At 71.0% G+C, this 57,043-nt stretch carries 51 protein-coding genes and 1 tRNA gene (1 of these 52 cut by a window edge); 23 read left to right on the top strand and 29 right to left on the bottom strand.

Annotated elements, in window-relative coordinates:
* Positions 1–276: 276 nt before the first annotated feature.
* A complete protein-coding gene (locus ACWEV3_RS02885; RefSeq protein WP_452612247.1) occupies positions 277–1,800 on the top strand; it encodes a DUF222 domain-containing protein in 1,524 nt (507 codons plus the stop codon).
* A 43-nt stretch (positions 1,801–1,843) separates the two neighbouring features.
* Here the strand turns inward: ACWEV3_RS02885 and ACWEV3_RS02890 are convergent, their stop codons facing one another.
* Positions 1,844–2,758 carry a LysR family transcriptional regulator gene (locus tag ACWEV3_RS02890; protein ID WP_452612248.1) on the bottom strand — a complete coding sequence of 305 codons (915 nt, stop codon included), beginning with the start codon at positions 2,756–2,758 and terminating at the stop codon, positions 1,844–1,846.
* A gap of 108 nt (positions 2,759–2,866) precedes the next feature.
* Here ACWEV3_RS02890 and ACWEV3_RS02895 point away from each other — a divergent pair, with 108 nt between their 5' ends.
* On the top strand, positions 2,867–3,520 hold the full coding sequence (locus tag ACWEV3_RS02895) for a flavodoxin family protein (RefSeq protein ID WP_452612249.1): 654 nt from the start codon (positions 2,867–2,869) through the stop codon (positions 3,518–3,520).
* Positions 3,521–3,595: 75 nt separating this feature from the next.
* Positions 3,596–4,006, top strand: a complete 411-nt coding sequence (locus ACWEV3_RS02900; RefSeq protein WP_452612250.1) for a DUF7144 family membrane protein — start codon at positions 3,596–3,598, stop codon at positions 4,004–4,006.
* A 7-nt stretch (positions 4,007–4,013) separates the two neighbouring features.
* Here the strand turns inward: ACWEV3_RS02900 and ACWEV3_RS02905 are convergent, their stop codons facing one another.
* Entirely contained in the window at positions 4,014–4,355 is a 342-nt protein-coding gene (locus ACWEV3_RS02905) for a hypothetical protein (protein ID WP_452612251.1), read from the bottom strand.
* 70 nt (positions 4,356–4,425) lie between these two features.
* Between ACWEV3_RS02905 and ACWEV3_RS02910 the strand changes: the two genes are divergently transcribed.
* Positions 4,426–5,169 carry an SDR family oxidoreductase gene (locus tag ACWEV3_RS02910; protein ID WP_452612252.1) on the top strand — a complete coding sequence of 248 codons (744 nt, stop codon included), beginning with the start codon at positions 4,426–4,428 and terminating at the stop codon, positions 5,167–5,169.
* Here ACWEV3_RS02910 and ACWEV3_RS02915 read toward each other — a convergent pair.
* The 5 genes from ACWEV3_RS02915 to ACWEV3_RS02935 all read right to left on the bottom strand — a co-directional run bounded on the left by ACWEV3_RS02915 (position 5,166) and on the right by ACWEV3_RS02935 (position 10,287).
* Positions 5,166–6,335, bottom strand: a complete 1,170-nt coding sequence (locus ACWEV3_RS02915; RefSeq protein ID WP_452612253.1) for an MsnO8 family LLM class oxidoreductase — start codon at positions 6,333–6,335, stop codon at positions 5,166–5,168. The genes ACWEV3_RS02910 and ACWEV3_RS02915 overlap by 4 nt on opposite strands.
* Complete coding sequence (locus tag ACWEV3_RS02920) at positions 6,332–7,699, bottom strand: NtaA/DmoA family FMN-dependent monooxygenase (RefSeq protein WP_452612254.1); 1,368 nt, start codon at positions 7,697–7,699, stop codon at positions 6,332–6,334. The genes ACWEV3_RS02915 and ACWEV3_RS02920 overlap by 4 nt, the downstream gene beginning before the upstream one ends.
* Entirely contained in the window at positions 7,696–8,856 is a 1,161-nt protein-coding gene (locus ACWEV3_RS02925; protein ID WP_452612255.1) for an LLM class flavin-dependent oxidoreductase, read from the bottom strand. The genes ACWEV3_RS02920 and ACWEV3_RS02925 overlap by 4 nt, the downstream gene beginning before the upstream one ends.
* Positions 8,857–9,156: 300 nt before the next feature.
* Positions 9,157–10,158: a selenide, water dikinase SelD gene (selD, locus tag ACWEV3_RS02930; protein WP_452612256.1), complete on the bottom strand. Its 1,002-nt coding sequence runs from the start codon at positions 10,156–10,158 to the stop codon at positions 9,157–9,159.
* A gap of 33 nt (positions 10,159–10,191) precedes the next feature.
* A tRNA-Sec gene (locus ACWEV3_RS02935) sits at positions 10,192–10,287 on the bottom strand.
* 23 nt (positions 10,288–10,310) lie between these two features.
* Between ACWEV3_RS02935 and ACWEV3_RS02940 the strand changes: the two genes are divergently transcribed.
* Positions 10,311–11,099, top strand: coding sequence for an alpha/beta fold hydrolase (locus tag ACWEV3_RS02940; protein ID WP_452612257.1), 789 nt, complete (start codon positions 10,311–10,313; stop codon positions 11,097–11,099).
* A gap of 15 nt (positions 11,100–11,114) precedes the next feature.
* Here the strand turns inward: ACWEV3_RS02940 and ACWEV3_RS02945 are convergent, their stop codons facing one another.
* Together ACWEV3_RS02945 and ACWEV3_RS02950 are read right to left on the bottom strand one after the other, a co-directional pair.
* Entirely contained in the window at positions 11,115–12,098 is a 984-nt protein-coding gene (locus ACWEV3_RS02945) for a sigma-70 family RNA polymerase sigma factor (RefSeq protein ID WP_452612258.1), read from the bottom strand.
* Positions 12,099–12,178: 80 nt separating this feature from the next.
* Entirely contained in the window at positions 12,179–13,117 is a 939-nt protein-coding gene (locus tag ACWEV3_RS02950) for a siderophore-interacting protein (RefSeq protein ID WP_452612259.1), read from the bottom strand.
* Positions 13,118–13,178: 61 nt separating this feature from the next.
* Here ACWEV3_RS02950 and ACWEV3_RS02955 point away from each other — a divergent pair, with 61 nt between their 5' ends.
* On the top strand, positions 13,179–14,180 hold the full coding sequence (locus ACWEV3_RS02955) for an ABC transporter substrate-binding protein (RefSeq protein WP_452612260.1): 1,002 nt from the start codon (positions 13,179–13,181) through the stop codon (positions 14,178–14,180).
* Positions 14,181–14,240: 60 nt separating this feature from the next.
* Here ACWEV3_RS02955 and ACWEV3_RS02960 read toward each other — a convergent pair whose 3' ends face one another.
* The gene (locus tag ACWEV3_RS02960; RefSeq protein ID WP_452612261.1) at positions 14,241–14,849 is read right to left on the bottom strand and encodes a TetR/AcrR family transcriptional regulator; all 609 of its coding nucleotides are present in this window, start codon (positions 14,847–14,849) and stop codon (positions 14,241–14,243) included.
* Positions 14,850–14,978: 129 nt separating this feature from the next.
* On the opposite strand from ACWEV3_RS02960, the gene ACWEV3_RS02965 reads away from it, so the two are divergent.
* The 3 genes from ACWEV3_RS02965 to ACWEV3_RS02975 are packed head-to-tail and all read left to right on the top strand — an operon-like array spanning position 14,979 to position 19,043.
* A complete protein-coding gene (locus tag ACWEV3_RS02965) occupies positions 14,979–16,526 on the top strand; it encodes an acyl-CoA synthetase (RefSeq protein WP_452612262.1) in 1,548 nt (515 codons plus the stop codon).
* A gap of 14 nt (positions 16,527–16,540) precedes the next feature.
* Positions 16,541–17,716, top strand: coding sequence for an acyl-CoA dehydrogenase family protein (locus ACWEV3_RS02970; RefSeq protein ID WP_452612263.1), 1,176 nt, complete (start codon positions 16,541–16,543; stop codon positions 17,714–17,716).
* Between the two features lie 16 nt (positions 17,717–17,732).
* On the top strand, positions 17,733–19,043 hold the full coding sequence (locus ACWEV3_RS02975; RefSeq protein WP_452612264.1) for an MFS transporter: 1,311 nt from the start codon (positions 17,733–17,735) through the stop codon (positions 19,041–19,043).
* On the opposite strand, the gene ACWEV3_RS02980 is transcribed toward ACWEV3_RS02975, so the two are convergent.
* From ACWEV3_RS02980 to ACWEV3_RS02990, 3 genes are read right to left on the bottom strand one after another with little or no spacing between them, the layout of a single operon-like run.
* On the bottom strand, positions 19,040–19,675 hold the full coding sequence (locus ACWEV3_RS02980) for an IclR family transcriptional regulator (RefSeq protein WP_452612265.1): 636 nt from the start codon (positions 19,673–19,675) through the stop codon (positions 19,040–19,042). The two genes, ACWEV3_RS02975 and ACWEV3_RS02980, sit on opposite strands and share 4 nt — an antisense overlap.
* A 2-nt stretch (positions 19,676–19,677) precedes the next feature.
* On the bottom strand, positions 19,678–20,574 hold the full coding sequence (locus ACWEV3_RS02985) for a hydroxymethylglutaryl-CoA lyase (protein ID WP_452612266.1): 897 nt from the start codon (positions 20,572–20,574) through the stop codon (positions 19,678–19,680).
* A gap of 1 nt (position 20,575) precedes the next feature.
* Entirely contained in the window at positions 20,576–21,787 is a 1,212-nt protein-coding gene (locus tag ACWEV3_RS02990; RefSeq protein ID WP_452612267.1) for a CaiB/BaiF CoA transferase family protein, read from the bottom strand.
* A 306-nt stretch (positions 21,788–22,093) separates the two neighbouring features.
* Here ACWEV3_RS02990 and ACWEV3_RS02995 point away from each other — a divergent pair, with 306 nt between their 5' ends.
* Entirely contained in the window at positions 22,094–23,434 is a 1,341-nt protein-coding gene (locus ACWEV3_RS02995; RefSeq protein ID WP_452612268.1) for a GntP family permease, read from the top strand.
* 48 nt (positions 23,435–23,482) lie between these two features.
* Here the strand turns inward: ACWEV3_RS02995 and ACWEV3_RS03000 are convergent, their stop codons facing one another.
* From ACWEV3_RS03000 to ACWEV3_RS03035, 8 genes are all read right to left on the bottom strand, one after another.
* Entirely contained in the window at positions 23,483–24,277 is a 795-nt protein-coding gene (locus tag ACWEV3_RS03000; protein WP_452612269.1) for an alpha/beta fold hydrolase, read from the bottom strand.
* Positions 24,277–25,323: an ABC transporter ATP-binding protein gene (locus ACWEV3_RS03005; protein WP_452612270.1), complete on the bottom strand. Its 1,047-nt coding sequence runs from the start codon at positions 25,321–25,323 to the stop codon at positions 24,277–24,279. Before ACWEV3_RS03005 ends, ACWEV3_RS03000 begins: the two co-directional genes overlap by 1 nt.
* Positions 25,320–26,303 carry an ABC transporter ATP-binding protein gene (locus ACWEV3_RS03010; RefSeq protein WP_452612271.1) on the bottom strand — a complete coding sequence of 328 codons (984 nt, stop codon included), beginning with the start codon at positions 26,301–26,303 and terminating at the stop codon, positions 25,320–25,322. The genes ACWEV3_RS03005 and ACWEV3_RS03010 overlap by 4 nt, the downstream gene beginning before the upstream one ends.
* The gene (locus ACWEV3_RS03015) at positions 26,300–27,220 is read right to left on the bottom strand and encodes an ABC transporter permease (RefSeq protein ID WP_452612272.1); all 921 of its coding nucleotides are present in this window, start codon (positions 27,218–27,220) and stop codon (positions 26,300–26,302) included. The genes ACWEV3_RS03010 and ACWEV3_RS03015 overlap by 4 nt, the downstream gene beginning before the upstream one ends.
* Positions 27,221–27,243: 23 nt before the next feature.
* The gene (locus ACWEV3_RS03020; RefSeq protein WP_093263634.1) at positions 27,244–28,188 is read right to left on the bottom strand and encodes an ABC transporter permease; all 945 of its coding nucleotides are present in this window, start codon (positions 28,186–28,188) and stop codon (positions 27,244–27,246) included.
* A 4-nt stretch (positions 28,189–28,192) separates the two neighbouring features.
* Positions 28,193–29,734: an ABC transporter substrate-binding protein gene (locus tag ACWEV3_RS03025; protein ID WP_452612273.1), complete on the bottom strand. Its 1,542-nt coding sequence runs from the start codon at positions 29,732–29,734 to the stop codon at positions 28,193–28,195.
* A 242-nt stretch (positions 29,735–29,976) separates the two neighbouring features.
* Positions 29,977–31,398, bottom strand: coding sequence for an amidase family protein (locus ACWEV3_RS03030; RefSeq protein WP_452612274.1), 1,422 nt, complete (start codon positions 31,396–31,398; stop codon positions 29,977–29,979).
* 23 nt (positions 31,399–31,421) lie between these two features.
* Positions 31,422–32,711, bottom strand: a complete 1,290-nt coding sequence (locus tag ACWEV3_RS03035) for an MFS transporter (RefSeq protein WP_452612275.1) — start codon at positions 32,709–32,711, stop codon at positions 31,422–31,424.
* A gap of 102 nt (positions 32,712–32,813) precedes the next feature.
* On the opposite strand from ACWEV3_RS03035, the gene ACWEV3_RS03040 reads away from it, so the two are divergent.
* A complete protein-coding gene (locus ACWEV3_RS03040) occupies positions 32,814–33,830 on the top strand; it encodes an Lrp/AsnC family transcriptional regulator (RefSeq protein ID WP_452612276.1) in 1,017 nt (338 codons plus the stop codon).
* Here the strand turns inward: ACWEV3_RS03040 and ACWEV3_RS03045 are convergent, their stop codons facing one another.
* From ACWEV3_RS03045 to benA, 5 genes are read right to left on the bottom strand one after another with little or no spacing between them, the layout of a single operon-like run.
* A complete protein-coding gene (locus tag ACWEV3_RS03045; protein WP_452612277.1) occupies positions 33,831–36,470 on the bottom strand; it encodes a LuxR C-terminal-related transcriptional regulator in 2,640 nt (879 codons plus the stop codon).
* A gap of 28 nt (positions 36,471–36,498) precedes the next feature.
* Positions 36,499–37,275 (bottom strand): 1,6-dihydroxycyclohexa-2,4-diene-1-carboxylate dehydrogenase, encoded by a 777-nt coding sequence (locus ACWEV3_RS03050; protein ID WP_452612278.1) that lies wholly within the window; start codon positions 37,273–37,275, stop codon positions 36,499–36,501.
* Positions 37,272–38,291 carry a benzoate 1,2-dioxygenase electron transfer component BenC gene (gene benC / locus ACWEV3_RS03055; RefSeq protein WP_452612279.1) on the bottom strand — a complete coding sequence of 340 codons (1,020 nt, stop codon included), beginning with the start codon at positions 38,289–38,291 and terminating at the stop codon, positions 37,272–37,274. Before benC ends, ACWEV3_RS03050 begins: the two co-directional genes overlap by 4 nt.
* Before the next feature lie 10 nt (positions 38,292–38,301).
* Entirely contained in the window at positions 38,302–38,799 is a 498-nt protein-coding gene (benB, locus tag ACWEV3_RS03060) for a benzoate 1,2-dioxygenase small subunit (RefSeq protein WP_452612280.1), read from the bottom strand.
* Positions 38,800–38,807: 8 nt separating this feature from the next.
* On the bottom strand, positions 38,808–40,169 hold the full coding sequence (gene benA, locus ACWEV3_RS03065; RefSeq protein ID WP_452612281.1) for a benzoate 1,2-dioxygenase large subunit: 1,362 nt from the start codon (positions 40,167–40,169) through the stop codon (positions 38,808–38,810).
* A 251-nt stretch (positions 40,170–40,420) separates the two neighbouring features.
* Here benA and ACWEV3_RS03070 point away from each other — a divergent pair, with 251 nt between their 5' ends.
* From ACWEV3_RS03070 to catC, 4 genes are all read left to right on the top strand, one after another.
* Positions 40,421–41,359, top strand: a complete 939-nt coding sequence (locus ACWEV3_RS03070) for a LysR substrate-binding domain-containing protein (protein WP_452612282.1) — start codon at positions 40,421–40,423, stop codon at positions 41,357–41,359.
* Positions 41,340–42,443 carry a mandelate racemase/muconate lactonizing enzyme family protein gene (locus ACWEV3_RS03075; RefSeq protein ID WP_452612283.1) on the top strand — a complete coding sequence of 368 codons (1,104 nt, stop codon included), beginning with the start codon at positions 41,340–41,342 and terminating at the stop codon, positions 42,441–42,443. Before ACWEV3_RS03070 ends, ACWEV3_RS03075 begins: the two co-directional genes overlap by 20 nt.
* 46 nt (positions 42,444–42,489) lie before the next feature.
* A complete protein-coding gene (catA, locus tag ACWEV3_RS03080) occupies positions 42,490–43,341 on the top strand; it encodes a catechol 1,2-dioxygenase (RefSeq protein ID WP_452612284.1) in 852 nt (283 codons plus the stop codon).
* 356 nt (positions 43,342–43,697) lie between these two features.
* Positions 43,698–43,988 carry a muconolactone Delta-isomerase gene (gene catC, locus ACWEV3_RS03085; protein WP_452612285.1) on the top strand — a complete coding sequence of 97 codons (291 nt, stop codon included), beginning with the start codon at positions 43,698–43,700 and terminating at the stop codon, positions 43,986–43,988.
* Positions 43,989–43,998: 10 nt separating this feature from the next.
* On the opposite strand, the gene ACWEV3_RS03090 is transcribed toward catC, so the two are convergent.
* The 3 genes from ACWEV3_RS03090 to ACWEV3_RS03100 form a co-directional block, all read right to left on the bottom strand.
* The gene (locus ACWEV3_RS03090) at positions 43,999–44,211 is read right to left on the bottom strand and encodes a DUF2277 domain-containing protein (RefSeq protein WP_132483828.1); all 213 of its coding nucleotides are present in this window, start codon (positions 44,209–44,211) and stop codon (positions 43,999–44,001) included.
* A gap of 136 nt (positions 44,212–44,347) precedes the next feature.
* Positions 44,348–45,802 (bottom strand): GntT/GntP/DsdX family permease, encoded by a 1,455-nt coding sequence (locus ACWEV3_RS03095; protein ID WP_452612649.1) that lies wholly within the window; start codon positions 45,800–45,802, stop codon positions 44,348–44,350.
* A gap of 180 nt (positions 45,803–45,982) precedes the next feature.
* Positions 45,983–46,585: a TetR/AcrR family transcriptional regulator gene (locus ACWEV3_RS03100; protein ID WP_452612286.1), complete on the bottom strand. Its 603-nt coding sequence runs from the start codon at positions 46,583–46,585 to the stop codon at positions 45,983–45,985.
* A gap of 240 nt (positions 46,586–46,825) precedes the next feature.
* Here ACWEV3_RS03100 and ACWEV3_RS03105 point away from each other — a divergent pair, with 240 nt between their 5' ends.
* The 8 genes from ACWEV3_RS03105 to ACWEV3_RS03140 form a co-directional block, all read left to right on the top strand.
* Positions 46,826–47,278, top strand: coding sequence for a (2Fe-2S)-binding protein (locus ACWEV3_RS03105; RefSeq protein WP_452612287.1), 453 nt, complete (start codon positions 46,826–46,828; stop codon positions 47,276–47,278).
* Entirely contained in the window at positions 47,265–48,227 is a 963-nt protein-coding gene (locus ACWEV3_RS03110) for an FAD binding domain-containing protein (protein WP_452612288.1), read from the top strand. The genes ACWEV3_RS03105 and ACWEV3_RS03110 overlap by 14 nt, the downstream gene beginning before the upstream one ends.
* Entirely contained in the window at positions 48,224–50,386 is a 2,163-nt protein-coding gene (locus ACWEV3_RS03115) for a xanthine dehydrogenase family protein molybdopterin-binding subunit (protein ID WP_452612289.1), read from the top strand. Before ACWEV3_RS03110 ends, ACWEV3_RS03115 begins: the two co-directional genes overlap by 4 nt.
* A gap of 202 nt (positions 50,387–50,588) precedes the next feature.
* Positions 50,589–51,416, top strand: coding sequence for an SAM-dependent methyltransferase (locus tag ACWEV3_RS03120; RefSeq protein ID WP_358300447.1), 828 nt, complete (start codon positions 50,589–50,591; stop codon positions 51,414–51,416).
* 78 nt (positions 51,417–51,494) lie between these two features.
* Complete coding sequence (gene hutC / locus ACWEV3_RS03125; protein ID WP_452612290.1) at positions 51,495–52,250, top strand: histidine utilization repressor; 756 nt, start codon at positions 51,495–51,497, stop codon at positions 52,248–52,250.
* A gap of 193 nt (positions 52,251–52,443) precedes the next feature.
* Positions 52,444–53,859: an amino acid permease gene (locus ACWEV3_RS03130; RefSeq protein WP_452612291.1), complete on the top strand. Its 1,416-nt coding sequence runs from the start codon at positions 52,444–52,446 to the stop codon at positions 53,857–53,859.
* A 57-nt stretch (positions 53,860–53,916) separates the two neighbouring features.
* Complete coding sequence (gene hutH / locus ACWEV3_RS03135; RefSeq protein ID WP_452612292.1) at positions 53,917–55,539, top strand: histidine ammonia-lyase; 1,623 nt, start codon at positions 53,917–53,919, stop codon at positions 55,537–55,539.
* A gap of 160 nt (positions 55,540–55,699) precedes the next feature.
* Positions 55,700–57,043, top strand: partial view of a purine-cytosine permease family protein gene (locus ACWEV3_RS03140; protein WP_452612293.1) — the 5' portion only. It continues 45 nt past the right edge of the window; the window shows 1,344 of its 1,389 coding nt (coding positions 1–1,344); it begins with the start codon at positions 55,700–55,702; its stop codon lies off the right edge, out of view.

Here is a 57,043-nt window from a genome sequence, read left to right on the forward strand (position 1 = left end):
GGATTGTGGGGGCTGCGGGTCGGAGGTCAAGCCCGGCCTGGCGGCCGCCCCTTCGGGGTTTCAGGCTTGACATCCGACCCGCAGCCCCGGTTCGGCTTTGTATCGCGGGGATGGCCCGGAGTGGGCTGGTCCGTTCGCGGCTTGCGTTGCCGGGTGGGCGTTTTCGGGTTTGCCGGGGCTGGTGGGGGTTTGGTTTCGGGTTGATCCGTCGCAGGGGTCGGGCCGTTGTGGGATGGCTCGACTTCGCGGGAAATTGATCCCTGGTCTCCGGGCACGGTGCGCATTGCCGATGGTGGCGCGGGTTTGGTGGTGGATGGGGTCGCCTTCGGCGTGTCGTGCACGAATTTCGTTGGGCGGCCGGGTTTTTGCGGATTGTGGCGGGGTGTTTCACCTGATCAAGCGACCATAAAAAACGTGCGAACGCGTGTTCGAGTGCGGGACAATTGTGGCATGACACCGCTGCTGAACATCCAGGACTCGACTGTGCAGGCCTTGCCTCAACAGTCGGCGGTGTCGTGCACCGATGCCGAACTCGCGGCCCGCATCCAAGAACTGGAAAAGGAAATGCGGGTACTGATGTGGGAGCAACTGCAGCACATCGCCGAGGCCGACCATCGGGCCATCCACACCGAGACCACCGCCCGATCGCTGCAGGCCTGGTTGCAGGGGCTGCTCAACATCGACCCGCGTGACGCGAAAACCCGCGTCACAGTCGCCCGCAACGTCGAAGACCGGCAAACCTTCCACGGCGAGCTCATGCCTCCCGACCTCCCCGACACCGCCGCCGCCCTGGCCGAAGGCGCGATCGGGCTGGAACACGCGCGCGTCATCGTCAACGGAATCCGCCGTTTGCCCGAGTACGCCCGCTGCCACCAAGTCGCCGAGGTCGAAACAACGCTTGCCGGGTATGCGCGGACGATGCCGCCGAGGGAACTGGAGAAACTCGCCGAACGCATCCGCTACCTCCTCGACCAAGACGGCGCCTACCGCGACGAGGAAACCCAGCACGAGGCGCGCGAGTTGCACTACGGCACCACCCGGGACGGCATGACAGTCATCAAAGCCCGACTGGACCGCGAGACCGGGGCGAAATTCGCCGCGCTCATGCAACCGCTGGCCGCACCCCGACCCGAGACCGACGGGGAGAAAGACCCCCGCACGGCCGGGCAGCGGAATGCCGATGGGTTCTCCGCGTTGCTGGATTTGGCGCTGGACCATGACGGGATGCCCCGCGCCGGTGGGCAGCGGCCGCAGTTGACGATTGCGATCGACTTCGATGACCTCAAGCGGGGCTTGGAGGTCATCGGCGAGGACGGCATGCCCGGCACACTCAACACCGAACGCGCCATCACCGCCCACAACGCACGCCGCATCGCCTGCGACGCCGAAATCCTGCCCATCGTCCTCGACGGTGACAGCCTCCCGTTGGATGTGGGCAGGGCGAAACGCACCGCGCCCACCCATATTCGAGCCGCACTACTCGGCCGCGATGGCGTGTGCGCCTTCCCCGGGTGTGACCGGCCGCCGGGGACACCCGAAGCGCACCACGTCCGGCACTGGGCCGACGGTGGCGCCACCGACCTGGACAACATGGTGATGCTCTGCGCACACCACCACCGCACGCTTCACAACCAACGCTGGGACATCGCCATGCGCGGTGGGAGGCCCGAGTTCATCCCACCGACCACAGTGGACCCCAGACGAACACCCAGACCAGGCGGCAGAGCACTGCCCGCCCAACACCGCGAGTACCTCCGGGAGCTCATCCCCGCACCACGGGACCCGGCGGGCGAATCGTGATGCCCTCTGATCGTTTGGGGTGGCCTCTCGAAAGCGTTCGTCGCTATCCGGATGCGCAGTGCTGGGCGACGGCTGTCTTCAGGGTTGTGAGGTAGTGGGCCACCGCTGGCCGGGTTTCTGTTCCTCGGCGGATCGTTGCGTGGATTCGTCGTTGTACCGGGCCGCCCTCGATGTCGATCGCGGTCAGCACCGCCGTGGTCGGTAGGCGGGCGTGGCTCGGCACGAGGGCGATGCCCAGGCCCGCCTCGACCAGGGCGGCGATCGCGGCCCAGTCGCTGGCCCGGTGCCGGACGTTGGGTCGGAAGCCTGCTGCTGCGCACGTCGAGTGCAGCAGTTGGTCGCAGGCGTCTCCCGCCGCCGTGCTGATCCAGTCCTCCTCGGCCAGCCGCTTCAGGTCGGCCGCTTCGTGGTCGGTGATCGGGTGGGTTGCCGGGACCACGAGGTGGCAGTCGTCGGTGCCGAGTTCGATGCGGGTGCACCTCGGGTCGTCGTCGGGTAGCGCCACGTCCGCCGTCACCGAGACGATCACGTCCAGGTCGCCGCTGCAGAGCTGGTCCAGGCAGTCCGGCACCGCGATCTCGTGGATGCCGACCCTCAGTCTCGGGTGCTGTTCGCGGATGGCCTGCGCCGCCGGTATAAGCACCGTCGGGATCAGCGACGGGACACCGCCTACGCAGAGCTGTCCCAGGTCGCCCTGGGTCGCCGCCTGCACGTCGCCGAACGCGCGCTCCAGGTTGGCGAGCAGCGCGTATGCGTGGTCCACCAGGACTCGGCCGGCTTCGGTGAAGCGCAGGCGGCGACCGTCTACCTCTGTCAGCGGTGTCCCCGCTTCCTTCGTGAGGGTCGCCAGCTGTTGTGAGGCGGCGGACGGTGAAACGTGCAGTGCTGCCGCTGCGGCGTGCAGCGTTCCTTGTTCGTGGAGGGCGACCAGGAGGCGCAGCCGGGTCGGGTCGAACATGCACAAAAGCTTACCAGTACTGGCCTTAATGTCCTGCTTGTCTTCATGGTTGTTCCTGGTGAGCATTGAGCTGCAAATACGCCGCGATCAACGGGGGTGTCTTTCCCGGTGAAAGTTCTTGCCTTGAGCTCCAGTCCGCGCAAGGACGGAAATTCCCGCATGCTCGCCGAGGCGGTGCTCGCCGGGGCCGCGCAGGCCGGCCACGACGTCGAGATCGTCGATCTCTCCGACGTTGTCTCGGCGCCGCTGCGCGACTGCCGGGTGTGCCGCAACGCCGCCGGGCGCTGCTCCATCGACGACGACTACGAGGACCTCCTGGTGGGCAAGGTCCTCCCCGCCGATGCGCTCTTGCTCGCCACGCCTCTCTATTGGTACGGCATCTCCGGGCAGCTGAAGGTCTTCATCGACCGGATCTTCTGCTACGAGGCCGCCGGCTACCCGGAGCACGAGCACGTCAAGCGGCGGCTGGTGAACAAGCGGCTGGCCGCCGTCGTCAGCTCGGAGGAGACCTACCCCGGCTCGCTGGTGGGCGTCACCGCGCACCTGCAGGAACTCGCGCGCTACCTCCACCACGACTTCGTCGGCGTCGTGCAGGGCTTCGGCAATTCGCGCGGCGAAGTCGCCCGGGATCCGGGCGATCCGCTCGGCAAGGCCTTCGACCTGGGCGTCCGGCTGTTCGAGGCGCGCGCCACCGACTACCGCATCGACACCCCGCGCGACTCCACCGTGTGGGCCGACGCGGCGGTGGGCACGCCGGATTAGAGGCAATTCGGCCCTGGATCGTCTTGGGAAGCGTCGCAACCCTTTGGCGGTGGAGTCCGCGGAGGGAGCCGAACCATGACGTCCCACAACGTGCCGCATCGCGGCTTTCCCACCCGGTGGCTGGGGTGGGTCATCTTCGCCGGCGTCGTCCTGCTGATCGTCGGCGTAGTTCAGGTGATCTACGGCATCACGGCTTTCACCCGCTCCGGGAACAGCCTCGCCACACCGGTCGGCACCCCCGCGCTCGTCCACGTGGGCTGGGCCTACGTCGTGTTCGGCGTCGTCTTCGCCGCCGCCGGCGTCGGGGTGATGTCCGGTTGGATGTGGGCGCGCATGGTCGCGATCGCCTTCGCAGTGCTGAGCCTGCTCACCAACATCGCGTTCTTCCTCGGTTCCCCGGTCTGGTCCAGCATCGTCATCGTGCTGGACCTGATCGTCATCTACGCGCTCGCCCTGCACGGGAAGGAGGTCAAGGGCATCCGCTGATGCCGGCTCACCCCGTGTGCGCCTCCGAGACCACCAGCGGCGTGCCCTGCATGCAGGTCGTGACCATGCCCGGCTCGATCCTGCCGCGGACCACGGCGGTCACACCCGGACGCAACGTCGACGGCGGATGCACCAGCAGGTACTCCCGGTCCGCCGTGGCGAGGACCAGGCACCCCTGCTCGACCCCGCTGCGCACGACGCCGCGCACCGTCACCTCCCCGCTCTGCACCTGCACGGGCGCGACCGGGAAGTTCGTTGGTGCTTCGGCGCAGCCCGCCGGTGCGGCGAGCGCCGCGAGCAACGCCGGGCCGCACAGCGCCGCTCGCGCGCTTCGTGGACGCATGCTCATGGCGCCGGGGTACCCGTGCGCGGCCGTGGGGTATCAATGAGCCCGCTGGCAATGACCGACGGGAGGGCTGATGAGCGACATGCGAGTCGCGGTGGTGACCGGGGCCGGATCGGGCGTGGGGCGGGAGATCGCGCGGGCGCTGCTCGGCGCGGGCTACCGGGTCGCGCTGGCCGGGCGGCGGCCCGAGCCGCTGCAGGAGACCGCGCAGGGCTCGGACGCCGCCCTCGTGGTGCCGACCGACGTCGGCGACCCGGATTCGGTCGCCGCGTTGTTCGACGGCGTCCGCGACGCCTGGGGCCGGGTGGACCTGCTGGTCAACAACGCGGGCACCTTCGGCGCCGCCGGTTCGGTCGGCGAACTGTCCTATTCGGACTGGCAGGCCGTCGTGCAGGCCAACCTGACCGGCTCGTTCCTGTGCGCGCACCACGCCTTCCGCGTCATGCGGGAGCAGGACCCGCAGGGCGGCCGGATCATCAACAACGGCTCGATCTCCGCGCACAGCCCGCGGCCGCGCAGCGTCGCCTACACCGCCACCAAGCACGCCATCACCGGCCTGACCAAGTCGATCTCGCTGGACGGCCGGCCCTACGACATCGCCTGCGGGCAGATCGACATCGGCAACGCCGCCACCGAGATGACCGCGGGCATCGCCACCGGCGCGGTGCAGGCGGACGGCTCGGTGCGCCCCGAGCCGACCTTCGACGCCCGGCACGTGGCCGACGCCGTGCTCTACATGGCGGGCCTGCCGCTGAACGCCAACGTGCAGTTCCTGACCGTCACCGCCACCGCGATGCCGTTCATCGGCCGCGGCTAGGCCGCCTGCCAGGCCTTCGCGAGCAGCTCGTAGGAGCGGACCCGGTCGGCGTGGTCGTGCGTGACCGTGGTGATCACGAGCTCGTCGGCGCCGGTGGCGTCGCGCAGCGTCGCCAGCTTGCGCGCCACCGCCTCCGGCTCGCCGACGATCTGCGTGTCCACCCGGTCTGCGACGATCTCCCGCGCCTGGTCGGTCCACCGGAACTCGGCGGCTTCGGCCGGGCTGGGGAACGGGATCGCGCCCTCCCCGGTGCGGATGCTGTGCACCCACGGCCCGTACGGGTCGGCGAGTTCCCGGGCCCGCTCGTCGGTGTCGGCGACCACCACGTCCGCCGACACCACCACGTAGGGCCGGGCCGGCTTCGCGGAAGCCGCGAAGCCGGCCCGGTAGGACTCGACCGCCTCCAGCACCGTGGACGGGCTGACGTGGTAGTTCGCCGCGAACGGCAGGCCCAGCGACCCCGCCGCGGCCGAACTCTCACCTGCGCTGGAGCCGAGGACCCAGACGTCGAGATCGGCACCTTCGACGGGCACGGCGTGCACCGGTTCGCCGCTGGAGGACCGGAAGTCGCCTCCGATGAACTGCAGGACGTGCTCGACCTGGGTGCGGTAGTCCAGCGGTGCTTCCGCCGGATCACCGGTGCTGAGCAGCCGCTGCTGCTCCTCGATGCGGGCCAGGAACCGCTTCGACTTGGCCAGCGCCCGCGGCTTGGGCGGGATCAGCAGTCCGTCGACCACCTTCCCCGCGGGCGCCGGGCCGTCGGCCGGATCGGCGAACCGGCGCACGAAGTCCCGGCCGCGCACCAGCCCCGAGCGCCCCAGGCCGAGGTCGATGCGGCCCGGGTGCAGTTGCGCGACCGTGCCGAACTGCTCGGCGACCACCAGCGGGGCGTGGTGGCCCAGCAGCACCGCCGCCGAACCCACCCGGATGCGGTTGGTCGCGCCCGCGATCAGCGCGATCAGCACCGCCGGCGCCGCCGAGGCGACGCCGGGCGTGAGGTGGTGCTCGGCGACCCAGTAGCGCCGGTAGCCGAGGTGTTCGGTGCGCTTCGCGAGGTCGATGGTGTTGTGCAGGGCGTCCGCCGGACCCTGCCCGGACACGATGGGCGACAGGTCGAGGACGGAGAGGGGAGTGGACACCGGCGACCTCCGGGATGGCTCGGTCATGATGCGGTCTTCGCGCTCTGCCGGGGGTTTTCCAGCGGCGGCAGCCCGAGGTTCTCGCGCAGCGTGGCACCCGGGTACTCGGTGCGGTACACGCCGCGTTCCTGCAGCAGCGGCACCACGGTGTCGACGAACTCGTCCAGGCCGCCGGGGGTGAGGTGCGGGACGAGGATGAAGCCGTCCGACGCCTCTTCCTGCACGGACCGGTTCATCGCCTCGGCCACGCTCGCCGCGGTGCCGATGAACGACTGCCGGGCGGTCACCTCGATGATCAGCTCGCGGATCGACAGCTGCTTGGCCTCCGCCAGCTCGCGCCACTGCCGGGCGATGGCGATCGGGTCGCGGTGCCGGCGGGTGCTGGCCCGGCCCTTGGTGATCGTGTCGGTGCCGACCGCCGGGTCGAAATCCGGCAGCGGTCCGTCCGGGTCCAAGTCGCTGAGGTCGGTGTTCCAGAGCTGTTCCAGGAACCGGATGGCGGTCTGCCCGCTGACCTGCTGACGCCGGATGTGCGCGGCGCGTTCGTGGGCCTCCGCGTCGGTGTCGCCGAGCACGACGGTCGTCGCCGGGAGCACCAGGAGCTCGTCGCGGGACCGGCCGTGCCGGGCGAGCCTGCCCTTGACGTCCGCGTAGAACGCCTTGCCCGCCTCCAGGGTTCCGTGTCCGGTGAAGATCGCGTCGGCTGCCGAGGCGGCGAACTCGCGGCCGGCGTCTGAATCGCCGGCCTGGAAGATGACCGGCCGGCCCTGCGGGCTGCGCGGCACGTTGAAGCGGCCCGCGATGTCGAAATGCGCGTCGCGGTGCGCGAAGGAACCGGCCAGCGGGTCGTCGAGGAAGGTCCCGGATTCCTTGCCGGCGACGATCTCGTCGCCGTGCCACGAGTCGAAGAGCTCCCACGCGGTGCGCAGGAATCGCTCGGCGCGTTCGTATCGCTGGTCTTCCGGCAGGAAGCCGCCGCGCCGGAAGTTCTCGCCGGTGAACGCATCCCACGACGTGACGACGTTCCAGGCCGCCCGGCCGCCGGAGAGGTGGTCGAGGCTGGCGAACTGCCGGGCCACCTCGTAGGGCTCGTTGAACGTCGAGTTGATCGTGCCCGCCAGCCCGAGGTGTTCGGTGACGGCGGCCAGCCCGGCCAGCACCGTGAAGGTGTCCGGGCGGCCCACCACGTCCAGGTCGTAGATCTTCCCGGCGTGCTCGCGCAGCCGCAGCCCTTCGGCGAGGAACAGGAAGTCGAACTTCCCGCGCTCGGCGGTGCGCGCCAGGTGCGCGAACGAGGAGAACTCGATCTGGCTCAACGAAGCCGGATCGCTCCACACCGTCGTGTTGTTCACGCCCGGGAAGTGCGCTGCCAGGTGGATCTGCTTGCTCACTGGTGTCCTCCGGCGGTGACGTAGCGGCTGGCGGGCCGGGGCAGGCCGAACAGGCCGCGCAGCGTGTCGGCCTCGTACGCGGTGCGGAACGTCCCGCGCCGTTGCAGTTCCGGGACGAGGTCCCGGGTGATCGCGGTCAGGTCGTGCGGGATGGCACCGGGCCGCAGCCGGAATCCGGAAAGCCCCGACTCCCGCCAGGCGAGCAGCCGGTCGGCGAGTTCGGTCGCGGTGCCGGTGAAAACCGGCGCGTCCGATGTGGACACCGAACCGTCCTGCTCGTCCAGCCGCGCCTTGCGCTCGGCCGCGCCTTCGCCGAGGAACACGACCAGCTCGCCGAAGACGTGCAGGGCGTCGTGCTCCCGCCCGGCGTCGAGCTGTTCGGCGCGGATCCGCTCGACGATGATCCGCGCCTGCTCCGCGTCGTGCGGGGTGGTGAAGGCGATGTCCGCGGCGCGGGCGGCGAACCGGTGCGCGGCCGCGTCCGTCGCGAGCGCCGTCACCAGCGGCTGGCCCTGCGGCGGCCGGGGCGTGATCGACGGTCCCTTGACGTCGAACCACTTCCCGGCGAAGTCGATGTAGTGCAGCTTGTCGCGGTCGATGAAGCGGCCGGTCGCGACGTCGCGGATCTCCGCGTCGTCCTCCCAGCTGTCCCACAGCCGGCGGACCACCTCCACGTAGTCCGCGGCCTCGTCGAACAGCTCCACGGGGTCGACCTCGCGACGGCCGAAGTGCGCGGCTTCGCTGCGGCGCCCCGAAACCTGCGCCTGCCAACCCGCGCGACCGGCACTGATGTAGTCCAGGCTGGCGACCGCCTTGGAGATGTGGAACGGCTCGGTGTGGGTGACGACCGCGCTGGGCACCAGTCCGATGTGCGTGGTGCGGGGCGCGACGCGGGCGGCGATCAGCCCGGCGTCGAGCCGGCCGCGCACCTGGTCGGTCCGGTCGTCCGGGCCCTCGTCGAGGGTGGTTTGCGGGCCGAGCGAGTCCTCGATCGTGACGAGGTCGAGCAGTCCGCGCTCCGCTTCCCGCACGACGTCGACCCAGTAGTCGGCGGTGAAGAGCTCGGCGGGACGGGCGGATTCCTCCCGCCACGCGGCGGGATGCCAGCCGGCGCCGTCCAGCGCCACCGCGAGGTGCAGGTTCGGTCGTGGTGCCATCTGCAGGTCCTTGCTGCCGGGCGGAGTTGACTCCACAGTGGATTGAGGAGGGCGAGCGCGCCGGAGGCGCGCGGGAACGGCGCCGGGGGAAGCGGCGTGTGGGACCGGCGAACGATGCCGGGAGAAGCGCGGGACCGCGGGCGCTCAGCGCCGCGGACAGGCGGCGGAGCTCACCCGGAGGAGGTCGACGTGGTCCCTGGTGACCAACTGCACCGACTGAGCCATGCCTAGAACGCTAGAAGCGTCCCGGGGAAGCGTCAATGGATCATCGCGGCTGCCCACGATGTGGGCGGATGCGTTTCAGAGCAGCGAAATCGTCGCGGCGCCAGCGGGGATCACCCGGCCGATCACCGCCGCGCCGGGCACCTCGCCGACCACGAGCAGCCCGCCGGAGGTCTGCGCGTCGGCGAGCAGCAGCAGGTCTTCTTCCGGCGCCGAACCAGGATCGAGGTGCGGCCGGACCCAGTCGAGGTTCCGGCGGGTGCCGCCGCTGACGAACCCGGCCCGCACCGCATCCCGCGCGCCGTCGAGGTAGGGCACGGCGGCCACGTCGATCTCGGCGGCGGTGCCGGAGGCGCGCATCGTCTTGAACAGGTGGCCCAGCAAGCCGAATCCCGTGACGTCGGTCGCGCACACCGCCCCCGCCCGCGCCGCCGCGACGGCGGCATCGCGGTTCAGCGTCGTCATCGCGTCGATCGCCTGCTCGAAGCGTTCGCCGGTGCTCTTGTGCCGGGTGTTGAGGACGCCGATGCCCAGTGGTTTCGTCAGCGACAGCGGCAGGCCGGGACGCGCCGTGTCGTTGCGCAGCAACCGATCCGGCTCGACCAGGCCGGTGACCGCCAGGCCGTACTTCGGCTCGGGATCGTCGACGCTGTGCCCGCCGCCGACGTGGCAGCCCGCCGCCCCGGCGGCGTCGCAACCGCCGCGCAGCACCTCCGCCGCCAGCTCGAACGGCAGGACGTCGCGCGGCCAGCCGAGCAGGTTGACCGCGACGATCGGGGTCCCGCCCATCGCGTAGACGTCGGACAGCGCGTTCGTGGCGGCGATGCGGCCCCAGTCGTAGGGATCGTCCACGACGGGCGTGAAGAAGTCCGTGGTGGCCACGATCGCCGGCCCGCCGCCGGCGCGCACCACGGCGGCGTCGTCGCCGGTGTCCAGGCCGACGACCAGTTCGGCGTTCGGACGTTCGACGGCGGACGCCAGGCCGCCGACGACCGACTCCAGTTCGCCGGGCGGAATCTTGCAGGCGCAGCCGCCGCCGTGCGCGTACTGGGTCAGGCGAATCGCCGCGGTCCCGGTCATGGCCCCATTGCAGCACGTCGACGACGGGTTCACTGGCGGAGACGGACGGGAATCGAACCCGCCGCACCGAGGTGCTCGGTGCCATCGGCTTTGAAGGCCGAGGGGGCCACCAGGCGCCCAGACGTCTCCGCCGGCCACTCTAGGATGTTCGCGTGCCGTTCGCGACGACAGCTGACCAAGCCAAGATCTACTACCAGGTCCGGGGTTCCGGCGAACCGCTGGTGCTGCTGAGCGGGCAGGCGAACACCCACCACTGGTGGGACAACGTGCACGCCGATTTCGAGGTCGGTCACCGGACGATCGTGCTGGACTACCTCGGCACCGGGCAGAGCGACAAGCCCGCCGACGCGGAGTACGGCGTCCGCCGCTTCGCGGGCGATGTGATCGCCGTCCTCGACGACCTGGGCCTGGCGCGAGCACACGTCTACGGCACCTCGATGGGCGGCAAGGTGGCGCAGTGGGTGGCGATCGACCACCCGGACCGGGTCGGTGCGCTGATCCTAGGCTGCACCTCGGTCGGCGGTACCCGCGGGCTGCGCGCCGACGCCGAGGTGACCCGGTCCCTGGCGCAGCCGTCGGCGGACGCGGCGCGGCAAGCCCTGATCGACCTGATGTACACGCCGGAATGGGTGCGGACCCACCCCGGCCCGTACGTCACGCTCGGCGGCCCGATGCCCCACCACGCCCGGCGCGGGCACCTCCGGGCCAGCAACGGCCACGACAGCTGGGCGGAGCTGGACCGGGTGACGGCGCCGACGCTGGTGCTGCACGGCACCGACGACATCTTCAGCCCGGCGGAGAACGCCGCGATCCTCGCCGAACGCATCGCCGGTGCCGAACTGCACTACCTCGAAGGTGCCCGCCACGCCTACTTCGAGGAGCAGCAAGCCGAATCCTCCGGCGCCGTGCTGCGGTTCCTCGCCGCGCACCCGCTGAGCTAGCCGCCCTGCGCGGGATCACGCCGGGCAGGTGTCGGGCAGGCCGAACTTGGGGAACAGGCTGACGTCGAAGAACGCGACGGTGTGCTTGACCTTCGTGCCGTCGAAGTCCAGCACCTGCAGGTGGAACGGCCGGAACACGCCGTCGGGCTCGAGCCGGTACACGCCGAAGGCGACCTGGCCGTTCGCCCGCGCCGGCAGCAGCCGCAGTTCGCCCGGACCGGCCGGGCACTTGAGGTCGACCAGCCGGCCGATGTGCTCCGCGCCGCGCACCCACGTCGCGATCGGCGGCATCTCCCAGACCGCGTCGTCGGTGAACATCTGCACGATGGCCGGAATGTCCTTGGCCTCGAACGCCGCCACGTAGCGCTCCAGCAGCTGCCGCTGCTCGGCGGACAACGGTTGCGGGGTGTCGTCCTCGGACGGCCTGACCTGGTCGAGCTGGGCCCGGGCGCGCTGCAGGACGCTGTTGGCCGCGGCCGTGCTGATGCCGAGCGCGTCGGCGACCTCGGCGGCCTTCCACTTCAGCACGTCGCGCAGGATCAGCACCGCGCGCTGCCGGGCGGGCAGGTGCTGCAGGGCTGCGATGAACGCCAGCCGGGTGCTCTCCCGCGCGCCGACGATCGCCGCGGGATCGGTGTGCTCGTCGGTGACCATGCCGTCGGGGATGGGTTCCAGCCACGCCACCTCGGGGAGTTCGACCAGCTCGCCGCCGGGGTCGTCGGTGGGGCCGCCCAGGCCGGTCGGCAGCGGCCGGCGCTTCCGGTTCTCCAGCGCGGTCAGGCAGGTGGTGGTGGCGATCCGGTAGAGCCAGGTGCGCAGCGACGAGCGGCCCTCGAACCGGTCGTAGGCGCGCCAGGCGCGCAGGTACGTCTCCTGCACCAGGTCCTCGGCGTCGTGCAGCGAGCCGAGCATCCGGTAGCAGTGCGCCAGCAGTTCCCGGCGGTACGGGTCGGCCTGAGCGACGAAATCGTCGGTGGCCATGGTGGTCGTGGCGGCCATGACTGCGCCCCTTCGGCTACCTGTCCTGGACTTTTGGTGTCGCAGAGCACAGTAACCGAAGGCACCGACAGATCAGGAGGTCAGCAGCGGCCCTCGCGCCAATAGCCCATGAAGGCGACCGCTTGCTTCGGAATGCCGTAGTCGCTCACCAGCATTCGCCGCAGCCGCTTGATCACGTTCGCCTCGCCGGCCAGCCAGCCGTAGAAGGCGTTGGGGGAGGCAGCGTCGGTGGGCGTGTCGGGCACTTCCCACAGCGTCGTGGTGTCCACGTCGACGTCGTCCAGGTCGGCCGCGCCGCCGCGCGACGTCGGGCGCAGCTCGTTCAGCGCCGCGGCGACGCCTTCCTCCAGCAGCTGGCCGTGCGGCATCGTCGCGCACCGGGGGAACCAGCGCACCTCGACGCCGTCGGGCAGGTTCCAGTCCTGCCGGTCGTGCTCCTCCGGCACTTCGAGGCAGACGATGCCGCGGGCGCACGGCGGGAGCGATTCGACGATGGAGGCGACGGCGGGCACGGCGGTCTCGTCGCCGGCGAGCACCAAGTGGCTGGCCGCCGCGGGCGGCGCCCACTCGCAGCCCCACATGCGGCCGGTGCCCGGCCGGTCGGGGCCGAGCAGGCCGATCTCGTCGCCGGGTCGCGCCTGCGCCGCCCAGTTCGAGGCGGGGCCGCCGTGGCCGGGGCCGCCGTGCAGCACGAAGTCGACGTCGAGCTCGGCGGATTCGCCGCGGTAGGCGCGGACCGTGTAGGTGCGCAGGTTCGGGCGGATCTCGTCGGGCATCGCCAGCCACCGCTGGTACCAGTCGGGGCCGCTCGGGAAGTCCGCGAGGGTGCGGCCCGGCCGCGGCAGCACCAGCTTGATCCGCTGGTCGTGCCCGCCGGCGCCGAAGGAGCGCAGGCACCCGGCGGTGAAGGTGATCCGGACGAAGCTCGGGCCGAGCCGTTGCACCCGCGCGACCTCGACCGGGAACGTCCGGTAGACGGGCTTGTGCTCGGTCAACTGCGCGGTCCGCGTACCTGGCATCCGTAACCTCCCGAGATCGAGTGCTAGGTTAGCCTAGCCTTACGAAAATGGGGAGGTTGGTTTGCGTCACAAGATCCGAGCGGCTGCCGCGTTGCTCGTCGCCGCCGGCTCGCTGGCGGCATGCGCTTCGCCTGGTCAGAACGATCAGGCGGGCGCCGGGTGGTCCTACACCGATGATCGCGGGATCACCGTAACGGCGGACAAGCGCCCGGAGCGAGTCGTCGCCCAGGTCTCGGCGGCCGGCGCGCTGAAGGACTTCGGGGTCGACGTGGCCGGCACCTTCGGGCCGCTGGTGCGCGACGACGGCTCCACCGAGCCGGAGGCGGGCAGCATCGATCCCTGCCAGGTCACCGACGTCACCGGGCCGGGCTACGGCGAGGTGAACATGGAGCGGCTGACCTCCCTCGACCCGGATCTGCTGGTCAGCGGCAAGTACGCGGAGTTCGAGGGCCTCTGGCACCTGGTCCAGGACCAGGAGGAGGCGGTCAAGCGGATCGTGCCGACCGTCGGCGTCCAGCAGTCCGGGATCGCGCTGCCCGAGGCCATCCGCAAGTACAAGGAGCTGGCCCGCGCGCTCGGCGGCGACGTCGACTCGGAGCGGGTGAAGGCCGACGAGGACCGGTTCAACGCGGCCGCCCAGCGCCTGCGCGACATCGGGGCGCGGATGCGCGCCGAGGGCAAGTCGATCCTGGCCGTGGGCGGCACCAAGGAGGAGTACTTCGTGGTGGTCCCGGCCCGCAACCCGGACCTGGACTACTACGTCAAGGAGCTGGGCCTGCCGATCACGACGCCGAAGAACCCGGACGTGGCCGGCGGCGGCTACTTCGAGCGGCTGTCCTGGGAGAAGGCCAACGCCTATCCCGGCGACGTCCTGCTGTGGGACGCCCGGTCCGCTTCGATGAAGCCGGAGCAGATGAAGGAGAACCCGGTGTTCGCCTCGCACCCGGCCGCCGCCGCGAACCGCTTCGTGGAATGGGACGCGGTCGCGCCGATGAGCTACGCCAGCTACGCCGGGATCATGAACAAGCTGGCGGACCAGCTGGAGTCCCAGCTGCCCCGCTGAACCGGCCGCGAACCCCCGGCATCGCCGTCCGATGTGGACGGAGGTGCCGGGGGTTCTGCGCTACCCGTCCGCGGGATCGCCGTCGAACCCGTTCGCCCAGTGGCGGCCGCGCAAGGACAGGTCGTGGAGCATGCCGGTGATCTCCTCCGGGCTCAGCTCCGGCTGGTCGGCCTCCAGCCACCAGCGCATCACGGCGGTCTGCTCGCCGACCCACGCCCGGGCGAGCACCTCGATGTCGATCCTCGGCGACACGCCCCGGTAGTCGGCGCGCGCCTGGAAGACCTTGGCGGCTGCGGCGGTTCGCGCCTCCATGAACTCGCGCAATGCGCGCCCATCGCCTTCGCCGCGGAGGATGACCCGGTACAGGTCCCGCTCCTCCAGGGCGTGCCGGAACATCTCCAGCACCGGCTTGCCGGTGAACCCGACCGACGAGGCCGGGACCAGCGGGAGCAGCCGGGCGTGCAATTCCTCCAGCAGGTCTGACACCACCTGGCTGAGCAGCGCGTCCTTGTCGGCGTAGTGCTTGTAGAAGGTCGCCCGCCCAAGGTCGGCGCGCTCGGTGATGTCCTCCACCTTCACGTTCGCGTAGCCGCGTTCCAGCGCGAGTGCGACCAGGGCGTCGCGCAGGAGGCGGCGGGTCCGGCGGCTGCGCCGATCCTCGGTCGACATCGGGAAGAACCCTTCGTGAGACTGCTCGGTTCACCGTTGTGCGGGCAGTATACGCGGTCATTGACATCCCGGATGCTAGTAGACAGTCTGTCTACTAGTGGTCATGTTGGCGACGAAATGGGAGTCGGTGTGAACCTGGGTTGCTACCTCACCCGCAGCAGCACGTTCTGGCCCGACCGCGAGGCCCTGGCCTGCGGAGACCGGCGGTGGACCTACCGGGAGCTGGAGGAGCGCACCAACCGGCTGGCCTCGGCCCTGCTCGCGCGGGGGATCGCGCCGGGCGAGGCGGTGGCCACCTACGCCGGGAACTGCGCCGAGCTGGTGGAAACCGAAATGGCCTTGTACAAGGGCGGATTCCTGCGGGTGCCGATCAACGCCCGGCTGGCGGCGGGGGAGGTCGAGCACGTGCTCGCCGACGCCGCGGTCCGCGTGCTGTTCGCGGACCGGGCCCATGCCGAGCAGGCGCGCGACGTGGTGCGCCGCGCGGGACTGCCGTGCGAGGTCATCGACTACGAGGACGACGCGGACGGCTATGCGGCCCTGCTCGGCGAGGGGGATCCGGAGCCGGTCGCGGTGGAGGTCGAGGCCGACGACCCGGCGGTGCTGAACTTCACCTCGGGATCGACCGGGAAGCTGAAGGCCGCCGTGCAGACGACCGGCAACCGGCTGGCGAACATGCGCAAGCGGTTGATGACGCCGGAGCGGAGCGACCCCGGCGGGGAGCGCTACCTCGCCGCCGGGCCCATCACGCACGCCACCGGGATGGGCCTGCTGGCGGCGTTCGCCCGCGGCACCACCGTGGTCGTGCTGCCGAAGTGGGGCGCGGGGGAGTTCCTGCGCGCCGTCGAAGCCGAGCGCATCACCTCGACCTTCCTCGTGCCCACCATGCTGAACATGGTGCTCTCGCACCCGTCGGTCGGCGCCACCGATCTGTCCACGATGAACTGCCTGCGGGTCGGCGGAGCGCCGGTCTCGCCGCAACGCCTGCGCGAGGCCGTCGCGGTGTTCGGGCCGATCGTGATGCAGGGTTACGGGCAGGCCGAGACCACCAGCGGGGTCACCGTGCTCACCTGCGAGGACGTGGCCCGGGGCGTCGCCGAGGACCCCGAGCTGCTGTCGTCCTGCGGGCGCGCGGTCTTCGACACCGAAGTGCGCGTGGTCGACGAGGACGGCACACCCGTTGCGGCCGGCACGCTGGGGGAAGTCGTCGTCCGCGGGCCGGACTGCGTCCGCGAGTACTGGCACGAGCCGGAGTTGTCGGCTCAGACGTTCCGCGACGGCTGGGTGCACACCGGCGACATCGGATACCTGCGCGCCGACGGCTACCTGTTCATCGTGGACCGCAAGAAGGACATGATCATCTCCGGCGGCTTCAACGTCTACTGCAGCGAGGTGGAGGCGGCGCTCTACGAGCACCCGGCGGTCTCCGAGGCCTGCGTCGTCGGCGTGCCGGACGAGAAGTGGGGCGAGGCCGTCAAGGCCGTCGTGGTGGCCCGGCCCGGGACGGGGGTGCGCGACGGCGAACTCATCGAGTTCTGCGCCCAGCGGCTGGCCCGCACCAAGCTGCCCAAGTCCGTCGACTTCGTGGCCGAACTCCCGGTGAACCGCAACGGGAAGATCGACCGCCGCGCGGTGCGCGACCGGTACTGGCCGACCGGTGCCCGGAAGGTCCACTGAGGAAGGAAAGCACGATGTCGTTCACGCTCACCCCGGAATACGCGGACGATCCCCGCTTGGCCGAGCTCGTCGCGCGGCTGCGGGACTACCTCGACGGCGAGCTCGCCGACTACGAGCGCTCCCTCGGGCTCACGCCGGAGACGAGGCTCGGCAGAGAGGTGCTGGAGCCGGTCTGGAAGCGCTGCCGCGAGCTCGGTTTCTACGGGATCCACCTGCCGCCGGAGTACGGCGGGCAGGGCCTGTCCCACACCGAGCTGGCCGCGCTCAAGGAGGAGGTCGGCGCCTCCGGCCGCATCCTCTACCACTCGGTGCTCGGGGACATGGGCGGCCCGCTGCGGGCCGGCGCCATCTTCGAGCACGCCACCGCCGCCCAGCTGGAGAAGTACCTGCTCCCGGTCATCCGGGGCGAACGCGCCTGCTGCTTCTCGCTGACCGAATCCGGGGCGGGCTCGGACGTGCGGGCGATGCGCACCACCGCCACCCCGGACGGGGACGGCTGGCGGATCACCGGGCGCAAGGTCTTCTCCTCGGCCGGGCCGTTCGCGGACTTCTCGGTGCTGGTCGCCCGGATGGCCGGGACGGAGGAGTCGTACTCCGCGTTCCTGGTCGACCTCGACGCCCCCGGGTGCACGGTGGTCGACGGCGAGACGCCGATGTCCGGCCAGCACATCGAAAGCGACATCGTCCTGGACGACTGCTACGTCGGCGCCGATCAGCTGCTCGGGCACGTCGGTGACGGCCTGCGCGTCGGGCTGGGCCGGGTCACGACCAACCGGTTGCTGCACTGCCCGACGGTGCTCGGGCACGCCCGCCGGGCGTTGCAGCTGACCGTGGAATTCGTCGGCGAGCGGCGGGCTTTCGGAGCGCCCCTGGCCGCGCTGCAGTCCATCCAGCACAAGATCGCGGACATGGCTACGGCGTACTACGCGGCCCGCAGCATGACCTACGACGCGCTTGCCGCGCTCGACGCGGGCAGCAAGCCCCGGACCGAGGCGTTCATGTGCAAGCTCTTCGTCGCGGAGAACGCGTTCCACATCGCCGACGAAGCGGTGCAGATCCACGGCAAGGCGGGGATGGTGCGCGGCGCCGAGGTCGAGTGGCTGTTCCGCCGGCTGCGGATGTTCCGCATTCTCACCGGTTCCTCGGAGATCCAGAAGAACGGCATCGCGAAGGCCCTGCTCGCCACCTGAACCCGTTGGAGCGCCGATGAAGTCGCCGAACGCAGACCGCCGCGCCTGGGCGGTCATGACCCTGCTGCTGATCTTCATGCTGATCAACTACGCGGACAAGGCCGTGCTGGGACTGGCCGCGAATTCCATCATGCGCGAGCTCGGCCTGACGCCCGCCGAGTACGGCCTGCTGTCGAGCTCGTTCTTCTTCCTGTTCAACGTCTCCGCCGTCGCGATCGGATTCCTCGCCAACCGGATCGCGGCGAAGTGGATCCTGTTCGCCCTGGCCTTGATCTGGGCGGTCACCCAGCTCCCGGTCGCCGCCGGGGCCGGCTTCGGCCTGCTGCTGGTGAGCCGGATCGTCCTGGGCGCGGCGGAAGGCCCGGCCCAGCCGGTCGCCCTGCACGCCGCGTTCAAGTGGTTCCCGAACGAGAAGCGCAGCATCCCCGGTGCGCTGGTCGTCGGTGGCGGCGGGCTGGGCGGCATGCTCGCCGCGCCGCTGCTCACGCTGATCATCGTCCACTTCGGATGGCGCTGGGCGTTCCTGTCGCTGTTCTTCGTCGGCGTCGCGTGGTGCGTGGCGTGGGCGTTGATCGGCCGGGAGGGCCGGGCGGATGCAGCGGAACCACGCGGCGCGGAGGCGACCGAACCGGCGGCCGAGTTGCGCGTGCCGTACCGCCGGATCCTGCTCAGCCGGACTTGGCTCGCCGGATTCGTGGGCGCCTTCGGCGCTTACTGGGCGTCGACGCTGCTGCTCGCCTGGGTTCCGGCCTATGCCGAAACCGCGTTGGGTTACAGCGCGGTGGCGGCCGGCGCGATCGTGACCGCGCCCTGGGTGCTGAAGACGATCCTGACCTTCGGGCAAGGGGCCCTGACGCAGTGGATGATGCACCGCGGCCTGTCCAGCCGTGTCGCCCGCAGCGTCCTGGGCGCATGCGCCCTGCTGATGGCCGGTACCGCCATGCTGCTCATCCCGGTGGTGGCGCACCCGGGCCTGCGGATCGTGCTCATCGCCGTCGCCTTCAGCTTCGGCGCGGTCACGTTCGCCATCGGCCAGACCGTCAACGCCGAGATCAGCCCGCCGGCGCAGCGCGGTGCCGTGCTGTCCACCACCGTCGGCCTGGTCACCCTCGCCGGACTCGCCGCGCCGTACGTCACCGGCCGGATCGTCGAAGCAGCCGGCGACCCGAGCACCGGGTTCGGCGTCGCGTTCGCCATCCCCGGCGTGCTGATGGTGGTCGGCGGACTGGCCGCGCTGGCTTTCGCGCATCCCGAACGGGACGCGGCACGGATCGGCGTGACCGCCACGACGCCGGACCGGGAGACCGAGCCGACCGCCGTGCACTAGCCGCCGAGGGCCGCTCCGATCCGCTCCGCGGCGGCGGCGACCTGGGCGCCGAAGCGCCGGCCGGGGCTCGGCAGGAGTCGTTGCGTCGGCGCCGAAAGGCACACCGCCGCGATCGTGTCGCCGTGCAGGCGCACCGGAGCGCTGACCGAACCGACGCCCGGCGCGCGGGCCTGGACGCTCTCGACCCAGTCGTGGCCGTCCGGGTTCCGCTCGCCGAGCAGCACCTGGCCGGACGATCCGTGCGGGAACGGGAGCAGGGTGCCCACGGGCTGGCTGGCCCGCAGTTCCTCCGGCGACTCGACGCTCACGATGCACAGCCGGTGGTCCGCCCGCCGGACCCACAACTGCACCGATTCCCCCGCCGCCGCGCACAATTCCTCCAGCACCGGCTGCGCGGTCTCGGCCAGCGCCGAGGTCGCGAAGCGCGGGCCGAGGTGGAAGCAGCCCGCCGCGTCGCGCCGCAGCAGGCCGTGCGCGACGAGGGCGGTGGCCAGCCGGTGCGCGGTGGACACCGTCAGGCCGAGCGTCCTGGCCAGTTCGCTGGTGCCCATCGGGTGGCTTTCCACGCAGTCCAGGATGGCCACCGAGCGGTCCAGGACGCCGACGCCGGTGGTGAACGGTTCCGCGGCCACGGCTAGCGCCGGACTTCCGCGGGAGCGGCCGGGATCTTCGCCAGCGCCGACGGCAGCGCGTGCCCGACCAGCCCGGCGAGGTGCTCGCGCAGCGCGCCGAGCTTGGACACGTCGATCCCGGTGTCGATGCCTTCCCGGTGGAACAGGTGGATCAGGTCGTCGGCGGCGATGTTGCCGGTCGCGCCCGGCGCGAACGGGCAGCCGCCGAGCCCGCCGAGCGCGGCGTCGAAGCGCCGGATTCCGCAGCGGTAGGCCTCCCAGGCGTTGGCGTCGGCCATGCCGTAGGTGCTGTGCAGGTGAAGACCGGTTCGCTCCACGGGAAAGACGTCGCGCACCGCGGTGACGGCGCGGTTGATGTCGCCCGGCGAAGCCGCGCCGATGGTGTCCGCGAGGTGCAGCACGTCGACGCCGATGTCCGCGTAGTGCCGCGCGACCCGGACGACGCGCTCCACCGGGGTGTCGCCGTCGAAGGGGCAGACGAACGCGGTCGCGATGCAGCCTTCGGTGCGAATTCCCGCGTCGTGCACGATCTCGGCGGCCCGCGCGATGCGCTGCATCGCCTCCGCCGTGCCGACACCGGCGTTCGACACGCTGTGGCCCTCGCTGGCCGAAAGCACCAGCCGCACGTTCTTCGCGCCCGCCTCGACGGCGCGCTGCGCGCCCCGCTCGTTGAGCACCAGCGTGTGGAAGGTCGCCGGCTGGTCGGCGAGGCCCGCGACGACCTCGGCGGTGTCGGCCATCGTCGCCACCCGCTCCGGGTTGACGAACGAACCGATCTCCAGGTGCTTGAAACCCGCGTCGACCAGCAGTTCGCCGAAGCGGACCTTGTCGGCGGTGGGCACGATCACCGGCTCGATCTGCAGCCCGTCGCGCAGCGACACCTCGGTGATGAGTACCAATTCAGATCACTCCTTCGGCCCGCAGCCCGGCGGTCTCGGTCGGGGAGAGCCCCAGCTCGGCCAGCACCTCGTCGGTGTGCTCGCCCAGTTCCGGGCCGAGCCAGCGGGTGCCGCCCGGTTCTTCGGTCAGCTTCGGGACGATGCCGGGGAACAGCACCTCGCGGGTCTCGTCGCCCTCGATGCGCACCGGGTGCCGCTCGTGCATCCCGCGGGCCGCGAAGTGCGGATCGGCCACGATGTCCGGCACGTCGTAGATGGGTCCACTGGGGACGGACGCCCCGGCGAGCAGCTCCAGCACCCGGGGGCTGTCCAGCCGCGCCGTCCAGGAGCTGATCGCCTCGTCGATCTCCGCGCCCCGCTCGACCCGGCCCACGTTCGTCTGCAGCGCGGGATCGCCGGCCAGGTCGGGGCGGTCGATCAGGTTCATCAGCCGGGCGTAGATGGCGTTGTTGTTGCCACCGACCACCACGTACTTGCCGTCGGCGCACCGGTAGGTGCTCGACGGCACGACCCCGGGGATCGTCGCCCCGGTGGCCTCCCTGGTGACGCCGAAGGCGTCGAAGTCCGGCACCGAGGACTCCATCAGCGAGTAGATCGCTTCGTACAGCGCGACGTCGATGGTCTCGCCGGGCTCGCCGGAGCGGCGGCGCAGCAATCCCATCAACGCGCCGATGACCGCGTAGAGCCCGGCCACCGAGTCCGCCAGGCTGACGCCAGTGCGCACCGGCGGCATGCCCGGGTAGCCGGTCAGGTGCCGCACGCCGCCGAAGGCCTCGGCGACACCGCCGAAGCCCGGGCGCTCCCGGTACGGCCCGGTCTGCCCGAACCCGGAGATCCGCACCAGCACGGCTCCCGGGTTGGCCCGGCGGATCTCCGCCGGGCCGAGTCCCCACTTCTCCAGCGTGCCGGGCCGGAAGTTCTCCAGCACGATGTCCGCGCCGGCGATCAGCTTCCGCGCGACGTCCTGGCCCGGCGCGGAGCGCAGGTCGAGGGTCATCGAGCGCTTGTTGCGCGCCATGGTGCGGAACAGCAGCGACACGTCGCCGCCGTGCAGCCGCCAGTTGCGCAGCTCGTCGCCGGTCTTGGGGCGTTCGATCTTGATGACGTCGGCGCCGAACTCGGCGAGGATCCGGCCCGCGGTCGGGGCGGCGATGAAGTTGCCGAGCTCGACCACCCGGACCCCGGTGAGGGGCCCGTGTCCGTTGGACGCCATCGGTCTTCTCCTGTTTCACGGTGTTGCGGCGAGGGCGATGTGAGCGCCCGGGGCGTGGAGGTGTCCGTCTCCGCAAGCCCCTGCTTTTCAATATTTGGGAAACTGATGCCTTTATTCGGCAAGACAGGACCGTAATCACCCGAATGAGGATTCACAAGACCTTGATCACGCAACGATGATGTGTATGCTTCGCCGGTCCGTCTTCGTAGCCGCCGGTTGGGCAAAACCCGATCCGGCGGGAAAAGCGCTGCTCGCCGCAGAACTCAGGAGTCGGCTCGTGCCGACCCCGACGAATCGGACCCATAGATGTCGGACATCGTTGTCTTCGCCAACGCCGCGATAACCATCGTCGGCGTCGTCGTGCTCATCCTCCGCGCCAAGATCAGCCCGGCCATCGCGCTCGTCCTCGGCGCGATCTACCTGGGCCTGGTCTCCGGGCTGGGCCCCGAGCAGACCATCAAGTCCATCACCACCGGCTTCGGCGACCTGATGACCGAGGTCGGGCTGCTGATCGCGTTCGGCGTGCTGCTCGGCTCGCTGATGGCCTCGCTCGGCGCGATCGAGAAGCTCGTCGACCTGCTCGTGCGCACCTTCGGGCCGCGGAGCCTGCCCTACACCTTCGGCGTCACCGTCGGCACGGTCCTGCAGTCGATCTTCGCGGACGTGCTGCTGGTGATCACCGCGCCGCTGGCCAGCCGGCTGTCCCGGCAGATCGGGCCGTACGGCGCGGCCCGGATGTGCGCGGCGATGGCGCTGGGCATCGAGGTCGGCCTGGTGTTCGTGGTGCCCGGCGTCGGGGCCGTCGCGCTGGCCGGTGTGCTGGACCTGCCGTTCGGCAAGATGTTCCTCTTCGGCACCATCACCGCGGTCTTCACCATCGTCGTCACGCTGGCGCTGTTCACCGCGCTGGCCAAGCGCGGCCTGTGGAACCCGAAGCTGGACGAGACCGAGGAGCTGCCGGTCGCCGAGGTCGCGGAGGAGGAGGAGCGGTCGCCGCGCGAACTCCCGCCGCTGCCGCTGCTGCTGGCCCCGCTGCTGCTCGCGCTGGCGCTGATCGCCTTCGGCGCCATCGCGGAGATGGCCGAGTTCTCCTCGCCGTGGGTCGACTTCCTCGGCGACCCGGTGATCGCGCTGCTCATCGGCCTGATCGGGGCGGTGCTCATCGCGCGCTGGAAGCTCCCGGCGGAGCAGACCGCGGCGGCGTTCAAGCGCGGTTTCCACGAGAGCGGCCAGATCCTCATCCTCACCGGTGTCGGCGGTTCGCTGGCGCAGACGGTGAAGGACGTCGGCCTGGGCGAGCTGCTGAAGGGCTACTTCTCCACCAGCACGGTCGTGCCGCTGCTGCTGGTGTGGCTGGTGGCCGCGGTGCTGCACATCGCGATCGGCTCGGTGACGCTGGCGTCGATCACCGCCGCGGGTGTGCTGGGTCCGGTGATGCCGTTGCTGGGCATCGACCCGATCTTCGTCGCCCTGGCGGCGGGCGCGGGCTCGCTGTTCGTCATCCACGCGACCAGCAACACGTTCTGGCTGTTGCAGACCCTGCTGCCGCAGACGACGCGGGGAGCGCTGAAGTCGGTGACCCTGACGGTCTCGGCGGCGTCGGTCATCGCCATGGTCCCGATCCAGCTCATGGCCCTCCTGTTCTGAGCCGGGCGGGCCGTGGGTCTTTCGGATCGCTACGCCGGCTCGAAAGGCTCACGGCCCTTGCACGGCCAGGGCATCGCGCAGCGCGGCTGTGACGGCCTCCGGGTTATCGACGTTCATCAGGTGACCCGCGCCGGCGATTTCCTGGTACGTGGCCCGGGGGAGTGCTTCGAGGAGGATGTCGGCCGCCTTGCGCGGGCAGAGAACGTCGTGCTCGCCGCCGATCACCGTCACCGGGCATTTGATCGCCGCCAGCTCCGGGGTCAGCGGGTTGCCGCGCAGACCCGCCATCGCGGTCGCCGCGTTCGAGTAGCCGCGGCCGTCGCCGAGGGACTCCGCGCGTCGCGCGACCACCTCGTCGATGTCCACTGTGGAGTTCGAGACCATCATCGCGGTGTCCGCGCGCAGCGAGTCGAGCACGGCGTCGCCGGTTTCCGCGGCCCGCTGCAGGTTGATCTCGGCCGCCGCCCGCCCCACCACCGAGGACGTTCCGAGCACGACGACGCCGGTGACCAGGTCAGGTCGGTGCGCCGCGGCGGAGAGCACCACCGTGCCGCCGAGGGAGAATCCCACGCACACCGCTGGCCCGGAGACCTCGGCGAGGAACGCGAGCAGATCGTCCCGCAGCTGAGCCAGGGTCCCGTTCGCGTCGCCGACCGTGCTGGCGCCGTGCCCGCGCACGTCGTAGGCGTAGGTGCGGTGGTCGGCGAACTCCTCCTGCTGGTGCCGCCAGCTGCGGTGGTCCTCGGCGAGGCCGTGCACGAACACCACGGCCGGGCCGGAACCGCCTGCGCAGTAGTGCGTCTTGATGTCGTTCAGCGCGGCCGTCGCGGTCTGCAAGCCCATCAACTCCCGGTGTCGGTTGCCGCCCTCGATTCTGCGGCACGCAGTTCCAGGACGGAACCGCCCGCCAGCGCGGGCCCGCTGGTGTGCAGGTGGCAGCGCACCGTGCCGCCGCCGTCGACGGGCGTCGGCTCGGGGACGACCGAGCGGCAGACGTCCATCGCGTACGGGCAGCGCGGGTGGAAGGTGCAGCCGCCGGGCGGATCGGTCGGGTCCGGCGGATCGCCGGGGAGCACGATGCGTTCGCGGCGGCGCTGCACCTTCGGGTCGGGCACCGGGACCGCCGACAGCAGCGCCTCGGTGTACGGGTGGGCGGGATGGGAGTAGAGGCGCTGCGACGGGCCTTCCTCCACGAGCCGCCCCAGGTACATCACCGCCACGCGCTGGGCGAGCTGCCGCACCACCGACAGGTCGTGCGAGATGAACAGGTACGAGGTGCCCAGTTCGGCGCGCAGTTCCTCCAGCAGGTTGATGATCTGGTTCTGCGTCGAAACGTCCAATGCGGACACCGCCTCGTCGCAGACCACGACGTCCGGGTCCACCGCCAGCGCGCGGGCGATGGCCAGCCGCTGCCGCTGCCCGCCGGAGAACTCGTACGGGTAGCGCTCCAGGTGGCGGGGCGACAGGCCCACCCGCACCAGCAGGTCCCGGACCCGTTCGTCGCGGGCCTTCCCGCGCAGGCCCTCGTGCACCTCCAGCGGTTCGCCGACGCTCTCGGCGACCACCATGGACGGGTCCAGCGACGAGTAGGGGTCCTGGAACACCATCTGGATGTGCCTGCGGTGTCGCCGCAGCTCGCGGCCGCCGAGCGCGGTCAGCTCGGTGCCCCGCAGCCGGACCGCGCCGCCGTCGGGCTCGACCAGCCGCATCAGGGCCCGGCCCGTGGTCGACTTGCCGGAGCCGGACTCGCCGACCAGCCCGAGGATCTCCCCGGCGGCCACCTCGAACGACACCCCGTCCACCGCGCGCAGCCGCGCCCCGCGCCGGAACAGGCCGCGCTGCAACGGGAAGCTCACCGACAGGTCCTCGACTTCGAGCAGTGCGGTCATGCCGGGCCTCGCAACAGGAGTTCGTCGGAGCGGACGCACCGGGTGGCGCGGTGCAGGTCGAACGGCCGGAGCTCCGGGGCGCCGGCGGCGCAGCGGTCGGCGGCGTACGGGCAGCGGGGGTGGAAGCGGCAGCCGTCGGGCACGGCGCCCGGCGTCGGGGCCTGGCCGGGGATGGTGGCCAGCCGCTCCGCGCCGCCGACCTGCGGCATGGCGGCCAGCAGGCCCTCGGCGTAGGGGTGCGGCGGGTGGCTGAAGAGGTGGTCGACGTCGTCGGCCGCCACCACCTGCCCGGCGTACATCACCACCACCCGGTCGCAGATGTCGGCGACCACGCCCAGGTCGTGGGTGATGAACACCATCCCCATGCCGAGCTCGTCGCGCATCTGCCGCAGCAGGTCGAGCATCTGGGCCTGGATCGTCACGTCCAGCGCCGTCGTCGGCTCGTCGGCGACGAGCACCTTCGGCTCGCAGCAGATCGCCATCGCGATCATCGCCCGCTGCCGCATCCCGCCGGAGAACTCGTGCGGGTAGCTGCGCACCCGGCGCGCCGCGTTCGGGATGCCGACCTGGTCCAGCGCCGCGACGGCGCGGCCCATCGCCGCCTTGCGGGACACCTTCCGGTGCCGCCGCACGGTTTCCGCGATCTGGTCGCCGATGGTGAACGCCGGGTTCAGCGACGACATCGGCTCTTGGAAGATCATCGCGATGTCGTTGCCGCGGATGTCGGCCAGCCGCTTCTGCGGCATGCCGACCAGCTCGGTGCCGTCGAGCCGGATGCTGCCGCGGGACACCCGGCTGGTCCGCGGCGGCAGCAGGCCCAGCATCGCCAGGCTGGTGACGGTCTTGCCGGAGCCGGATTCGCCGACCAGGCCCAGCGTCGCCCCCGCTTCGACGGCGAACGACACGCCTTCGACCACCGTGACCCAGCCGCGGTCGGTGGCGAACCGGACGTCGAGGTCGGACACCTGCAGCACGCTCATCGACCGCTCCTGATCTCCCGGCCCAGCGAGTCGCGCAGCCCGTCGCCGAGGACGTTGAACGCCAGCACCGTCAGCGCGATGGCGACGCCGGGGAGGACGACCAGGTGCGGCGCCAGCGACACGAACCTCGCGCCCTCCTGCAACATCGAGCCCCAGCTCGCCTGCGGCGGCACCACACCGAGGCCGAGGAAGCTCAACGTCGCCTCCGCGAGCATCGCGAACGCCGCGACCAGCGAGAGCTGGACCAGCAGCGGCGACAGCACGTTGGGCAGCACGTGCCGGCGGATGATGCGGCCCGCCGGGGTGCCGATGCTGCGGGCCGCCTCGATGTAGGTCTCCTCCCGCACCGACAGCACCGAGCTGCGCACCAGGCGCAGCAGGCGCGGCGCGGTGACCAGGCCGACCGCGAACATCGCGTTGGTCAGGCCCGGGCCGCGGGCGGCGACGATCGCCACCGCCAGGATCAGCGGCGGGAAGCTCATGAACGCGTCCGCCAACCGCACCACCCAGCGGTCGAACCGGCCGCCGAGGTACGCGCCGACGAGCCCGAGCGGCACCCCGAGCACCACCGCGACGCCGACGGCTTCCACCGCGGCGAGCAACGAGATGCGGCTGGCCACCAGCATCCGGCTGAGCATGTCGCGGCCGAACTGGTCGGTGCCCAGCAGATACCCGTCGGCGCCGGGCGCGGCGAGCACATTGCGCAGGTTCTGGTCATCGGGATCGGCCGGGGCCAGCAGCGGCGCGAACACCGCGACCGCCGTCAGCAGCAGCAAGAACAGCAGTGCGAGCACCGCCGGCCGCTGCCGCCGGAAGCGGCGCCAGAACCGCTGCCTCGGCGACTGCGGCGGGCCGAGGTCGTCCGCGGTGGTCTCCGCGGCGACGTGCCGCGTCCACCGCTGCGTGGTGTCGGTCAACTCCGCTCCTCCCTCGCCGGCGCTCACTGCGCTCGCACCTTCGGGTTGAGGTAGCCGTAGGACAGGTCGACCGCCAGGTTGGCCAGCATCACCATCACGGCGGTGACCACGACGACGCCCTGCACCATCGGAAGATCCCGTTGCAGCACGGCGGTGATCGCCAGCTGGCCGAGGCCGGGGATGCCGAAGATCTGCTCGACGACGACGGTTCCGCCCAGCAGCACCGAGATCCGCATGCCCAGCACCGTGACCACCGGCGTGGCCGCGTTCTTCAGCGCGTGCTTGGCGATGACGCTGGTGGTGCGCAGGCCCTTGGCGCGGGCGGTGCGCAGGTAGTCCTGGTCGAAGACGTCGATCAGCGAGCTGCGCAGCTGGCGGGTGAGTTCGGCGGCGGCCGCCAGGCCCAGCGTGAAACCGGGCAGCAGGAGGTGCGCCAGCCAGGCGACCGGATCGTCGTCCAGCGGCACGTACCCGGTGGCGGGCAGCAGCCGCAGGTTCAGCGCCAGCGCGGTGGCCAGCAGCAGCCCGAGCCAGAAGTTCGGCATGGCCACGCCCACCGAGGTGCCGACCGTGGCGAACCGGTCCAGCCAGCGGCCCCGGCTGGTGGCCGCGGCGACCGCGGCGGGCACGCTGATCAGCAACGCCATCACGATGGCGACCGCGGTCAGCGACACGGTGGCCGGGAAGCGCTCCGCGATGGCGCCGGAAACGCTGCGGTTGCTGAACATCGACGTGCCCAGGTCGCCCTGGACGGCGTGGCTCGCCCAGCGCCAGTACTGCTCCAGCAGCGAGTCGTTGAGCCCGAGGCGTTCGCGGGTCGCCTCGATCTGGGCCTGGGTGGCGTTCTCCCCGGCGATGGTGATGGCCGGGTCGCCGGGCACCAGCAGCACCAGCCCGAACACGATCAGCGAAACGAGGAACAGCAGCGGAACCATCGCCGCCAGGCGGCGGACAACGAGCTGTAGCACCCGGTCACCTCCCCGTTCCGGCCGCGCCGACGCCGCGGAACTCGGGCTTGTTGGACAACCAGCTGCGCAGGTCGGTGACGCGCGCGGCGTGCCCGTAGTTGGTGTCGGCGAAGACCACCGGCACGTCCAGCGCCTGGTCCAGGACCATCTGGTCGATGCGGTGCAGGAGTCCGGTGCGCGCCGCCGGGTCGATGGTCCGCCGGGCCTGCCCGATCAACTGCTCCAGCTCGGGCGTGGTGTGCCCGCCGGGGTTGGAGAAACCCTTGCTGGAGTAGAGCAGTCCGAGGGTCTGGATCGGATCGGCGCGCCCACCCCACGGCGCGACCATCGCGTCGCCCTGCTGCCTGCCGTAGAACAGGTCGGCCGCTTCGCCGGAGGAGACCTCGCGGATCTTCATCCGCACCCCGATGTCGGCCAGTTGTTCCTGCACGGCGACGGCGGTGCCGGGATCGGTGTTGGGCACGATCGCCTCGAACTCGAAACCGCCGGCCAGCCCGGCCTCGGCGAGCAGCTGCCGCGCCTTCTGCGGGTCGTACGGGTAGGGATCGGGCAGGTCCGGGTCGTGCGCGTAGTACCCGGGCGGGAAGGGCTGCGAGGCCGGTTTCCCGTTGCCGAACAGCACGCCGTGGATGATGGCGTCGCGGTCGATCGCGTGGTTGAGCGCGCGCCGCACCCGGATGTCGCCGAACTCGGCGCGGGTGCGGTTGAGCTGCAGGTGGTAGAAGGCGAGGGTCACGTCGCCGACGACGCCGAGGTCGTACTGCCGGGCCTCGGCGACCTGGTTCCCCTGCAGCAGCGCGGCGTCGACCTCGCCAGCGCGCAGCGCGTTCATCCGCGTCGTCGTGTCGGGCTGGATGACGACCGCCATCGTCTCGACCTGCTGGGCGGCGGGATCCCAGTAGCCGGGGAAGCGGCTCAGCACGACGCGGTCGTTCGGGCTGTAGCTGACGATCTGGTACGGCCCGGCGCCGACCGGCCGCAGGTCCAGCTGCGGGTCGTCGAACGCCGCCGGGCTGACCATCATCCCGGCCCGGTCGGAGAGCACGCCGATCAGCGAGCTGTCCGGCGCGGTGAGCGCCAGCGCGATGGTCAGCGGTCCGAGCACGTCGACCCGTTCCACCGCTTTCAGCTCGGAGGCGACGGTCGAGCCTTGCAGCGTGCGGGCGCGGTCCAGGTTCGCCTTCGCGGCGGCGGCGTCGAACGGGGCGCCGTCGTGGAACCGCACGCCCGGCCGCAGTTCGAAGACCAGCCGCTTGCCGCCGTCGGTGTACTGCCAGCCGGTGGCCAGGCCGGGCACCGGTTCGGCGGCGGTGGTCAGGTGCACCAGGCGGTCGTAGACCGGGAACAGGGAGGCGTTGTCGAAGCTGGACGAGGCGCGGTGCGGGTCGTAGCGGCTGGGGCCGACGGAGTAGGCGAACCGGAAGGTGCTGCCGGCACCGCCGGAGGCCGATCCGGTCGCCTCGGTGTTGATGCCCCCGCACGCCGCGGTGAGCGCGAGCAGCGCGAAAATGGCTGCTGCGGCGAGGAACTTGCGATGTGCGGGCACCCGGACCTCCGGCTCTTCGGCGAGTACGGCGTCGGCGGTTGTCCTGCGCGAGCACGCCTGGTGGTGCGGCCCGAGTCGGAGATCTCGTGATCGGTCGCCCTATTCAAGGAGAGCTGGATCACAGAATCAAATAGCCCTGGGCGAACGGACGAATAGGGCGAAACCATGGCCGCCGAACGGGTGTTGATCGGTGCAGACCCCGTGCGGCGGCCGGTTCGGTGTGCCGGTTCGGCCTCGGATTTCTAGCGCGGGTTGCGCACCACCGGCGCGATGCGGGAGCCGGTGGCGGCTTCCTGGAGCACCCCGGCGAAGCGGAGCACGTCGGCGTCGGCGCCCGGGCGGCCGACCACCTGCACGCCCACCGGCAGGCCGTCGTCGGTGAACCCGAACGGCACCGACGCGGCGGGCAGTCCGGTGACGGTGATCCGCGAGCAGGCCCGCATCCAGTCGAGGTAGTGGCGGCTGGGCACCCCGTCGACCGCCGCCGGGTAGCGCAGCCCGGCGTCGAACGGCGGCACCTGGCTCACCGGGCAGACCAGGAACTCGTGGTCGGTCATGAACTCCCGCGCCCGCTCGACCACCGCCATCCGGTTGCGCTCCGCGCGCACCAGATCCGCGCCGGAGACCTCACGACCCCGGTCGACGTTCCAGACGATGTTCGGGCCGAGGACGTCGCGCTGCTCCTCGACGAGCTCGCCGAAGGACAGCACCTGGTACCAGGCGCGCCAGGTCTCGAAGGCGTCGTCGGCGCCGGCGAAACCGGGCGTCGCCTCCCGCGCCTCGCAGCCGAGCCCGGCCAGCACCCCGGCGACCCCGGCGAACACCTTCCGCACGGCCGGATCCACCGGCAGGCCGTCGAGGTCGGCGTCGACCGCCACCACCGTGCCGGACACCGCCGCGCCGGCATCCAGCCCGAAGGAGGTCACCGGCGCCGCGACCTGGCAGCGCGGGTCCGCGGCGTTGAGCACCCGCATCTGCAACGCCACGTCGTCCACCGAGCGCCCCATCGCGCCGTTGGTGACGTACGGGAACTGCGGGAAGGTGGCGGGCCAGGACGGAACCCGGCCGTGGGTCGGCCGCAGGCCCACCACGTTGCAGAACGACGCCGGGTTGCGCAGCGAACCGCCCATGTCCGAGCCGTCGGCGATCGGCAGCATCCCGGCGGCCAGCGCCGCCGCCGCGCCGCCGCTGCTCCCGCCTGCGCTCCTGGTCAGGTCGTGCGGGTTGCGGGTGGTGCCGAAGACCTCGTTGCGGGTGTGCGATCCCGCGCCGAACTCCGGCGTGTTCGTCTTGCCGACCATGATCGCCCCGGCCGCGCGGTACTGCTCCACGGTCAGCGCGTCGGCCTGCGGCACGTGCTCGGCGAAGGCCCGCGACCCGTAGGTGGTGCGGATTCCCCTCGTGTCCAGCAGATCCTTGTGCGCCACCGGCAGCCCGTGCAGCGGGCCGAGCGGCTCGCCGGTGCGGGCGAGGGCGTCGTCGGCCCGGCGGGCCGCCTGCTCGGCCTCCTCCGGGCAGGTCGTCACGATCGCGTTGACCGCGGGATTGGTCTCCTCGATGCGCGCCAGGAAGGCGGCCAGCACCTCACGGCTCGAAACTTCCTTGCGCACCAGCAAATCGCGCAGCCGCACGGCATCCGAGGTCCACAGGTCTTGGGCGTCCACAGTGGTCTACAGCTCCCTCTTCGTCAGGTGAGGTCCTTGCCCCGGGTTTCCGGCATCCGCCACAGGCACACCACGGTCAGCGCGCACATCGCCACCAGGTAGCCGAGGAAGGCGGAGTGGTACCCGATGCCGGTCAGCCAGGTGTTCAGGTAGGGCGCGGTGCCGCCGAACAGCGCGACCGCGATCGAGTAGGGCAGGCCCACGCCGGTCGCCCGGACCGAGGTGGGGAACAGCTCGGAGACCATCGCGCCGATGATCGCGCTGGAGCACGCCATCACGGCCAGCGCGATGCTCATCGCCAGCAGCAGCTGCCAGAACTCGCCCTGCACCAGCCAATCCAGCGGGAACGGCAGCACGACGTAGCCGATCGCGAAGACGTAGTACACCGGCTTGCGCCCGAACCGGTCGGAGAGGTGCCCGGCGATCGGCAGCGCCACCAGGTACACGCACTGGGCGAGCACGCCGGCGATCAGCGCCGCCGACGGGTCCATGCCCTTCACCGACGACGCGTAGCTCGGCGCGAACACCACCCAGGTGTAGAAGCCGACGGTGCCGCCCATGGTCAGCCCGATGTTCAGCGCCGCGGCCTTGCGGTGCCGCCACAGCTGCGCCAGCACCGACGTCCGCGGCTGCGCGGTGTTCTTCTGCTGGTACGCGGCGGATTCCGTCAGGCGGCGGCGCAGCACGATCGCGTACACGCCGAGCATCGCACCCAGCAGGAACGGGATCCGCCAGCCCCAGGAGCGCATCTGGTCGCTGCTGAGCGCAGTGGTCAGCAGCGCGCCGGTGCCGGTGGCCAGGATGGTGCCGAGGGTGATGCTCACGTACCCGGTGCTGGACCACAGCCCGCGGCGGCTCGGCGGCGCGATCTCGGCGACGTAGGTGTAGGACGCGCCGACCTCGCCGCCGTGCGCGAGCCCCTGCGCCATCCGCGCGACCACCAGCAGCACCGAGGCGAGCACGCCGACGGTGGTGTAGGTGGGGGAGACCGCGATGAGCAGGCTGCCGCCCGCCGTGAGCGTCATCGACAGCGCGAGGCTGATCTTGCGCCCGCGCCGGTCGGCGAGCCGCCCGAAGAGGTATCCGCCCAGCGGGCGCATCAGGAACCCGACGGCGAAGACGGCCAGCGTGGACAGCAGCGCCGACAGCGTGTTGTCGGCGTGGAAGAACTGGGCGGCGAAGAACGGCGCGAAGATCGCGTACACGTTCCAGTCGAACCACTCCAGGGCGTTGCCGATGTTGGCGGCCACCAGGTCGCGGCGGTGCCGGCGCAGCGTGGGTTGTCTGGACTCCAGTCCGGTGCGGGGGACCATGGTGCCTGCCTAGGGGAGACGTGCTGGGGAAGTGGATTGAGAGCCTGGCACCATGGGAATTGAACAGACAAGAAAATCCCGGATATTGAAAGAATCAGACACATGACCGATCGCTTGCCGGTGCTGGACGAGCTCGACCGGCGCATCGTCGCGGCCCTGCAGATCGACGGGCGCGCCTCCTGGGGCCGCATCGCGCGGGTGCTGGGCGAGACCGAGCGCACCGTGGCCCGCCGGGCCACCCGGCTGCTGCGGGAGCGGCACCTCGCGATCGTCGGCATCGTGCACTACCAGCGCGTCGGCTGGGGCGAGCCGTACCTGCTGCGGGTGCAGTGCGAGCCGGCCGGGCTGCGGGACGCCGCGCGGCGGCTCGCCGAGCTGCCGCAAGCGCGCTGGGTGGCGGTGGTCCACGGCTCGTCCGATTGCTTCGTGGAGATCGACATCCGCCAGGACGACCTGACCTCGGCCCTGCTGGACCGGCTGGCCAAGATCCCCGGGATCGTATCGCTGCGGACGCACGCGATACTGCGGTACTTCCGCTCCGTGCACGAATGGCGGCTCGACGTGCCGGCGGAACCGCAGGCCGCCGAACTGGTGCGCCCGGACCTGGACTTGACCGCCGAGTTCGAGCCGGGCACGGTGCAGCTGGCACCGGACGAAACGGCGATCCTGGACCTGCTGGCCGTCGACGGGCGCGCCGGCAACGACGAGATCGCCGCCGCTGCGGGCATCTCGGCGTCCACCGCCTGGCGCCGGGTGGAGTCGTTGCGCAAGCGGGGACTGGTGTTCATCCGCGCGGACATCGAACCGGCGCTGCTGGGCCGGGCGGTCGAAGCGCTGCTGTGGCTGCGCGTCGCACCGGGCAGTCTCGCCGCGGTCGGCGAGAGCCTCGCCGCGCACCACGACGTGCGCTACCTCGTTGCCACCACCGGAGATTTCCAGCTGGTCGCCAACGTGGTGCTCCCGCACCGGGCCGCGCTGTACCGGTTCCTCACCGAGGTGGTCGGCGCGCGCGAGGGCATCGAGCAGGTCGACGTGTCGATGAACGTCGCCGCCCTGAAGCGGGCCTTCGTCCGCCGCGACGGCGTGCGGCTCACCCCGGTCGGCAGGCAGCGGCGCTGATCAACCACCGGCCGGTGAGACGTGGCCGCGGGCGGCGAGTTCGCTGCGGGAGCGGATGCCGAGCTTCGCGTAGATCCGGGTCAGGTGGAACTGGACGGTCTTCACCGACACGAACAGCTCGGCGGCGACCTGCTTGTTGGTCATGCCCGCCGCCACCAGCTTGGCCACCGCCTGTTCCTGCGGGGTGAGCTCGGTGAGGTCCACGCCGCCGCGCTTCGGGTGCAGCCCGCCAGCCTTGAGCTCGCGGTCGCAGCGCACCACGTACGCGGTGGCGCCCAGCGCCGCGTAGCCGTCCCGCGCTCGTTGCAGGACGACGTCGGCTTCCTTGCGCTTCCCGGCCCGGCGCAGGGTCTGGCCGTACGCGAAGTGGACCCGGGTGCGTTCGTAGGGCAGCGGCAGCGTCCGGAGATTCGCGAGCGCTGCCTCGAAGGATTCCCGCGCGGCATCGACGTCGCCCGTCGCGGCGAGGATCCGCCCGCGAACGTAGCCGAGCCTGGCCGTCGCCGACCGGTGCCCGCGCTCGGCGGCCAGGGCTTCGTGCGGCCGCAGGAACTCGTCCGCCTCGGCCACCCGGTTGGTCATGACCAGCGCGTTGCCGTAGATGTCCGGCCACGGCCAGAAACCCGGCTCGTCCACGCCCTCCCGGGGCCACGACTGGGCCACCGGTTCGAGCGCGCGCAGCACGCCTTCGTAATCGGATTGGGCCTCGGCGCAGTGCGCGCGGGCCAGGCACGCCGGGATCAGCATGATCTCGTAGTTGTGCGTGGAAGCCGAGGCCTGCCGCAGGTGGTGCTGGGCGGCGTCGGGATCCCCGCGCAGCGCGTGGATCTGCGCGCCCGTCCAGTGCACCAGCGGCCGCACCAGTTCCAGGCCGGTCTCGGCGAGTTGCACGGCCGCGCGGTCGACGGTTTGCAGTGCCTCGTCCCAGGAGCCGAGCGCGAAGTCGGCGCGCGCCAACCACGCCTGCGCCCACAGGGAGATCCGCAGCGCGCCCATCCGGTACTCGGTGGGCACGGCGATCTCCAGCTCCCGGCGCGCAATTTGCGGGTCGTCCAGCGCCAGGTCCAGCCAGCCCTTGCCCATCTGCACCCGTTGCGACTGCGCTCCCCGGCTCACCCGCGCCACCACGTCCCGGTAGGTGTCCTGCGCCTCGCGGATCCGCCCGGTCGCCGCCAGACCCAGCCCCATGATCGCTTCGGACTCCACCGCCGACGGGTCCTGCGGGTCGGCCAGCGCCACGGCGCGACGCCCCCAGGCGACCAGGTCGGTGCCGTGCCAGCGGCTCAGCGAGTGCAGCACCCGCCGCTGGCAGATCAGCGCCGCGGTCTCCGGCTCGCGGCCGGGGCGGCAGGCCTCCCACGCGCGGGTCAGCAGCAGCTCGGCCTCGGCCGGACGGCCGCGCTGGATCGCCAGGTAGCCCAGCACCGCATCGCGCAGCGGCCCCGGGGGGAAGCTCTCGATCTGCGCGGAGAACGCGCTCGCCTGGGCGAGATCCCCGGCGCCCACCAGCGCGTCGACCGCCCGGACCAGCCGGTGCTCGCGGTCCGCCTTCGCCGGGCTGAGCCGGCTGGCGTCGATCAGCGCCTGCCCGGCCACCGACCACGCGCCGAGCCCGGCCTGCCGGGCGGCGAAGTCGTCGAGCTCGTCGGCCAGCGCGGCATCCGGCGCGGGGGTCTGGGCCACCAGGTGCTTCAGCTTGGCGTGCTCGTCCTCGGCGAGCTGCGCCGCCGTGCCGTGCAGCCCGTACCGCACCAGCGGCGGCACGTCGTGGTAGATCGCGGCGTGCACCAGGGGATCCGGGAACGCCAAGGTCATCAGGCCGTGCCCGGCAACGGTGCCGACGAGCCCGCTTTCGCACGCCGCGTCCAGCGCGGTGATGGGGTCCTTGATGTCGGCCAGTTCGGCGGCCGCGGCGACCGGGACCGTGTGGCCCAGCACCGCAGCCGCCTCGATGAACTCCCGCGTCGCGGCGGAACAGGCGTGCAGCCTCCGGGTGACGTCGGCGGCGACGGCGCGGGGCGCGGGCAGCGCCGGGTGCCATCGCGACCAGGTCTCCGGCGGGAGCTCGTCGAGCAGATCCTTGATGTGGCGGGGATTTCCACCGGTGTGGGCGGCGAGCTGGTGGGCCGTCGGCGTGCTCAGGTCGCGTCCCGCGTGCAGCATCGCCAGCGTCCGCACCTCGGCCGCCACCAATGGTCCTATTCGGACCGTCGCGCCTGGTCGCACCGCAGCGGGGAGTTCGCGCGCGACCAGGACGATCAGGACCGGTTCCGAGGTCAGGCGCCGGAAGGCCGACAGCAGCGCCTCCAGCGACTCGACGTCCGCCCACTGCGCGTCGTCGACGACCACGATGCCGGGGCCGGCGGAGCACCAGGCGAGCAGCCCCGCCGCGTCGCGGGGCGCGTCGGATCTGCGCAACAGCTGGTCCAGCACGGCGAAGGCGTCCGACTGCTCCCAGGGCATGCCGACCGCTCGTGCCACGCGGATCTGCGGATGCCGGGACAGGAAGTGCTCGACGACGGCCGTCTTCCCGATCCCGGCCGGACCCGCCACCGCCGCGAAACCGGGTGCGGCGGCGAGCAACCGGTCCAGCTCGGCCAGCTCCCGCTGCCGGCCGATCGGTTCCGCATGCCCGGTCATCTGCCCAATGTAATCGGACGGCGCGCCCTCACCCGAGGTCACCGCCGGCGACCGGCAGCACCGTCCCGGTGATGTAGGAGGCCTCGGGTGAGGCGAGGAACGCGATCGCCGCCGCCTGTTCCGCCAGCGTCCCGTAGCGCCGCATCGGCGACGACGAGACGGTCTGGTCCACGACCTCCCGGTACCACCGCTTCTCCTGGTCGGTCTCGGCGGCCGGGCCGCGCGCGATGCGGCGCGGCGGCGCGTCGGTCCCGCCCGGGGCCGTGGCCACCACCCGGATCCCGTGCCGCGCGGCCTCCATCGCCAGGGCGGTGGTCAGCGCGTTGACCCCGCCCTTCGCCGCCGCGTACGGCACCCGGTTGACGCCGCGGGTGGCCACCGACGAAACGTTCACGATCGTGCCGTGCCCCTGCCGGACCAGGTGCGGCAACGCGGCCCGGCAGCCCCACAGGGTAGGCAGCAGCGATCGCCGCAGCTCCGCTTCGATCTGCTCCGGCGGGTAGTGCTCGAACGGCTTCGCCCAGATCGTGCCGCCGACGGTGTTGATCAGCACGTCGATGCCGCCGTGCAGTTCGCGGGCGCAGGCCACCGCCCGCTCCGCACCGGCGAACCGCTCCAGGTCGACGACCACGGCGTGCGCCTTGCGGCCGCCCGAGACCAGCCCGGCGGCCACCTCGTGGACCAGCTCGGACCGGTCGGCCAGGACCACCTCGGCGGATTCGGCGAACAACCGCTCCGCCACCGCCCGGCCGATGCCCTGCGCGGCTCCGGTGACGACGACGACCTGCCCGGCGAAGCGGTTCACCTGCCCACCTCCGCCGCGACGGTGAACTTCTCGGTGTAGAAGTTCGCCGGATCGATCCCGGATTCCCGCAGGTGGCCGCGCACCGCCTCGACCATCGGCGGCGGCCCGCACAGGTAGACGTCGACATCGCCGCCGTGCAGGCGTTCGGGCGTGAGCAGGCTGGTCACGTAGCCCTTGTGGGCGGCGGTGCTCGCTTCGTCGGCGACGCAGTGGTCGAAGCTGAACTGCGGGATCGCGTCGGCGTAGGCGCGCAGCCTGTCCAGCTCCACCAGGTCGGTGTCGGAGCTGACCCCGTAGATCAGGTGCACGGGGTGGGTCACCTCGGTGTCGGTGAGCCGCTCCAGCATGGACAGCAGCGGCGCCAACCCGGTGCCACCGGCCAGCAGCAGCGCCGGGCGGACCAGGTCGCGGAGGAAGAAGCTCCCCAGTGGCCCGGTGAACTCGACCCGGTCGCCGACCTCGGCCCGGTCGGCGAGGTAGCCCGACATGGCGCCGCCGGCGGTGATGCGGACCAGGAACGACACGGCCTTCTCGGCCGGCCCGGTGCTGAACGAGTACGACCGCGTCACGCCGGTCCCGGGCACCGCCACGTTCACGTACTGGCCGGGCAGGAACGCCAGCTGATCGCGGTCGTCCAGCTCCACTGCGAAGGCGACCGTGCTGGCCGACAGCCGCCGTACCTCGGTGATCGAGCCGGCGTGCACCGCGGCGCCCGTCTTGGCGAATTCCGCGGTCGCCGGGATCTCCAGCACGAGGTCGCTGTGCGGCACCATCTGGCACGGCAAGGCGAATCCCGCCGCCGCCTCGTCGTCGGTGAGCGCGTCCTCGATGTAATCGCCGCCGTCGTACTCGCCGGCGACGCAGCGCGACTTGCAGGTGCCGCAGGCGCCGTCGCGGCAGTCCAGCGGGATGTTGATCCGCGACCGGTAGGACGCCTCGGCGACCGTCTCATGTGGACCGCAGGTGATGAACCGGGTGACGCCGTCCTCGAAGCTCAACGCGACTTGATAGCTCATCTCCGGCCCCTCAGACGTGGTAGATGTCGACGACGTGGTGGATGTAATCGTTCTTCAGCACCACCCGCTTGCTGGTGATCAGCGGCCGCTCGCCGCCGAAGTCGATGGTGTAGAACGAGGTTCCGAAGTACGTGTCGACGTGGTGGTAGCGGTAGTACAGGGTGAACCAGTTGAACCGCGCGTCCACCAGCCGGCCGCGCTGCTCGACGATCTCCACGTTGGTGATGTTGTGGCCGGTGCGCGGCTCCGGGATGCTGGTCGCCGCCGACCGGTCGGTGCGGATCCGGAACACCCGGTCTTCGAGCCCGCCGCGGTTGGGGTAGTAGATCAGCGAGATCTCGGTCTGCGGATCGGTGGTCGGCTCGTCATCGTCGTCCCACGCGGGCATCCAGAACTCGACGTCCTCGTGGTAGCACTCCAGCCACTCCTCGAACTCGCGGTCGTCGAGGTGGCGCGCCTCGCGGTACAGGAACTGCCGGACTGCTTCGGTCTCGATCGCGGTGGTCATCACGGTCCTCACCGGTTTCCCCGGGCTGCGGCGGAATCGACGGCGGCGCGCATCGTGTCGAGCCAGTAGCCGTGCTGGATGGGATAGAGGCCCTCGTCCTCGGTGCGCACCCCGCTGGCGATCGGCGAGATGCCGAGCCGCTTCGCGTCCTCGTCCGCGCCGGCGATCTGGTGCACCGCGCCGCGGCTGAGGTCGTTCCACGGGGCGGCGGTGGCCCGGTAGGTGTGCTGGCAGGCCCGGAACTCCTCCAGGTCGTCCGGGGTGGCCATGCCGGTGGCGTTGAAGAAGTCCTCGTACTGGCGGATCCGGTTCGCGCGGGCCTCGGCGCTCTCGCCCTTCGGGGCGATGCAGTAGATGGTGACCTCGGTCTTGTCCACCGCGATCGGCCGGAAGTGCCGGATCTGCGAGCTGAACTGGTCCATCAGGTAGACGTTCGGGTACAGGCACAGGTTCCGGGAGTAGCCGATCATCCAGTTCGCCCGGTCCTCGCCGAACCGCGCCACGAGCTCGTCGCGCATCTCGTTCAGCGACCGGTTGCTGGGATCGGCCCACTCCGTCCACAGCAGCAGGTGGCCGTGCTCGAAGGAGTAGAACCCGCCCTTCTGCCGGGACCAGGTGCCGGCGTCCATGTTCTTGGTGTCGTTGCTGGACTCCCCGGAGGTGCGGCGGGCGGTCGTGGCCGCGTAGTTCCAGTGCGTCGCGGAGACGTGGTAGCCGTCGGCGCCGTTCTCGGCCTGCAGCTTCCAGTTGCCGTCGAAGACGTAGGTGGAGGCGCCGCGCAGGACCTCCAGCCCCTCCGGGGACTGGTCCACCACCATGTCGATGATCTTGGCCGCCTCGCCCAGGTGCTCGGCGAGCGGCTTGACGTCGGGGTTGAGGCTGCCGAACAGGAAGCCGCGGTAGTCGTCGAACCGGGCGACCCGGGTCAGGTCGTGCGAGCCGTCGGTGTTGAACTGCTCCGGGTACCCGGCGCCCCGCGGATCCTTGACCTTCAGCAGCTTGCCGTTGTTGCTGAAGGTCCAGCCGTGGAACGGGCAGGTGAGCGTGGTGCGGTTGTCCCGCTTGCGGCGGCAGAGCATGGCCCCGCGGTGGCTGCAGGCGTTGAGCAGCGCGTTCAGCCGCCCCTGCTTGTCGCGGGTGATGACCACGGGCTGGCGGCCGATGTGGGTGGTGAAGTAGTCGCCGACCTCGGGGATCTGGCTCTCGTGCGCCAGGTAGATCCAGTTGCCCTCGAAGATGTGCGCCATCTCCAGCTCGAAGAGCTCCGGGTCGGTGAAGATGCTGCGCTTGGCGCGGTGCACGCCGCGCTCGGGGTCTTCGACCAGCGCGTCGGCGAGCGCGGTCCGGATGCGGTCCAGCGCTTCGGACATGGTGCCTCCTCCCGGCGGGCCGCGGTGCCCGCCATCGGACTTCGGTGTCCGGGTTGCCGAAGACGCTGGCATGGCCGTGGCCTGGATCACGCCGGGAAAACCCCCAGTCCCGACCTAGGGCCGATTGATATCTGCGACATACCAATCGATTGGGAATGAGTATTTGTTCGAGCTGAATGGCGGACCTAGGCTGACCTGGACGAACGACGTTGTGGCCGCGGCCACCCGGCCTGGCGGGAGGAGGTGCGGCAGTGGAGCTGCGACACCTGCGCTACTTCGTCGCGGTGGCCGAGACCCGCCACTTCGGGCGGGCGGCCAAGCGGCTGAACATGGCGCAACCCCCGCTGTCCCAAGCGATCCGGCAGCTGGAAACCGAACTCGGCGCCGAGCTGTTCGCCCGCACGACCAGGCAGGTGCAGCTGACGCCTGCGGGCGCGGTCTTCCACGACGACGCGCTGCGCATCCTCAAGTCGATCGACGACGCGGCGCGCCGCGTGAAGCGGCTCGCGGACGGGTGTCATGGCGTGCTCCGGCTCGGGCTGACCGGGTCGGCGTCCTACCGGCAGCTGCCGCGGCTGGCGCACATCGTCAAGCGCGACCTGCCCGGGGTCGAGCTGGAGATCCATCCGGACCTGCTCACCCCGGCGCAGGAGAAGGCGTTGCTGCGCAACGAGATCGACGTCGGGATGCTGCGCCCGCCGACCCGCGAGGACCGCATCGCGCACCGCACCATCGCGCGCGAGCCGCTGGTGCTCGTGCTGCCGGAGAACCATCCGCTCGCCGGGGAACCCGAGGTCGGGATGGCGCGACTGCGGGCGGAGCAGTTCATCATGTACTCCGCCTCGTCGCGTTCGGTGGTCAACGACGCGGTGGTGCGCAGCTGCCTGGCGGCCGGGTTCTACCCGAACTGCGCGCACGAGATCGGGGAGGCCTCCACCCAGGTCGCGCTGGTCGCGGCCGGCCTCGGGGTGGCCCTCGCCCCGGCCTCGGTGCAGGCCTTTCCGCTGGAGGGCGTGGTGTTCGTGCCGGTGCCCGACGCCGAAAGCGTCGAACTGGCACTGGCGTGGCGCGCCGAGGACGATTCGCCGCTGCTGCGCAACCTGCTGACCGCGCTCGCGGCCAACGACGTGTTCGTCGGCCACGACGACACCCAGGACATCGAGGAAGCACGTGAAGATCACGCGAATTGAGGCGATCCCGTTCGCCATCCCGTACCGCAAGCCGCTGCGCTTCGCCAGCGGCGAGGTGCACGTGGCCGAGCACGTGCTGGTGCGGGTGCACACCGACGACGGGCTGATCGGGGTCGCCGAGGCGCCGCCGCGGCCGTTCACCTACGGCGAGACGCAGGAATCCATCGTCGCGGTGATCGACAAGCTGTTCGCGCCCGACGTCGTCGGCATGTCGGCGCTGGAGCGGGAGGCCATCCACGCGCGGCTGCACCGGACGGTCGGCAACCCCGCGGCCAAGGCGGCGCTGGACATGGCGCTGTGGGATCTCATCGGCAAGTCGCTCGGGCTGCCGGTGACCGAGCTGCTCGGCGGCTACACCGACAGGATGCGGGTCGCGCACATGGTCGGGTTCGCCGCGCCGGAGCAGATGGTCGCCGAGGCGGAGCGGATCCGGGCCGAGTACGGCATCACCACCTTCAAGGTCAAGGTCGGCCGCAAACCGTACACAGTGGACGTCGAGGCCTGCCGGGCGCTGCGGGCCGGGCTCGGCGACGACGTCGAGCTCTACGTCGACGGCAACCGCGGCTGGACCGCGTCGGAATCCGCCCGCGCCCTGCGCGAGATGTCCGATCTCGGCCTCACCCTCGCCGAGGAGCTCTGCCCGGCCGACGACGTGCTGGGGCGGCGCTGGCTGGTGCAGCACAGCGAAATCCCCTTCGTGGCGGACGAAAGCGCCACCCGCCCGGGCGAGGTGACCCGGGAACTGCTCGCCGGCGCGGCCACCGCGATCAGCATCAAGACCGCCCGCACCGGCTTCACCACGTCGCAGCGCGTGCTGTTCCAGTGCGAGGGGCTGGGCGTGGAAGTGGTGATGGGCAACCAGATCGACGGCCAGATCGGCACCATGTGCAGCGTCGCCTTCGGCGCCGCGTACCAGCTGACGTCGCAGCGGCCCGGGGAGTTGTCCAACTTCCTGGACATGAGCGACGACCTGCTCGCCGAGCCGGTCCGGATCAGCGACGGCACCGTCCAGGTCCGCGCGCAGCCGGGCATCGGCATCGACATCGACCCCGGGAAGCTGGCGCACTACCGCCAGGACGGCTGAGCCGGGAACCGCATCGACAACGCTGTTGAGCAAAGGAATCGGTGACATGACCACGAACCTCTCCGAGCAGACCGCGACCGCCGCCGCATCGGGCGCGGCGGCCACCGAGCGCTTCCGGGCGAAGCAGACGACCGCCGCCACCAGCAAGGAGCGGGTCGACGCGTTGGCCACGGAAGTCATCCGGGCGGTGCACGACGTGATCCGGCGGCAGCAGGTCACCTACGCGGAATACGACGCGCTCAAGGCGTGGCTGATCCAGGTCGGCCAGGACGGTGAATGGCCGCTGTTCCTGGACGTGTGGATCGAGCACGTCGTCGAGGAGGTGGCCAACGAGGACCGGCAGGGCTCCAAGGGCACCATCGAGGGCCCGTACTACGTGCCGGATTCGCCGGAACTGCCCGCCGAGGCCACCCTCCCGATGCGGCCGGACGAGCCGGGCACCCCGCTGCTGTTCCAGGGCCAGGTCACCAGCGTGTCCGGCCAGGCGCTGGCCGGGGCGAAGATCGAGATGTGGCACGCCGACGACCTCGGCTACTACTCGCAGTACGCGCCCGGACTGCCGGAGTGGAACCTGCGCGGCACGGTGATCGCCGACGAGCAGGGCCGGTTCAAGATCCGGACCGTGCAGCCGGCGCCGTACCAGATCCCCACCGACGGCGCGTGCGGCAAGCTGATCGCCGCCGCGGGCTGGCACGCCTGGCGGCCCGCGCACCTGCACCTGAAGGTCTCCGCCCCCGGCCACCGGCTGATCACCACCCAGCTGTACTTCAAGGGCGGGGCCCACGTCGCCGACGACATCGCCCAGGCGGTCAAGCCGGAGCTCGTCCTGGACCCCCGGCCCAACCCTGCCAGCGGGGCGAACGAGGTCACCTACGACTTCGTCCTGGACCCCCGATGACCCGCCGGCAGTGATCAATGAGGTTTTTCCAACCTCGTTCTGCGTGGCGGTGCGGGTAGCGGAACCTCAGAGGCTCCCTGGACTGTGGGTGCCCCTCCTGATGTATGCCCAAATACACGGCGGAGGGGCCGTCCTCGCCAGGAAGCCTCTGAGAACCCGCGGCGGTGCCGGCGTCGTAGGTGGGCTATGCGCCTGCGGCGCATGCGGTGCCCTATCGACGTGTGGCTTTGCGACCCGCGGCTGCGGGCCGACCAGGATGAAAAAGGCTCAATCGAACGAGATGAGGCGCCGCCTCGCCGAGTAATTTGGTCGAGGGCGCCCCGCACCGGGGCGAGGAATCTCAGGAAGGACTGACCGTGCTGTTCGCGGTGAAGATGGACGTCGACCTCCCGGTCGAGATGGATCCGGCGGTGAAGGCCGACACGCTCGCGCGGGAGAAGGCCTACTCGCAGAAGTTGCAGCAGGGCGGGGAGTGGGTGCACCTCTGGCGCTGCGTCGGGCAGTACTCGAACCTCAGCGTCTTCGACGTGGCCGACAACGAGCGGCTGCACGAGATCCTCTGGAACCTGCCGCTGTTCCCGTACATGACCATCGAGGTGACCCCGCTGGCCCAGCACCCGTCCGACATCGCCCTGCTCGACTCCTGACGGGCGGCCGTCACCGGGAGCCGCGGACCTCCAGGGACGCCAGCAGCTTCGCGGTGGCCTTCTCGATGTCGTCCACCGCCTGCTCGAAGGCTGCCTCGTTGTGCGCGGCGGGCTTGCGGAACCCGGAGATCTTGCGGACGTACTGCAACGCGGCCGCCCGGATGTCCACTTCGGTGACGTCTTCGGCGTACGGCGGGCGGAGCGTCTTGATGCTGCGGCACATGAGCACTTCCTGGGTAGGTTTCCCCAGCTTTCGCCGGGGCGACGACCGGTGGACGGGGGCGGCCCCAGGGTCGCCCCCGTCATGCTAGTTGCAGTGCCCCACGCGTGCGGGTGAAGAACGCCTGCTGCCCAGGGCGCTAGAGGAACGTCGACAGCAGGAGCGTCAGGGCGAGGCCGACCACGGAGATGATCGTCTCCATCACCGACCAGGACTTGATGGTCTGGCCGATGGTCATGCCGAAGTACTCCTTGACCAGCCAGAAGCCGGCATCGTTGACGTGGGAGAAGAACAGGGAGCCGGCACCGATGGCCAGCACGACCAGAGCCAGTTGCGTTGGCGGCAGACCGGCGGCGAAGGGGGCCACGATGCCCGACGCGGTCACGGTCGCCACCGTGGCCGACCCGGTCGCCAGCCGCACCAGCACCGCCACCATCCAGCCGAGCAGCAGCGCGGACAGGCTCGCTGCCACGGCGAGCTTCCCGATCGCGGTGCCGGCGCCACCGTCCACGAGCACCTGCTTGAAGCCGCCGCCGGCCCCGACGATCATCGTGGCGCCGACGATCGGCATCAGGCTCACGCCCAGCTTCGTCGTCAGCGTGACCGGCGTGAATCCGACACCGATGCCGAACGTCACCATCGCCAGCAGCACGGCGATCAGCAACGCCACGATCGGTTCCCCGATGAACTGCAGGAACGGGTAGATCCACGCGGTTTCGCTCATCCACACGTCGGCCGCAGCGCGGACCAGCATCAGCACCACCGGGGTGAGAACCGTGATGAGGGTCCAGGTGAAGCTCGGGCGACGCGTGCGCTCCGGCTCGCCCGGCGCCGTTCCGGACCCGCCGCCGTCCTCGCCACCGCCCGGAGAGCCTGCGCCCGACCCGGGTCCGATGAGGTTTCCGCCCGCTCCGCGGGCACCGATGGGCACCAGGCGCGCCGCCACCATGCCGTACAGCGGTCCGGCGACGATCACGGTGGGGACCGCGATGATCAGGCCGATGGCGAGGGTGACGCCGACGTTGGCGTGCAGGTTCGCGATCGCCACCAGCGGCCCCGGATGCGGGGGGATGAAGCCGTGCAGGACGGAGAGGCCGGCGAGAGCCGGGATCGCCAGGTACATCGCGGGCAGCCTGGACCGGCGGATCGTCAGCATGATGACGGGGATCAGCAGAACGAGGCCGATCTCGAAGAACATCGGGATGCCGATGATGAAGGCGATCAGGGCCATTCGCCACGGCAGCCCGCGGCGACCCCCGGTCATGATCTTGTCCACGATCTCGTCGGCCCCGCCCGAGTCGGCGAGCAGCTTGCCGAGCATCGCACCGAGCACGATCAGCACGCCGACGCTGCCGAGCACGTCGCCAACGCCCTTCTCGAACGAGCCGGCGACCTTGTCCAGCTCGATGCCGGACCCGATCCCGACGAAGAAGGACCCGATGGTCAGCGCGAGGAAGCCGTGCATCTTCGCCACGACGATCAGCAGCACCACGATGGCGATCCCGATCGCCGCCACGACGAGGGTCTGGGTGTCGTGACCGGTCCACGGCTCGTGGATCTTGTCGGCCGGGAAGAGAATGTTCGAGCTGAGCATGTCGCGCTCCTTCGAGCCACCGGAGTGCCAGGTCCGCCATGGCAGCCGTTGTCCCACGTTGCACCAGTTGGTGCCCGAGGGCCTGTCGACCTTGCGGTCGGCCGGGTGCGGATCGGAGGTGCGCATGTCCATTCAGGACGATGATCGGTCGGGCGACCGCAAGGCGAGGCGCTTGGCGAGTCAGGCCGGCCGGCCGTCGCCATCGGGGTGGCACGTTCCCGCGCACATGCCCCGCCACAGCAGGTCGACGAGCTTCTCGGTCGGGCCCCGCCAGTCGTCGCGGGGGTCGAGGTAGAGCAGGCCGCCGAGCCCGCGCAGGACCGTCTCCGGGTCCAGGTCGGCGCGGACGGTCCCGGCCTCGACGTTGGCCTCCAGCAGCGTGGCGACCGCGCCGACCATGGCCTCGTGGGCCTTCGCGAACATTTCGCCGTGCGACGACGTGGCCGCGCCGAGGGCTCCGGCCAGGCCTCGTTTGGTCATCATGTAATGCGTCAGGTGGTCGGCCGTCCAGATCCGGAACGCCTGTTCCGGCGGGTGTTGCCGGAGCAGGCTCGGGACGACGTCGACGAGGTGCTGCAGCTCGCGCCGGTACACGGCCAGGACGAGCGCCTCCGGGGTGGGGAAGTGCCGGTACACCGTGCCGACGCCCACGCCGGCCTGCTTCGCGATGGCGTTGAACGAAACCGCTCCCGAACCGGCCAGCGACTTCGCCGCCGCGGTGAGGATGCGCTCGTGGTTGCGCCGGGTGTCCGCGCGTCGGGAACTGACCGAGCCCGTCGTCATCGTCCCTCCCGGTTGGCTGCCGCGTCCTTCCCTGGAATGTAGTGCACAACCGGCCGTCGACCTGCGGCTACCTTCGGGGGTGATGCCGTCCTTGCAGAGCGGATAAGTATCCGCTAGCGTCGAGGAGGGGCCGAAACGGATGAATATCCGGTTTCGGCGATGGTCCCAGTTCTGCTCCCACCACCACAAGCGACACCGCTGCGGTCGTCCTGCATGGGCGACCGGCGGGGAAGAGATCAAGTGGACATCTCACTCGAAGTCAACGGCAGGGCCGAACGGCTGAACGTCGATCCCGGCGTGACGCTGCTGGACGCATTGCGGGAGAACCTCGGCGTCACCGGCCCGAAGAAGGGCTGCGACCGCGGCCAGTGCGGTGCCTGCACCGTGCACGTCGACGGCAGGCCCGTGCTCTCGTGCCTCACCCTCGCCGCCACCGTGAAGCGACCGGTGACGACGGTGGAGGGCCTCTCCGACGGCGGCGAGCTGCACCCGGTCCAGCAGGCGTTCGTCGACCAGGACGCCCTGCAGTGCGGGTTCTGCACGTCCGGTCAGGTCATGTCGGCCGTCGCCGCGGTCGAGCAGGGCGTCGAGGACGTCCGGGAGTTCATGTCCGGCAACATCTGCCGCTGCGCTGCCTACCCGAACATCGTCGCGGCGATCGAACAAGCGAGGCAGGCCGATGCGTCCCTTTGAACTCACGGCACCGACGACCGTCGAAGCGGCGCTCGCCTCGCCCGGCACGTTCCTGGCCGGCGGCACCACCCTCGTCGACCTGATGAAGCTCAACGTCCTCGCGCCGCAACAGGTCCAGGACATCAACGAGCTCCCGCTGCGGGGCATCGACACCGGCGACGGGCTGCGCATCGGCGCGCTGGAGCGGATGAGCGACGTCGCCGAGCACCCCGGCGTGTACCCGGCGATCTCCCGGGCGCTGCTGCAGAGCGCCTCCCAGCAGCTGCGCAACATGGCCAGCATCGGCGGGAACCTGATGCAGCGCACCAGGTGCACGTACTTCCGCGACGTCACCATGCCCTGCAACCGGCGGGAGCCGGGCAGCGGATGCCCGGCGATCTCGGGCGCGAACCGGATGCACGCGGTCCTGGGCACCAGCGACTCGTGCGCGGCAGCGCACGCCAGCGACCTGGCGGTCGCGCTGGTCGCGCTCGACGCGGAGGTCCGGCTGCTCAGCGCCGCCGGGAGCCGCACCGCGAAGCTGGCCGATTTCTACCGCCTGCCGGGCGATTCGCCGGAGGCGGAGCACGATCTGCGCCCCGGCGAGCTGATCGGCGAGGTCGTGGTGCCGCGACTGGACTGGGCGTCGCGCTCCACGTACGTCAAGGTGCGCGACCGGCAGTCCTACGAGTTCGCGCTCTGCTCCGCAGCGGTCGCGCTGGACGTCCAGGACGGGCACATCGCCGACGCCCGGGTGGCGGTCGGCGGCGTGGCGACCGTGCCGTGGCGGCTGCCCGCGGTCGAGGAGGCCCTGCGCGGCGCGCCCGCGACGCCGGAGTCCTTCGAGGCCGCGGCGTCCCTGGCCGCCGACGGCGCTCGGCCGTTGTCCGGCAACGCTTTCAAGGTTTCCCTGCTGAAGCGGACCGTGGTCCGCGCACTGCTCGAACTGACCGAAGGGAGCCGCCTGTGACCAGTCGGCTGGACGGCCCGCTGAAAGTCACCGGGCAGGCGAAGTACGGCGCGGACAACAACTTCCCCGGCATGGCCTACGGGTACGTCGTGCTCAGCGCGATCGCGCACGGCGAGGTCGAGGCCATGGACGTCACGGCGGCGAAGAGCGCAACCGGCGTGCTCGGCGTGTACACGCCGTTCGACCCGCTGGACCTGCGAAAGCCGAATTCCCCGCTCTTCGGCGAGATGTGGGTTCCGCTGCAGGACCGCGAAGTCACCTACTACGGCCAGCCGATCGGCTTCGTGGTGGCGGAGACCTTCGAGCAGGCGCGGGACGCGGCGATGCTGGTCGAGGTCTCCTACCGGGTCCGGCCCGCCCTGACCTCGTTCGAGGACGGCCTCGCCGCGGCCGAGGACGCACCGTCCAACGAGGACATCACGGTCCTCGCGGACGGCGTCGAGTCCATCGAGGACGCGCTGGGGGCGAGCCCGGTGCGCATCGAGGCGACCTACCGCACCGCCACCCAGAACCACGCCGCGATGGAACCGCACTCCGCGGTCGCGGTGTGGGACGCCGGCGTCCTGACCATCTACAGCGGGAACCAGGGCTCGGACCTGCAGGCCGCCGACATCGCCGGGGCGCTGGGCCTGGACCGCGCGTCGGTCCGCGCGCTGAACCCCTTCGTGGGCGGCGCTTTCGGCGGCAAGGCCCGCACCTCTACCCCGGCATTCCTGGCGGCGGCCGCGGCCAAGGCCCTCGGCCGGCCGGTGAAGGCCGCGCTCACCCGGGAACAGGTCTTCACCGCGACGGCGACCCGCCCGGCGACGCTGCAGAAGATCTCCCTCGGCGCGGACTCCGATGGCACGCTGATCGCGCTGCGCCACGAGTCGTGGTGCACCACGCCGACGGACCGGTCGTTCGTGGAGCCGACCTCGCACGGCACCTCGCGGGAGTGGTACGCGACCCAGAACCTGGCCGTCAGCCAGAAGATCGTGCCGCTGAACATCCCGCCGACGACGTTCATGCGGGCGCCGGGGGAGGCGCCCGGGTCCTTCGCGCTGGAGAGCGCGATCGACGAGCTGGCGGTCGAGCTGGGCGTGGACCCGATCGAACTGCGCCTGCGGAACAACTCGATCGCGCCGCCCGGCAAGGACCTGCAGTGGTCCAGCAAGCACCTCGACGAGTGCTTCCAGACCGGCGCGGAGCGGTTCGGCTGGGCGGACCGCTCGCCCGGCGGACGCACCGACGGCGACTGGCTCGTGGGCATGGGCGTGGCCACCGCGATGTTCCCGGCGCTGCGGTTCCCGGCCAGCGTCGAGATCACCCTGCGGGCCGACGGCACGGCCGTGGTGGCGACCAGCGGCTCGGACCCGGGCACCGGCCTGCTGACCGTCCTGTCGTTGGTGGGCGCGGAATCGCTGGCGATTCCGGTCGAGCGGATCACGCCGCGGCTGGGCGACTCGGCGTTGCCGTCGGGCGGCATGTCCGGCGGCTCGACCGGCACGGCGAGCGCGGGTTCGGCCGTCATGATCGCGGCGACCGAGGTGATCGACGCACTGCTGGCGGTGGCGTCGTCGCCGGGCGCGCCGTTCGAGGGCGCGGAGGTGTCCTACGAGGACGGCCGGGTGCTGGCCGGCGACGGCCGCGCGATGGAGTTCGGTGAACTGCTGCGTGCGGTGGGTCGCTCATCGGTCTCCGCGATCGGTTCCTCGGCGCCCGGCGAGGAGCTGACGAAGCACTCGTTCAGCTCGTTCGGCGCCCAGTTCTGCGAGGTCCGCGTGCACAAGTGGACGCGGGAGGCCCGCCTGTCGCGGATGCTCGGCGTGTTCGACTGCGGCCGGATCATCAACGAGAAGGCGGCCCGCAGCCAGGCGCTCGGCGGGATGATCTGGGGCGTGTCGGCGGCGCTGCACGAGGGCCTGGAGATCGAGGACAGCGGCCGCCTGGCCAACGGCGACTTCGCGGGCTACCTGGTCCCGGTGAACGCCGACATCCCGGACGCCGACGTCCACTTCGTCCGGTACCCGGACACGCTGCACAACGCGGTCGGGGCGAAGGGCCTGGGCGAGATCGGCACGGTGGGCATGGCGGCGGCGGTGGCCAACGCGATCTACAACGCCACGGGAACCCGGGTCCGCCACATCCCGATCACGATCGAGGACCTCCTGGACGACTGAGGCGCCGAAGAGCCCGCCGACCGCCGCGAAAGCACCGGTCGGCGGGCTCTTCTGCGCACGGGCTGGCGGGTTTCCGGGGCGGTTCGAGGTTCTGCCGAGCGTGCCCTGTTCGTGATCGACACGCTGATGACCATGTGTGGCCGGGCGGTTACGATGTCGGCGTTCTTTTCGCGTCGAGGGAGTTCCGATGTCTTCTGATCACATGAGCTGGGCACGCGATCGAGAGGCTGTCGTCGGTCCCTCCGCGGAGCTGGACACCGGCGTGCCCACCGCGGCCCGCGTCTACGACGTGATGCTCAACGGCAAGGACAACTACTCCGCGGACCGGGCGGTGGCCGAGGCGAGCCTCGCGGTGATGCCGGAGCTGAAGGAGATCGCGATCCACAACCGCGCCATCCTGCACCGCGTGGTGCGGCACCTCGCCGCCGACGAGGGGATCACCCAGTTCCTGGACCTCGGGTCGGGGCTGCCGACCGCGCGGAACACGCACGAGGTCGCGCAGGAGGCGAACCCCGAGGCTCGCGTCGTGTACGTCGACATCGATCCCATCGTGCTCGCGCACGGTCGCGCCATCCTGGCCAACGACGCGAACACGCGGGTGGCCACCGCCGACATCCGCCGGCCAGGCGAGGTGCTGGACCACCCCGACGTGCGCGAGCTGATCGACTTCGAGCGGCCGGTGTGCGTGATGCTGTGCGGCATCCTGCACCACCTCCTCGACGAGGAGGACCCCAACGGCATCGTCGACGCCTTGCGCGAGGCGGTCGCGCCGGGCTCGTTCTTCTTCATCACCAACTTCACGCGGCTCGGCGACGCGCCGGAGTCGGCGGAGCTGGAGCGCGTGCTGCTGTCCCAGCTGGGCACGGGACGGGTCCGGACGCCGGCCGAGCTCGCCCGGTTCTTCACCGGGTTGGAGCTGCTCACGCCCGGGATCGTGCCGTTGCCGCTGTGGCGGCCGGACACGCCCGTCACCGACGCCACGTCCATCGCGGCCCGCTTCATGACCGGCGGAGTGGCCCGCAAGCCGTAGCCGCAGCTCCCGGCGAGTTCCGGGGGCGGGATAAACTGGGCGCGGGCTGATGATCGATCTCCGAGGTGGGCGGTGCCGGTGGCCATTGATGCGTTGGACGTGGCCGTGCTGTTCCGCGAGAGCCGCCGCGAGTCCGCGCCCGCCTACCGCCGCCTCAAGGACGTGATCATCGAGCAGATCGGCTCCGGGCGGTGGTCCGAGGGCGAGCTGCTGCCGTCGGAGAGCCAGCTGGTGAACGCGCTGGGGCTGTCGCGGATGACCATCAACCGGGCGCTGCGCGAGCTGAGCTCGGAGGGGCTGATCGTCCGGCTCGCCGGCGTGGGGACCTTCGTCGCCGAGCGCAAGAGCAGCTCCGCGCTGTACGAGGTGCGCAACATCGCCGACGAGGTCCAGCGGCGCGGGCACCGGCACCGGACCGACGTGGTGCTGCTGCGGGAGGAACCCGCCGACCTGCGGATGCACCGCCTGTTCGGGATCACCGAGGGGCGGCCGGTGTTCCACTCGGTCGTGGTGCACTTCGAGGACGAGATCGCGATCCAGCTCGAGGACCGCCACGTCAACCCCGAGCTCGCCCCGGACTACCTCGACCAGGACTTCGCCACGCAGACGCCGAACAGCTACCTGTCGCGGATCGCGCCGCTGGGCAAGGGCGAACACGTCGTCGAGGCCGTGCTGGGCACCGCCGAGGACTGCGCGCTGCTGGGCATCGCGGAAGCCGAGCCGTGCCTGCTGATCCACCGGCGCACCTGGTCGGAGGGGCGGCTCGTGAGCACCGCCCGGCTGCTGCACCCCGGTTCGCGATACCGGCTCGAAGGCACCTTCGACGCGACCTGATCCCCGGATCGTCCCTGTTCACCAGCGTTTGTCCGGTTTCTCCGCGCGCTCCGCCCGGATTTCGGGCCGACCTCTTGACGAGTTGTATATACAGCACTATACATATCGCACCGCCTCGGATTGTGCCCGGCAGCACAGCCGGCGGTTCCGGTTGCAACGGAGGGGACAACGTGGTTCCCGCAGGGAGGAAAAGGTGAGAAAAGGCGCGGCGGCACTGACCCGTGGCCTCTCGGCACGGCACATCCGCTTCATCGCCCTCGGTTCGGCCATCGGCACCGGTCTCTTCTACGGCTCTTCCGAGGCGATCAGCCAGGCCGGCCCTTCGGTGCTGCTGGCCTACCTGATCGGCGGTGCCGTGGTCTTCGTGGTGCTGCGGGCGCTCGGCGAGATGGCCGTGGCCGACCCGGTGCCCGGCTCGTTCGGCGAGTACGCCAGTCGGCACCTGGGGCGCCTGCCGGGCTTCCTGACCGGCTGGACCTACACCTTCGAGATGATCATCGTCTGCATCGCCGACGTCACCGCGCTGGCCGTCTACATGGGATTCTGGTTCCCCGACGTGCCGCGGTGGATCTGGGTGCTGGCCACGCTGTTCGTCATCGGCGCGGTGAACCTGCTGAGCGTCAAGGTCTTCGGCGAGCTCGAATTCTGGTTCTCCGTGGTGAAGATCGCCGCGATCGTCGCGATGATCCTCGGCGGCATCGCCGTCCTCGCCTTCGGCTTCAGCGGCGCCCACGCGGAGACCGGCGTGAGCAACCTGTGGTCGCACGGCGGGTTCTTCCCCAACGGCATCGAGGGATTCCTGATGTCCTTCGCCGTGGTCATGTTCGCCTTCGGCGGCACCGAGATCATCGGCGTCACCGCGGGGGAGGCCGACGAGCCGCACAAGACCATCCCGCGCGCGGTGAACAGCGTTCCGGTGCGCGTGCTGCTGTTCTACGTGCTGACCATCGGCGTCATCATGTCGATCACCCCGTGGCAGTCGATCAGCTCCTCGGGCAGCCCGTTCGTGCAGATCTTCGAGGGCCTCGGGCTGACCTCGGCGGCGACCGTCCTCAACGTCGTGGTGATCACCGCCGCGCTGTCGGCGATCAACAGCGACATCTTCGGCGCGGGCCGCATGCTGTTCGGCATGGCCGAGCGCGGTCAGGCGCCGGCGATCATGGGCCGGGTCTCGCGCAACGGCGTGCCCTGGATGACCGTGGTCATCATGACCGGCGCGCTGCTGATCGGCGTGGTGCTCAACTACGTCGTCCCGGAGGACATCTTCACGATCATCGCCTCCATCGCGACCTTCGCCACGGTCTGGGTGTGGCTGATGATCATGCTGGCGCACTTCCAGGCCCGCCGGAAGATGAGCCCGGCCGAGGCGTCGGCGCTCAAGTTCCCGTCGCCGCTGTGGCCGTACGCGCAGATCGCGGCGATCGCCTTCCTGGTCTTCGTCTTCGTGCTGCTGGCGTTCTCCGCGGACACCCGCGTGGCGCTCATCGTCGGCGCCGTGTGGCTCGCCGTTCTCACGATCTTCTACAAGCTCGGCGTCGGCCGCCGCAAGGCCGCCGGCGGGAGCTCCGACGACGACCGGCTCGCCGCGTCCGAGGCCGGGACCGGCTGACCACCGGACAGGCAGCTGTATAGACAACCCTATGCTTCGTCTGGCGCCACCAGCCGGATGAAGCGAGCGCGACGCCCCAACTCACGAGGAAGAACGACATTGAGCATTCTCAGCAGCACTGAAGCCAGCGCGGACACCACCGCCCAGCCGGTGGTCGTGGGAGTCGGCCCCGTCAGCCCGGCCGACGTCGTCCGCGTCGCCCGCGGCGGCGCGCGGGTCGAGCTCTCCGGTGAGGCCCGCCAAGCCCTCGCGGACACCCGCGGCCGGATCGAGCGCCTCGCCGAAGAACCGAAGCCGGTCTACGGGATCTCCACCGGGTTCGGCGCGCTCGCGACCCGCCACATCCCGGTGGAACTGCGCCGCCAGCTGCAGAAGAGCCTCGTCCGCTCGCACGCCGCCGGAAGCGGCCCGGAGGTCGAGCGGGAGGTCGTCCGCGGGCTGATGCTGCTGCGCCTGTCCACCCTGGCCACCGGCCGCACCGGCGTGCGCCCCGAGATCGCCGACGCCTACGCCGCGATGCTGTCGGCCGGGATCACGCCGGTGGTCCACGAGTACGGCAGCCTGGGCTGCTCCGGCGACCTCGCGCCGCTCGCGCACGCCGCGCTCGCCCTCATGGGCGAAGGCACCGTGCGGGACGCCGACGGCCGCTCGCTGCCCGCCGCGGAAGCCCTCGCCGCCGCCGGGATCACCCCGGTCGAGCTCGCCGAGAAGGAAGGGCTCGCGCTGATCAACGGCACCGACGGCATGCTCGGCATGCTCGTGCTGGCCTGCCACGACCTGCGCAAGCTGGTGAAGCTGGCCGACATCACCGCCGCCATGAGCGTGGAGGCCCAGCTCGGCACCGACCGCGTCTTCGCCGCCGACCTGCAGGAACTGCGCCCGCATCCCGGCCAGGCCGCCGCCGCGTCCAACATGCGGCGCGTGCTCGCCGGCTCGGGCATCGTGGCCAGCCACGCCGGCCCCGACTGCAACCGCGTGCAGGACGCCTACTCGCTGCGCTGCGCGCCGCAGGTCGCCGGCGGTGTCCGCGACACCCTCGCCCACGCCGAGTCGGTCGCGGCGGTCGAGCTCGCCAGCGCCGTGGACAACCCCGTGGTCACCCCCGACGGCCGAGTGGAGTCCAACGGCAACTTCCACGGCGCCCCCGTCGCCTACGTGCTGGACTTCCTCGCCATCGTCGCCGCGGACCTGGCCAGCATCAGCGAGCGCCGGACCGACCGGTTCCTGGACCCCGCCCGCAACCACGGCCTGACGCCGTTCCTCGCGGACGACCCCGGCGTCGACAGCGGTCACATGATCGCCCAGTACACCCAGGCCGCGATCGTCTCCGAACTCAAGCGCCTCGCCGTCCCGGCCAGCGTCGACTCGATCCCGTCCTCGGCCATGCAGGAGGACCACGTCTCGATGGGCTGGTCCGCGGCCCGCAAGCTCCGCCGCGCCGTCGACGGCCTCACCCGCGTCCTGGCGATCGAAGCGCTCACCGCGGCGCGCGCCATGGACATGCGGCAGCCGCTGAGCCCGTCGCCCGCCACCGCAGCCGTGCGCGACCGCATCCGGCAGCACGTCGCCGGTCCCGGCGCCGACCGGCACCTGGCGCCGGAGATGGAGGCCGCCGTCGAGCTGTGCCGGTCCGGCGCACTGGTCGACGCCGTCGAGGAAGTCGTCGGCGCTCTCGACTGAGACCCGTTCGCAGGCAGCACTTCCGGGCGCGGGAGGGGCGTGACCCCTCCCGCGCCCGGACTGTCTGTCATCCTGGACAACTGCTTCCGGCCGGGGATTGCTCCGGGCACCCGCGCGGCGACTAATGGAACGAACGAATTCCGTGGTGCGAGGAGGGCGAATGGCCGGATCGTTGCAGGTCGAGCGCAGATCGATCGACCCGATCCCCGACGGCGAGCGGCACGGCAACCCGCGCAGCCTGTTCACGTTGTGGTTCGCCGGCAACATGCAGATCACCTCGGCCGTGACCGGCGCGCTGACCGTGCTCGTGGGCCTGCACCCGCTGTGGGCGCTGGCGGCCATCGCGCTGGGCAACGCCATCGGCGGCATCCCGATGGCGTTGCACGCCGCGCAGGGGCCGAAGCTCGGCATCCCGCAGATGATCCAGAGCCGGGCGCAGTTCGGCGTGTACGGCGCGGTGCTGCCGCTGGTCCTGGTCGTGCTGATGTACCTCGGCTACTTCGCCAGCGGCAACGTGCTGGGCGGCCAGGCGCTGGCCGCGATCACCGGGCTGCCGGTGGACGCCAGCATCCTGCTCTACGCGGCGCTGTCGGCGCTGATCGCGATCGCCGGATACCGGCTGATCCACCGCTTCGGCTGGCTCGCGTCGCTGGTGTCGGTCGTGGTGTTCGTGTACCTGACGTTCCGGCTGGTCACCACGCACGACCTCGGGCCGGTGCTGGCGAACGCGGAACTCGACCTGCCCGCGTTCCTGCTCGCGCTGTCGCTGACCGCGTCCTGGCAGCTCACCTTCGGCCCGTACGTCGCGGACACCTCCCGGTACCTGCCGGCGAGCACCTCGATCCGGGCGACGTTCTGGTGGACCTACGGCGGCACCGCGCTCGGCGCGACGTGGGCGATGTCCTTCGGCGCGCTCGCCTACGCGGTGGCGGGCAAGGAGTTCAAGGGCCACGAGGTGACCTACGTGGTGGGACTCGGCGGCGAGGCGCTGGTGCTGCCGCTGCTGCTGGCCATCGCGCTGGGCAAGCTCACCATCAACGTGCTCAACATCTACGGCGGCTACATGACGGTCGCCACCACGTTGACCGCGTTCACCCGCAGGGCGGTGCTCTCGCAAGGGGCCCGGATCGGTTACATCGCGTTCGTCGGAGTCCTCGGCGGCGTGCTCGCGGTGCTGGGGCGCGGTGACTTCCTGTCGAACTTCGTGCTGTTCCTGCACTTCCTGCTGTACTTCCTCACGCCGTGGAGCGCGATCAACCTGGTCGACTTCTACTTCCTGCGCAAGGAGGACTACGACCTCGACGCGATGTACGACCCGAACGGCCGCTACGGCCGCTGGTGCGTTCCCGCGCTGGTCGCCTACTTCTTCGGCATCGCCGTGCAGATCCCATTCTCCAACGTGGACAAGGTCTTCACCGGCTTCATGGTTCCGCAGCTCGGCGGCGCGGACATCGCGTGGCTGCTCGGGCTGGTCGTGCCCGGCGCGATCTACTGGGCGGCGATG

This window comes from Saccharopolyspora sp. NPDC003752 (genome assembly GCF_053605825.1).

Bases quoted from the DNA above. Each gene is read 5' to 3' on its own strand.
- ACWEV3_RS02890 (WP_452612248.1), bottom strand. From the start codon at position 2,758: ATGTTCGACCCGACCCGGCTGCGCCTCCTGGTCGCCCTCCACGAACAA.
- ACWEV3_RS02900 (WP_452612250.1), top strand. From the start codon at position 3,596: ATGACGTCCCACAACGTGCCGCATCGCGGCTTTCCCACCCGGTGGCTG.
- ACWEV3_RS02905 (WP_452612251.1), bottom strand. From the start codon at position 4,355: ATGAGCATGCGTCCACGAAGCGCGCGAGCGGCGCTGTGCGGCCCGGCG.
- ACWEV3_RS02910 (WP_452612252.1), top strand. From the start codon at position 4,426: ATGAGCGACATGCGAGTCGCGGTGGTGACCGGGGCCGGATCGGGCGTG.
- ACWEV3_RS02915 (WP_452612253.1), bottom strand. From the start codon at position 6,335: ATGACCGAGCCATCCCGGAGGTCGCCGGTGTCCACTCCCCTCTCCGTC.
- ACWEV3_RS02925 (WP_452612255.1), bottom strand. From the start codon at position 8,856: ATGGCACCACGACCGAACCTGCACCTCGCGGTGGCGCTGGACGGCGCC.
- selD (WP_452612256.1), bottom strand. From the start codon at position 10,158: ATGACCGGGACCGCGGCGATTCGCCTGACCCAGTACGCGCACGGCGGC.
- ACWEV3_RS02945 (WP_452612258.1), bottom strand. From the start codon at position 12,098: ATGGCCGCCACGACCACCATGGCCACCGACGATTTCGTCGCTCAGGCC.
- ACWEV3_RS02950 (WP_452612259.1), bottom strand. From the start codon at position 13,117: ATGCCAGGTACGCGGACCGCGCAGTTGACCGAGCACAAGCCCGTCTAC.
- ACWEV3_RS02960 (WP_452612261.1), bottom strand. From the start codon at position 14,849: ATGTCGACCGAGGATCGGCGCAGCCGCCGGACCCGCCGCCTCCTGCGC.
- ACWEV3_RS02970 (WP_452612263.1), top strand. From the start codon at position 16,541: ATGTCGTTCACGCTCACCCCGGAATACGCGGACGATCCCCGCTTGGCC.
- ACWEV3_RS02975 (WP_452612264.1), top strand. From the start codon at position 17,733: ATGAAGTCGCCGAACGCAGACCGCCGCGCCTGGGCGGTCATGACCCTG.
- ACWEV3_RS02990 (WP_452612267.1), bottom strand. From the start codon at position 21,787: ATGGCGTCCAACGGACACGGGCCCCTCACCGGGGTCCGGGTGGTCGAG.
- ACWEV3_RS02995 (WP_452612268.1), top strand. From the start codon at position 22,094: ATGTCGGACATCGTTGTCTTCGCCAACGCCGCGATAACCATCGTCGGC.
- ACWEV3_RS03000 (WP_452612269.1), bottom strand. From the start codon at position 24,277: ATGGGCTTGCAGACCGCGACGGCCGCGCTGAACGACATCAAGACGCAC.
- ACWEV3_RS03005 (WP_452612270.1), bottom strand. From the start codon at position 25,323: ATGACCGCACTGCTCGAAGTCGAGGACCTGTCGGTGAGCTTCCCGTTG.
- ACWEV3_RS03010 (WP_452612271.1), bottom strand. From the start codon at position 26,303: ATGAGCGTGCTGCAGGTGTCCGACCTCGACGTCCGGTTCGCCACCGAC.
- ACWEV3_RS03035 (WP_452612275.1), bottom strand. From the start codon at position 32,711: ATGGTCCCCCGCACCGGACTGGAGTCCAGACAACCCACGCTGCGCCGG.
- ACWEV3_RS03040 (WP_452612276.1), top strand. From the start codon at position 32,814: ATGACCGATCGCTTGCCGGTGCTGGACGAGCTCGACCGGCGCATCGTC.
- ACWEV3_RS03045 (WP_452612277.1), bottom strand. From the start codon at position 36,470: ATGACCGGGCATGCGGAACCGATCGGCCGGCAGCGGGAGCTGGCCGAG.
- benC (WP_452612279.1), bottom strand. From the start codon at position 38,291: ATGAGCTATCAAGTCGCGTTGAGCTTCGAGGACGGCGTCACCCGGTTC.
- benB (WP_452612280.1), bottom strand. From the start codon at position 38,799: ATGACCACCGCGATCGAGACCGAAGCAGTCCGGCAGTTCCTGTACCGC.
- benA (WP_452612281.1), bottom strand. From the start codon at position 40,169: ATGTCCGAAGCGCTGGACCGCATCCGGACCGCGCTCGCCGACGCGCTG.
- catA (WP_452612284.1), top strand. From the start codon at position 42,490: ATGACCACGAACCTCTCCGAGCAGACCGCGACCGCCGCCGCATCGGGC.
- ACWEV3_RS03090 (WP_132483828.1), bottom strand. From the start codon at position 44,211: ATGTGCCGCAGCATCAAGACGCTCCGCCCGCCGTACGCCGAAGACGTC.
- ACWEV3_RS03095 (WP_452612649.1), bottom strand. From the start codon at position 45,802: ATGCTCAGCTCGAACATTCTCTTCCCGGCCGACAAGATCCACGAGCCG.
- ACWEV3_RS03100 (WP_452612286.1), bottom strand. From the start codon at position 46,585: ATGACGACGGGCTCGGTCAGTTCCCGACGCGCGGACACCCGGCGCAAC.
- ACWEV3_RS03110 (WP_452612288.1), top strand. From the start codon at position 47,265: ATGCGTCCCTTTGAACTCACGGCACCGACGACCGTCGAAGCGGCGCTC.
- ACWEV3_RS03120 (WP_358300447.1), top strand. From the start codon at position 50,589: ATGAGCTGGGCACGCGATCGAGAGGCTGTCGTCGGTCCCTCCGCGGAG.
- hutH (WP_452612292.1), top strand. From the start codon at position 53,917: ATGAAGCGAGCGCGACGCCCCAACTCACGAGGAAGAACGACATTGAGC.